General features: G+C 37.1%; 48 protein-coding genes and 1 tRNA gene (2 of these 49 cut by a window edge). 20 read left to right on the top strand and 29 right to left on the bottom strand.

All coding sequences use genetic code 11. From position 1 onward, the window contains the following. The 8 genes from V7S76_RS10775 to V7S76_RS10740 all read right to left on the bottom strand — a co-directional run. Positions 1-1,063: the 5' portion of a quinol:cytochrome C oxidoreductase gene (locus V7S76_RS10775; RefSeq protein ID WP_459510113.1), read on the bottom strand. It extends 293 nt beyond the left edge of the window; only the first 1,063 of its 1,356 coding nucleotides appear in the window; the start codon lies at positions 1,061-1,063; the stop codon falls past the left edge of the window. A 32-nt stretch (positions 1,064-1,095) separates the two neighbouring features. Then, positions 1,096-1,707, bottom strand: a complete 612-nt coding sequence (locus V7S76_RS10770) for a c-type cytochrome (protein WP_459510112.1) — start codon at positions 1,705-1,707, stop codon at positions 1,096-1,098. Between the two features lie 39 nt (positions 1,708-1,746). Continuing rightward, the gene (locus tag V7S76_RS10765) at positions 1,747-2,265 is read right to left on the bottom strand and encodes a DUF3341 domain-containing protein (protein WP_459510111.1); all 519 of its coding nucleotides are present in this window, start codon (positions 2,263-2,265) and stop codon (positions 1,747-1,749) included. Between the two features lie 29 nt (positions 2,266-2,294). Next, positions 2,295-3,695, bottom strand: a complete 1,401-nt coding sequence (nrfD, locus tag V7S76_RS10760; RefSeq protein ID WP_459510110.1) for an NrfD/PsrC family molybdoenzyme membrane anchor subunit — start codon at positions 3,693-3,695, stop codon at positions 2,295-2,297. Between the two features lie 45 nt (positions 3,696-3,740). Further along, positions 3,741-6,782, bottom strand: a complete 3,042-nt coding sequence (locus V7S76_RS10755) for a TAT-variant-translocated molybdopterin oxidoreductase (protein ID WP_459510109.1) — start codon at positions 6,780-6,782, stop codon at positions 3,741-3,743. A 45-nt stretch (positions 6,783-6,827) separates the two neighbouring features. Further along, positions 6,828-8,036: a cytochrome c3 family protein gene (locus V7S76_RS10750; RefSeq protein WP_459510108.1), complete on the bottom strand. Its 1,209-nt coding sequence runs from the start codon at positions 8,034-8,036 to the stop codon at positions 6,828-6,830. Positions 8,037-8,352: 316 nt separating this feature from the next. Next, positions 8,353-8,423 (bottom strand) — tRNA-Cys (locus V7S76_RS10745). 198 nt (positions 8,424-8,621) lie between these two features. Next, entirely contained in the window at positions 8,622-9,869 is a 1,248-nt protein-coding gene (locus V7S76_RS10740; protein WP_459510107.1) for a metallophosphoesterase, read from the bottom strand. A 95-nt stretch (positions 9,870-9,964) separates the two neighbouring features. On the opposite strand from V7S76_RS10740, the gene V7S76_RS10735 reads away from it, so the two are divergent. Continuing rightward, positions 9,965-10,750, top strand: coding sequence for a Rossmann-fold NAD(P)-binding domain-containing protein (locus tag V7S76_RS10735; protein WP_459510106.1), 786 nt, complete (start codon positions 9,965-9,967; stop codon positions 10,748-10,750). Between the two features lie 146 nt (positions 10,751-10,896). On the opposite strand, the gene V7S76_RS10730 is transcribed toward V7S76_RS10735, so the two are convergent. Together V7S76_RS10730 and V7S76_RS10725 are read right to left on the bottom strand one after the other, a co-directional pair. Then, positions 10,897-11,679, bottom strand: coding sequence for a DUF2520 domain-containing protein (locus V7S76_RS10730; protein WP_459510105.1), 783 nt, complete (start codon positions 11,677-11,679; stop codon positions 10,897-10,899). Further along, entirely contained in the window at positions 11,679-12,197 is a 519-nt protein-coding gene (locus V7S76_RS10725) for an HNH endonuclease (protein WP_459510104.1), read from the bottom strand. The genes V7S76_RS10730 and V7S76_RS10725 overlap by 1 nt, the downstream gene beginning before the upstream one ends. 123 nt (positions 12,198-12,320) lie before the next feature. Between V7S76_RS10725 and V7S76_RS10720 the strand changes: the two genes are divergently transcribed. Further along, positions 12,321-13,514, top strand: a complete 1,194-nt coding sequence (locus V7S76_RS10720; RefSeq protein WP_459510103.1) for a M20 metallopeptidase family protein — start codon at positions 12,321-12,323, stop codon at positions 13,512-13,514. Next, positions 13,515-13,979 carry an META domain-containing protein gene (locus V7S76_RS10715; protein WP_459510102.1) on the top strand — a complete coding sequence of 155 codons (465 nt, stop codon included), beginning with the start codon at positions 13,515-13,517 and terminating at the stop codon, positions 13,977-13,979. Between the two features lie 109 nt (positions 13,980-14,088). Here the strand turns inward: V7S76_RS10715 and V7S76_RS10710 are convergent, their stop codons facing one another. Further along, positions 14,089-14,553 (bottom strand): hypothetical protein, encoded by a 465-nt coding sequence (locus V7S76_RS10710; RefSeq protein WP_459510101.1) that lies wholly within the window; start codon positions 14,551-14,553, stop codon positions 14,089-14,091. A gap of 94 nt (positions 14,554-14,647) precedes the next feature. Here V7S76_RS10710 and prfA point away from each other — a divergent pair, with 94 nt between their 5' ends. Next, complete coding sequence (gene prfA, locus V7S76_RS10705; RefSeq protein ID WP_459510100.1) at positions 14,648-15,718, top strand: peptide chain release factor 1; 1,071 nt, start codon at positions 14,648-14,650, stop codon at positions 15,716-15,718. Between the two features lie 21 nt (positions 15,719-15,739). Here prfA and V7S76_RS10700 read toward each other — a convergent pair whose 3' ends face one another. Beyond that, positions 15,740-16,768 (bottom strand): sensor histidine kinase, encoded by a 1,029-nt coding sequence (locus V7S76_RS10700; protein ID WP_459510099.1) that lies wholly within the window; start codon positions 16,766-16,768, stop codon positions 15,740-15,742. A gap of 103 nt (positions 16,769-16,871) precedes the next feature. Between V7S76_RS10700 and purB the strand changes: the two genes are divergently transcribed. Together purB and V7S76_RS10690 are read left to right on the top strand one after the other, a co-directional pair. After that, a complete protein-coding gene (gene purB, locus V7S76_RS10695; protein WP_459510098.1) occupies positions 16,872-18,236 on the top strand; it encodes an adenylosuccinate lyase in 1,365 nt (454 codons plus the stop codon). Between the two features lies 1 nt (position 18,237). Then, the gene (locus V7S76_RS10690) at positions 18,238-18,645 is read left to right on the top strand and encodes a VOC family protein (RefSeq protein WP_459510097.1); all 408 of its coding nucleotides are present in this window, start codon (positions 18,238-18,240) and stop codon (positions 18,643-18,645) included. 544 nt (positions 18,646-19,189) lie between these two features. Here the strand turns inward: V7S76_RS10690 and V7S76_RS10685 are convergent. Beyond that, entirely contained in the window at positions 19,190-19,774 is a 585-nt protein-coding gene (locus tag V7S76_RS10685) for a methylated-DNA--[protein]-cysteine S-methyltransferase (protein WP_459510096.1), read from the bottom strand. Between the two features lie 243 nt (positions 19,775-20,017). On the opposite strand from V7S76_RS10685, the gene V7S76_RS10680 reads away from it, so the two are divergent. The 10 genes from V7S76_RS10680 to V7S76_RS10635 all read left to right on the top strand — a co-directional run bounded on the left by V7S76_RS10680 (position 20,018) and on the right by V7S76_RS10635 (position 31,234). Beyond that, positions 20,018-21,436, top strand: a complete 1,419-nt coding sequence (locus tag V7S76_RS10680; protein WP_459510095.1) for an anthranilate synthase component I family protein — start codon at positions 20,018-20,020, stop codon at positions 21,434-21,436. Positions 21,437-21,441: 5 nt separating this feature from the next. Beyond that, positions 21,442-22,005, top strand: coding sequence for an anthranilate synthase component II (locus V7S76_RS10675; RefSeq protein WP_459510094.1), 564 nt, complete (start codon positions 21,442-21,444; stop codon positions 22,003-22,005). Positions 22,006-22,008: 3 nt separating this feature from the next. Next, a complete protein-coding gene (gene trpD / locus V7S76_RS10670) occupies positions 22,009-22,998 on the top strand; it encodes an anthranilate phosphoribosyltransferase (RefSeq protein ID WP_459510093.1) in 990 nt (329 codons plus the stop codon). Positions 22,999-23,000: 2 nt separating this feature from the next. Continuing rightward, entirely contained in the window at positions 23,001-23,786 is a 786-nt protein-coding gene (gene trpC, locus V7S76_RS10665) for an indole-3-glycerol phosphate synthase TrpC (protein ID WP_459510092.1), read from the top strand. Between the two features lies 1 nt (position 23,787). After that, positions 23,788-24,417 (top strand): phosphoribosylanthranilate isomerase, encoded by a 630-nt coding sequence (locus V7S76_RS10660; protein WP_459510091.1) that lies wholly within the window; start codon positions 23,788-23,790, stop codon positions 24,415-24,417. Between the two features lie 3 nt (positions 24,418-24,420). Beyond that, a complete protein-coding gene (trpB, locus tag V7S76_RS10655; RefSeq protein ID WP_459510090.1) occupies positions 24,421-25,620 on the top strand; it encodes a tryptophan synthase subunit beta in 1,200 nt (399 codons plus the stop codon). A 1-nt stretch (position 25,621) separates the two neighbouring features. Continuing rightward, positions 25,622-26,398, top strand: coding sequence for a tryptophan synthase subunit alpha (trpA, locus tag V7S76_RS10650; RefSeq protein WP_459510089.1), 777 nt, complete (start codon positions 25,622-25,624; stop codon positions 26,396-26,398). A 1,467-nt stretch (positions 26,399-27,865) separates the two neighbouring features. After that, positions 27,866-30,466 (top strand): ATP-dependent chaperone ClpB, encoded by a 2,601-nt coding sequence (gene clpB, locus V7S76_RS10645; protein ID WP_459510088.1) that lies wholly within the window; start codon positions 27,866-27,868, stop codon positions 30,464-30,466. Between the two features lie 265 nt (positions 30,467-30,731). After that, positions 30,732-30,989 (top strand): type II toxin-antitoxin system Phd/YefM family antitoxin, encoded by a 258-nt coding sequence (locus V7S76_RS10640; protein ID WP_459510087.1) that lies wholly within the window; start codon positions 30,732-30,734, stop codon positions 30,987-30,989. Continuing rightward, the gene (locus V7S76_RS10635) at positions 30,980-31,234 is read left to right on the top strand and encodes a Txe/YoeB family addiction module toxin (protein ID WP_459510086.1); all 255 of its coding nucleotides are present in this window, start codon (positions 30,980-30,982) and stop codon (positions 31,232-31,234) included. Before V7S76_RS10640 ends, V7S76_RS10635 begins: the two co-directional genes overlap by 10 nt. 136 nt (positions 31,235-31,370) lie before the next feature. Here the strand turns inward: V7S76_RS10635 and V7S76_RS10630 are convergent, their stop codons facing one another. The 6 genes from V7S76_RS10630 to V7S76_RS10605 form a co-directional block, all read right to left on the bottom strand. Beyond that, on the bottom strand, positions 31,371-32,168 hold the full coding sequence (locus tag V7S76_RS10630) for a TIGR00266 family protein (RefSeq protein ID WP_459510085.1): 798 nt from the start codon (positions 32,166-32,168) through the stop codon (positions 31,371-31,373). A gap of 20 nt (positions 32,169-32,188) precedes the next feature. Further along, positions 32,189-33,664, bottom strand: a complete 1,476-nt coding sequence (locus tag V7S76_RS10625) for an aldehyde dehydrogenase (NADP(+)) (RefSeq protein WP_459510084.1) — start codon at positions 33,662-33,664, stop codon at positions 32,189-32,191. Beyond that, positions 33,661-34,503 carry a fumarylacetoacetate hydrolase family protein gene (locus V7S76_RS10620; protein WP_459510083.1) on the bottom strand — a complete coding sequence of 281 codons (843 nt, stop codon included), beginning with the start codon at positions 34,501-34,503 and terminating at the stop codon, positions 33,661-33,663. The genes V7S76_RS10625 and V7S76_RS10620 overlap by 4 nt, the downstream gene beginning before the upstream one ends. Positions 34,504-34,653: 150 nt before the next feature. Further along, complete coding sequence (locus tag V7S76_RS10615; protein ID WP_459510082.1) at positions 34,654-35,679, bottom strand: virulence RhuM family protein; 1,026 nt, start codon at positions 35,677-35,679, stop codon at positions 34,654-34,656. Between the two features lie 80 nt (positions 35,680-35,759). Further along, positions 35,760-36,548: a Fic family protein gene (locus V7S76_RS10610; RefSeq protein WP_459510081.1), complete on the bottom strand. Its 789-nt coding sequence runs from the start codon at positions 36,546-36,548 to the stop codon at positions 35,760-35,762. Between the two features lie 39 nt (positions 36,549-36,587). Next, positions 36,588-37,172, bottom strand: a complete 585-nt coding sequence (locus V7S76_RS10605; RefSeq protein WP_459510080.1) for an IMPACT family protein — start codon at positions 37,170-37,172, stop codon at positions 36,588-36,590. 57 nt (positions 37,173-37,229) lie between these two features. Between V7S76_RS10605 and V7S76_RS10600 the strand changes: the two genes are divergently transcribed. The 3 genes from V7S76_RS10600 (at position 37,230) to V7S76_RS10590 (ending at position 40,755) form a co-directional block, all read left to right on the top strand. Further along, the gene (locus tag V7S76_RS10600; RefSeq protein ID WP_459510079.1) at positions 37,230-38,786 is read left to right on the top strand and encodes an NFACT RNA binding domain-containing protein; all 1,557 of its coding nucleotides are present in this window, start codon (positions 37,230-37,232) and stop codon (positions 38,784-38,786) included. Positions 38,787-38,921: 135 nt separating this feature from the next. Continuing rightward, positions 38,922-40,037: an AAA family ATPase gene (locus V7S76_RS10595; RefSeq protein ID WP_459510078.1), complete on the top strand. Its 1,116-nt coding sequence runs from the start codon at positions 38,922-38,924 to the stop codon at positions 40,035-40,037. Positions 40,038-40,104: 67 nt separating this feature from the next. Next, complete coding sequence (locus V7S76_RS10590) at positions 40,105-40,755, top strand: hypothetical protein (RefSeq protein ID WP_459510077.1); 651 nt, start codon at positions 40,105-40,107, stop codon at positions 40,753-40,755. A 327-nt stretch (positions 40,756-41,082) separates the two neighbouring features. On the opposite strand, the gene V7S76_RS10585 is transcribed toward V7S76_RS10590, so the two are convergent. From V7S76_RS10585 to V7S76_RS10555, 7 genes are all read right to left on the bottom strand, one after another. After that, positions 41,083-41,874, bottom strand: coding sequence for an abortive infection system antitoxin AbiGi family protein (locus tag V7S76_RS10585; RefSeq protein ID WP_459510076.1), 792 nt, complete (start codon positions 41,872-41,874; stop codon positions 41,083-41,085). A 287-nt stretch (positions 41,875-42,161) separates the two neighbouring features. Then, entirely contained in the window at positions 42,162-43,211 is a 1,050-nt protein-coding gene (locus V7S76_RS10580; protein ID WP_459510074.1) for a DUF3644 domain-containing protein, read from the bottom strand. A 162-nt stretch (positions 43,212-43,373) separates the two neighbouring features. Continuing rightward, entirely contained in the window at positions 43,374-44,633 is a 1,260-nt protein-coding gene (locus V7S76_RS10575; RefSeq protein WP_459510073.1) for a restriction endonuclease subunit S, read from the bottom strand. Between the two features lie 59 nt (positions 44,634-44,692). Continuing rightward, positions 44,693-45,709: a PDDEXK nuclease domain-containing protein gene (locus V7S76_RS10570; RefSeq protein ID WP_459510071.1), complete on the bottom strand. Its 1,017-nt coding sequence runs from the start codon at positions 45,707-45,709 to the stop codon at positions 44,693-44,695. After that, on the bottom strand, positions 45,702-47,327 hold the full coding sequence (locus tag V7S76_RS10565; RefSeq protein WP_459510070.1) for an HsdM family class I SAM-dependent methyltransferase: 1,626 nt from the start codon (positions 47,325-47,327) through the stop codon (positions 45,702-45,704). The genes V7S76_RS10570 and V7S76_RS10565 overlap by 8 nt, the downstream gene beginning before the upstream one ends. Then, positions 47,328-48,326, bottom strand: a complete 999-nt coding sequence (locus V7S76_RS10560) for a virulence RhuM family protein (protein ID WP_459510068.1) — start codon at positions 48,324-48,326, stop codon at positions 47,328-47,330. 48 nt (positions 48,327-48,374) lie between these two features. Next, on the bottom strand, positions 48,375-51,443 hold the full coding sequence (locus V7S76_RS10555; protein WP_459510067.1) for a type I restriction endonuclease subunit R: 3,069 nt from the start codon (positions 51,441-51,443) through the stop codon (positions 48,375-48,377). A 417-nt stretch (positions 51,444-51,860) separates the two neighbouring features. Between V7S76_RS10555 and V7S76_RS10550 the strand changes: the two genes are divergently transcribed. Further along, positions 51,861-53,534 (top strand): sodium/sugar symporter, encoded by a 1,674-nt coding sequence (locus tag V7S76_RS10550; protein ID WP_459510066.1) that lies wholly within the window; start codon positions 51,861-51,863, stop codon positions 53,532-53,534. A 618-nt stretch (positions 53,535-54,152) separates the two neighbouring features. Here the strand turns inward: V7S76_RS10550 and acs are convergent. The 3 genes in view from acs to V7S76_RS10535 are tightly spaced (at most 12 nt apart) and all read right to left on the bottom strand, a layout consistent with a single transcriptional unit that may run on beyond the window. Beyond that, complete coding sequence (gene acs / locus V7S76_RS10545) at positions 54,153-56,042, bottom strand: acetate--CoA ligase (protein WP_459510065.1); 1,890 nt, start codon at positions 56,040-56,042, stop codon at positions 54,153-54,155. Between the two features lie 12 nt (positions 56,043-56,054). Then, on the bottom strand, positions 56,055-56,273 hold the full coding sequence (locus V7S76_RS10540; RefSeq protein ID WP_459510064.1) for a DUF6814 family protein: 219 nt from the start codon (positions 56,271-56,273) through the stop codon (positions 56,055-56,057). 12 nt (positions 56,274-56,285) lie between these two features. Then, positions 56,286-57,671: the 3' portion of an MFS transporter gene (locus V7S76_RS10535; RefSeq protein ID WP_459510063.1), read on the bottom strand. It continues 174 nt past the right edge of the window; only the last 1,386 of its 1,560 coding nucleotides appear in the window; the start codon falls outside the window, past its right edge — the gene reads right to left on this strand; it ends in the stop codon at positions 56,286-56,288.

Raw genomic sequence — 57,671 nt, 5'->3', positions numbered from 1 at the left:
AAATGTTTAAAATTTCTGCTGTTTTGTAAATTTTGTTATGTCCTTCCCATCTTTCTAGGAAATAAATGGTTTCTTCAGGGAAGTTGGCATAGTAAATCAACAAGAATTGAGAGAACCATACATAAGACCAAAAGATGGAGAATGCAAACATAAATTTACCCAAATCATGTAGATGTGAGTCGTTTACATATTGCATATAACCTTTGTCTTTCAAATAAAGAATAGTTAAGGTAATTACAGCTAATCCTGAAACGTGCCAAGAAGAGAACATGTACCATCCAAACATTGTAGAGAACCAGTGTGTATCGATGGACATAACCCAATCCCAGGCTGACATTGAGCTTGAAATACCCATCACCACGATAAATGCTACGGCAATTTTGACCATTTGATAGAAAGTCTCTGTTCCACCATTTAAATCTTCTTCCAACGATTTTTTACGGATAGTTGTCCAAAGACCTAACCATAAAACAAAAAATGCTACTAATCTTGCGATAAAGAACGTTTTGTTTAAGTATCCAGCCTTACCTGCAATGATTTTATCATAATTTTCACTACCTACTTCCGTTACACCATGGTGCATCCAATGGAAGATTACGTCTCCTTTAAAGAAGAATACCGCCAATAAAATAGGGAATGTAATGTATAAGAATTTAGGAAATGCTTCAGGTACTCTTTTAACTACTGATGACCAACCAGCTTTAGCTAAATATTGCAATGAAACAAAGAACATACCAATAACAGCGATTCCGGTAAAGAATACACCGTTCAACCATACGTTTGCCCAAATTCTATTAGTCCAATCGTAATGTGAATTCGGTTGATGAGATGCTGCACCACCAGATAAATGTTCTGCTGCTGCTTCGTGACCCGCCTTTACAGCTTCGTGACCAGCATTGGCAACTTCATGTCCACCAGCTTCGCCTTTTGATAAAAGGTAAATTCCAACAACTAAAGCTACTAATCCTGCAACGAAAGCATAAATAATTCTCTTTTTGCCTTCAGAAGTGAATTCGAAATGCTCTTCTACATTTGCTGGGGAAAAATGTGAATGTCCCGCCATTTTTATCTCTATTTAATAATTAATAATTGATCCTATTGTTTTTGTAATTCATGTACATAAAGTACAATTTTCCAACGATTTGCTGAAGATATTTGTGATCCATGTGGCCACATTCTACCTTTTCCATGTGTAATGACGTGATAGATATGTCCATCATTTAATGTCTTTAAAGCATCACTTGAATAAATCGGAATACCTTTGTATTGTTTTGCCACTAAACCATCGCCTTTACCAGTTTCACCATGGCAATGCTGACAGAATCTTTCGTATTGTTGCTTTCCAGCTTCAATATTTTCTGGAGTTGCTGCCAACGGATTGGTTAATAATTTTTCGGAATAGGAAATACTATCGTTTGGAATCGTTTTTGAAATCAAATCTTGGCTCAAAAATGCTTGTTTAACACTATCTGGACCGGTGAATTTGTTTCTGGCCACAGTCCCTTTAACAGGTTGACGCATGTTCATTCCCAATGGATTAATGGTATTTGTATCACCTGCCGTTTGTGTCATCGGTTCATAAGCTACCGAATGATACATGTTAGGTGCAAATTCTGTACCTGTATCGTTTGGATTTTTTCCGCAAGAACTTAGTAATCCAATTGCTAAACCTGCTAAAATAACGACTTTGTTGCTTTGATTAAACATCTTATTATTCTTCTTCTTGAACAATTTGTTCTTGATTAATTATTTAATATTTACTTCAACAGCTCCTGAACTTTTCAAGGCTTTTGTAATTTCTTCTTGACTAATTTTATTTTTAGACAAGTCGATGGCCATTACAAAACGATCATCTGTGATTCTTAGATCTAATACATCGATCTTTTTTCCTGGATATAATCCATTGGAAATACAGAATGTAGTCACCATACCAAAGGCTGTGAATAACACGGTTCCTTCAAAAGTAATTGGAATCCAGTCTGGTAATGCAAAGAAATCTTTACCTCCAATAATCATTGGCCAATCAAATACCATGGTGTAGTTGATCAATGCTTGTGCGCAAATAAATCCTAAAGATCCAAACATAAATGCTGCGATGGGCAGACGCGTACGTGCGTGTCCAATAGCGGTATCTAATCCGTGGATTGGGAAAGGAGTATAAACTTCTTCAATTTTGATGCCTTTAGCCTTTACTTCGCTTACAGCGTGTAAAACTTCATCCTCATCATCAAAAACTCCTAAAATGTAATTACTTGTAGAACTCATAATATTTTAATTTCTGATTTCAAATTTTCTTATTCTTCGCTTTTGCTTGCCTTCGCTGCTTTTTTAGCCGGGAAGTTGGTTGAAACTCCTTTCATTACCGATTTTACTTCCGCCATGTTTACAACTGGTAAAAACTTAGCAAATAAGAAAAATAAAGTAAAGAATAAACCAAATGAGAAGATGTAATCTCCGATATCATACATCGTTGGAGAGAACATAGCCCAAGAAGATGGGATATAATCACGGTGCAACGAAGTAACAATGATTACAAAACGCTCAAACCACATACCTACGTTAACGACGATAGATAAGAAGAAACTTACCAATAAGTTGGTACGAATGCTTTTTGACCAGAACAACTGAGGAGAAATTACGTTACAAGTCATCATCATCCAATATGCCCACCAATATGGACCTGTGGCACGGTTAATGAATGCATAACTTTCATATTCAACTCCAGAATACCAAGCAATAAAAAATTCTGTTAAATAAGCGATACCAACAATTGAACCCGTTACCGTAATAATGATATTCATCATTTCAATGTGTTCAATTGTGATGTAATCTTCTAATTTAAATACAACACGAGTAATCAATAACAACGTTTGTACCATTGCGAATCCGGAGAAAATCGCACCCGCAACGAAATAAGGAGGGAAAATGGTCGTATGCCATCCTGGAATAACAGACGTTGCAAAGTCCATGGATACAATGGTGTGTACAGAAAGTACCAAAGGAGTAGAGATACCTGCCAAAATCAATGACATATATTCATATCTTGCCCAAGTTTTTGCAGATCCATTCCAGCCTAAGCTGAATAAACCATACCAGAATTTTCTTCCTTTTGTTGTTGCTCTATCACGAATGGTTGCCAAATCTGGTACTAAACCCATGTACCAGAATAACAATGAAACAGATAAATAAGTGGAGATAGCAAATACGTCCCATACCAAAGGAGAGTTGAAGTTAACCCATAAAGAACCAAAAGCATTTGGTAAAGGTAAAGCCCAATGAGCTAACCAAGGACGACCCATGTGAGCCAAAATAAATGATGCAGCACAAAGTACAGCAAAGATAGTCATCGCCTCCGCTGAACGGTTGATAGATGTTCTCCATTTTTGACGGAACAATAATAATACAGCAGAAATCAAAGTACCTGCGTGACCGATACCTACCCACCAAACGAAGTTGGTAATGTCCCATGCCCAACCGACAGTTTTATTTAATCCCCAAACACCAATTCCTTGCCACCAAGTATAAAATAAGCAATAGGCTCCATAAGCAAAGATAATGCATGAAATGCCAAATGCCCATTTCCACTCTTTGGTTGGTTCTCCCTCTACCTGCTTGCAAATATCGTGGGTGACATCTGAATAAGATTTGCCTCCAGTAACTAGGTGCTCTCTTATGGGTGATACAACGTGCGACATATATTTATTATAGTTTATTACGTTTTAAAAATTTTATTTCAACAATTATGCTTGGTGACCTTCTTTATTTCTCACTTTCATTAAGTAAGAGATGTTAGGCTTAACATTGATTTCTTCAATCACACCATATGCTCTACCTTCTCTCTCAACAGCTAATAATTTTGAGATTTCAGATGCAGGATCGTTCATGTCTCCAAAAGTAATCGCATTGGTTGGACAAGATTGAGCACAAGCTACTTGGATTTCTCCATCTACTGGTCTTCTCTTTTCTTTCTTCGCTGTTAATTTACCTTCTTGGATTCGTTGAACACACATTGAGCATTTTTCCATAACTCCACGAGAACGAACTGTTACATCTGGGTTAATCACCATACGACCTAAGTCATTGTTGAAATGGAAATCAAATTCATCTGTTTGGAAATAACGGAACCAGTTGAAACGACGAACTTTGTATGGGCAGTTATTTGCGCAATAACGGGTACCAATACAACGGTTGTAGGTCATTTGGTTCAACCCTTCAGATGAGTGCGTTGTTGCTAATACTGGGCAAACCGTCTCACAAGGAGCGTTGTTACAGTGTTGACATAACATGGGTTGGAATACAACTTCCGGATTATCAGAAGCAATTTCTAATCCTTTGACATCTTCTACTTCTGCATCAGATGAGTAATAACGGTCAATACGCATCCAGTGCATTTCGCGACGATTGATTACTTCTTGGCGACCAACTACTGGCACGTTGTTCTCTGCTGAGCATGAAACCACGCAAGCAGAACATCCTGTACAAGTATTCAAGTCAATCACCATACCCCAAGCATGGTTATTGTATTTATGGCCATTCCAAAGCGTAATGTCCATCGCAGATTTTTTACCTTCTGCTGTGCTAATTTCTGGCTTATATCTTCCTGATTGCGGATCTTTTACAAAAGCACCCAATACAGTTTCTTGAACGACTGCTTGACGAGCCATTACTGTATGGTGTGTTTGTGTTTGAGCAATCGCTTTTTCTTCTCCTGTTGATGTTAAGATAACTCCTTGTGTACATACGCCTACACAAGCACCGTTGATTTCTGAAATAAAAGGGTAAGCGTTTACTCCAACTCCATCAGCTGATTTACCTGCTTTTGTTCTTCCGTATCCGATAGCGATAGCAATCGTATCTGAAGCTTGACCTGGTTGAACAAGTATTGGCAATGTTACATCGTAACCTTTTGCGCTTACTTTAACTACGTCTCCTTGTTTTAAGTTTAACTTTGTAGCAGTTGGTTGCGAAATAGATGCATAATTGTCCCAACATGCTTTTGAAACTGGCTCAGGGAATTCTTGTAACCAAGGATTATTGGCTTGTGAACCTGTTCCTAAACCTACTTTTTCATAAACGGCAATTTCTAAATCAGAAGAATTGGCCTTGTATGTTTTAGAAATCGCTGCAGCTGATGCATTTACATCTACTAAAGGACTTGCACTTGATACAATTTCTGCTGATCCAAAAACCCCATCATGTAACGCTGCTTTCCATTGAACGGCTCCACCTTTCAAGATATTTGCTTCCCAATTACGCTCTAAGTAGGTAGCATAATCTCCTGCAATACCAGCCCAAGTTATGAAACTATCTTGCGCTTGGCGAGTTTTGAAAATGGTAGAGATGGTTGGTTGAGATAATGAATAAGATCCTGCTTTTGGTTCTGCATCATTCCATGACTCTAAATAATGTGAATCTGGTGCGCTGAACTGACATAAAGAGGCTGTTTCATCTGCTCTTTCGTTGGTTGCTAAACTTAAACCAATGGAAGGTAAAGCTTTTGCTAACGCAGCACCCATTGGATGATTGTAAACCGGATTTGCATTATAGAAAATAACTGCAGCGATTGAACCTGCACCTACTTCTTTAATGAAATTAGCCATCGCCATATCATTACCTTGACGGTAATTTACAGGAGTAGCTGTATTGATAGTTGTTCCGTAAGCACCAACTAAAGCGTTGATGGCTACTACAATTTTTTGAATTTCTGGGTCATTTGATCCAGCAACTACGATTGAAGCACCTTTTGATGCAACTAAATCTTTCGCAGCTTTGTCTAAATGATCTATTTTAACACTTGCACCTGCAATTGCTGCAGCTCCTGTTAGTTTTGCTACTGCATTGTATAAGGCAACTGCTACTAAACCTTCTTGAGATGGTTTGTATGCAGAACGATAATCAGCATTAGCACCTGTGTTGGATAAAATCGTCTCAAATTGGTAATGACGAGACATTTCTTTTTTACCACCTTTTTCCGAACTAACACGGCGAGTGATCGCCCATTGTGCAGCGAATTCAGTAGGAGCAACCCAAGTTCCTAAGAAGTCAGCTCCTAGGGAAACGATGGTTTTAGCTTTACTGAAATCAATGCTTGGCAAAACTCCACCATGTGCTTGAGTCAAACCATAAGCTGGATTGGCATCATATACCACATGTTGAGTTGTTGGATATTTCGAGATAAAATCGCCAATTACTTTTTTCGTAGATGGTGAAAGAATGGTGTTAGAAACGATTCTGATTTGACCACCTTTGGCAGCAACTGCTGATAATTTAGCAACAAATTCTTTATCTAATTGTGCCCAATCGGTTGATTTACCACCAGCTTGAGGCCCTTTTAATTTTTCGTTGTCATAAAGGCTAAGAACGGAAGCATGTGCTCTAGCTGATAGGGCACCTTTAGAAACAGAAGAAAGCTTATTTCCTTCTATTTTAATTGGACGACCTTCACGAGTCTTAACCAAAATTGAAGCGTACTCTCCACCGTCAACATACGTGGATGCATACCAGTTGGCGATAGTTGGCTCAACATCTTCAGGTTTGTTCAAATAAGGGATGGTGTTTTTAACCGGCGCTTCGCATGCTGCCAATGAAACTGCAGCTACACCAAAACCTAACATCTTTAAAAAATCACGACGATGAGTTCCTGATCCATCTACCAAAGATTCTCCTTTAGCTTCATTTTCAGATGGCATATTGCCAAACTCATTGTGGATATTTTTAACAAACGATGGCTCATTGGTTAGCTCCTCAATTCCTTTCCAATACCTTTTGTTCGAATTTTCCATATAATCTTTCTTATTCAGAATAATTTTGAATCTTTTATAATACTATTAATAATGGCACTTAGAACATTCTAAACCACCGATGTTTTGAACCTTTAAAGGAGTCTTGCTATCCTTGTTGTGTACTTCGACTAATTTGTCATAATAGGCATTGCCTTTGGAATTAACATCTGTTGCACGGTGGCAATCGATACACCATCCCATGGTCAAAGTAGAACGTTGCTCTACTACTTCCATTTTCTCAATTTCTCCATGGCAGTTTTTACATTCTAAGCCACCAACATTGGTATGTTGAGAGTGATTGAAATATGCTAAGTCTGGTAAATTATGAACACGAACCCATTGAATAGGTTCGTTTTTTTCTAAAGCAGTATAGATTTTTTGAATCTCAGGTGATTCTCTTTTGATCGCATTATGGCAGTTCATACAAATATTTGCTGAAGGTACGTTAGCACCTTTTCCTTCGTATACTCCAGTGTGACAATAGTTACAGTTTATTTGATATTGACCAGCATGTAATTTATGCGAGAATTTAATAGGTTGCTCTGGTGCATATCCTTGATGAATACCTACTCCGTAAGCTGAATCTATGGTCGCTTTACCACCAAGCAATAAAACTAAAACGATAACCCCTGTTTTAACAGATGAATTAGCAGCTAATTGTTTCGCGTTTTCAGCTAATCTTTGTAGAAGAGGTGTTTCTGCTTCAGTATTAGTTGTTGATAATTTGCTTAAGGAATTGACAATTGATAATAATGCGATTAACACCAAAACCATAATAGCTAATAAAGCCACTAGTAATACTTCCATAATTCCACCTGAGCTTTGAGCTGGAGCGGCTGCGCCTTCGGCTGGTGCTGCTCCTGGAGTTGCTGCCGCTGCCGCAGGTGCAGCATTGGATGCATCAATGTAGGCAATTATTCCTTTGATTTGAGCTTCCGAGAAATTCGGATAAGGAGTCATTGCAGCTTTGTTGAATTTGTTATACAAGTCGTTTGCATATTTATCACCTGAAGCGATAACAGCTTGTGGATTGTGTACCCATTTCACGATCCATTCAATGGGACGACGTTCACTTACACCTTTAAGGCCTGGACCTACCAATGTTTCATCTGTAGATGCGTGACATGCCGCACAGTTGTTTTTAAATAAAGATTCTCCTTCTGCTGCATCTTGAGCCAATGTTGAATTTGATAAAGCAAATGTCAACACGAAAGAAAATAAAAGGGTAACGAGACTTATTTTTTTGCAAAACATAATATTAGAATTCTCATTTTAATTCAGTCCGCAAAACTACAATCCGATTTTTTAGGAAACAATTAATTTCTTATTCATTTTCAGGTTTTTTTAAGAAGTAAAGGCTTATTTAGAATTTTTCAAAATAAGTCATTCTTTAATTTGTATTTTTTTTATACATTATTGGATAATTGGTAATAGGTCAAAGGTAAAAGGTATTAGGTAAAAGGTAATAGGCAAAAGGTATGTACTTGCCTGAATTTGGTTGTCACTTTTCTTTTCTCTTGCCTCCATGCCAAATAAAAAAACCTCCCAATTTTCATTGGAAGGTTTTGGGAGGCTTCGAGCGGATTCGAACCGCTGTACAAGGTTTTGCAGACCTCTGCCTAGCCACTCGGCCACAAAGCCCTTTAATCGGGACACAAAATTAGCATTTTTTTAATAATTGCACAAATCATTTCTAAAATTATTGTTTTATAAAAAATCTTAACTCTTTTACTTTTCTAGCGTTTTACCGCTTTTGGCTTCCTGAGTCTCAACCAATGCTTTGCCTATTTTCTATTTCTATCTTCTCTTTTCTATCTTCTCTTTTCTCTTTTCTCTCTCCTACGAGGTCAAAGTGAAAACAGAAATTTCTGGTGGCATACCGACTCTACCAGGATAACCTAAATACCCAAATCCTCTGTTCACATACAATTGTTGATTGCCTTCATGATACAATCCTGCCCATTGTTTGTAAACATATTGTGCAGGAGACCAATTAAATCCACCAATTTTTACTCCAAATTGGGTCCCATGGGTATGTCCCGCAAATGCAACATCAATATCATGGTACTTTTTGGTTACTTCTGCATTCCAATGCGTAGGGTCATGAGAAAGCAATAATTTGGTGCTTACTTCTTCTGTTCCTTTATATGCTTTTTCTAAATTCCCATACCAAGGAAAGCGACCAACTCCGATATTTTGAACGCCAATCAATGCTAATTTTTCACCCGATTCCTCCAAAATTTTATGTTCATCCATCATTAAATTCCAGCCCATTAATTCGTGTGCTTTCATTAAATCTTTCAAGTTTTCTTTTTTAGCGGCCGGACTTTTCCATCTTACATAATCGCCATAATCATGATTTCCCAGAGTACTGTAAACTCCTAAAGGCGCCTTGATCTTGGAAAACATATTGAAATAATCCTCCACTTCTTTTGCTTCATTATTCACTAAGTCGCCTGTAAAAAAGATTAAATCGGTTTTCTCTCGCATGATCATGTCGACACCCCCTTGAACCGCTGTCTTGTTGAAAAAACTACCTGAATGTATATCGGATACTTGTGCAATTCGTAAACCATTAAAAGCTTTAGGTAAATTCGGGATTTTCAATTTTACATTTTCTACACGGTAATCATGCGCACCCGAAATGATTCCAAAAGTGAAGGTGGCAGCGGGTATAGCTCCCACAGCAAGGGCGGTTTTGGCAATGAATTCGCTTCTGCTTATTGAATTTGCAACGGTTTCATTTGGATTGATAGCTTGTTTGGTTTGATGAAATCCCCATCTCAAAAGACGGGTTAAATCTTCAATCATTAAAAATAGCAAGATGAAAATTTTGGAAAAAATTGAGATCATCACAAATGCCATGAAAGTGATCCTTAACTCGTTTCTCCAAAAATGTAATGGCAAGAAATTGTAGGCAAATATACCTAGGAAAACCAAGGCCGTGAAACCCCAATATCCATATTTGACGGCATTTTGTATTCCTTCGGAGGTGTTATTGAAAGCTAGTTTTACTGCTTGCCAAACATAAGTGTCTATGCCCAAAAGGAATATAGACATGATAGGAATAAAGAGTAATTTGTTCATAATTTTAAATCAAAACAGGGTCTGGTTCAGAATTTTGGTAAATGTCAGAAATAGTAAACTATTAATTTAATAAATTTGTTCCGTAATACACAATTATGCAAATTTCAATTTTTGGTGGTGGTTGGATTGGAAATCCTTTGGCAAAAAATTTAGCTAATTCGGGTCATACCGTCAAAGTTACCAAATCCTCCTATCGTTCGCTGACTCCATCCGCTAATTTATTGGAATTGGATTGGAAAGCTGAAGCAAATCTGCCCGCTGATCATTGGACATATTTATGCCATTCAGACATTCAAATTTGGACCATTCCGCCGAGAAGGAAACAGAATTCCTCCGATTTCTACCTCTCTGTTTTACGGGACTGGATTACCCATTTAGATTCTAATAAGGTAAAAAAGATAATTTTTTTATCATCGACATCCGTTTATCAAAATAATAACTCATGGGTTAATGAGTCGTCTGATTTGGATGAATCATCCTTGATTACTCAAGCGGAAAAAATCATCCAGACAGCTAATTGTCCATTTATTATCTTGCGACTAGGTGGTTTGATGGGCGAAGAGCGTTTTGTGGCCAAGTACTTTTCTGGTAGAGAAGTGGATGGAGGAGAATGCCCTGTCAATTATGTCCATCAAAAAGATGTTTTAGCTATCTTGGAAAAGGCAATTCAAGACATTGATGGCGGAATTTATAATGTTGTAGCGCCTGAGCATCCGTCCAAAAAAGAAGTAGGAGATGCCGATTGTGAAAGAAGAAATTTGCCAAAAGCCATTTGGAATCCAGGCGTTTGTCCTTCTTTTAAACTTGTTTCATCGGATAAATTGACGAAGGAATTAGCGTATGAATTTATAGAACCTAATCCGGTTAATTTTAGACACTAATTACTCGGGTCTATTGTCATTAAAATTATTACTCATTTTTGGTAATAGAATTATGAGCTATTTTAAATCATACATTCATAAAAACCAAATAAATTATATTTCAGACAATAAGTAGTTAGAAATAAATACCTATTACCTGATACAACTTACTTCCGCTTAATACTTTTGATTAAATTCTTATAAACTTCTTGCATCTCATCGGTCTTGATCATATCTAAATGGTCAAAGGTTTGACGGGAGCTCGGTAATTGAGCAATTTCGGAATCTTTATCCGTTTCTTCCCCTGAGAAATAGGCGTTGATTTGGTGATGAACCAATGAGCTAATGAGTCCAGCCTCCAACTCAATTTCTTGCAACAAACCTTTCGCTTGGTCCAATAATTGACGAGTGAAAAGTCCAGCCATCAGGCTCGCTAAATGTATTCTTTTTCTTTCTTCCGAATTAACCAAATACATTAAATCGGTGATGTCTTTGGCTAATTGAATCAAAATTCCTTGTGTTTCCTCCAAATGGGTTTCTAGGCAAATAGGAGTTTTGGTTAAATTGATTTTTTTGCCAATTTGAAAAAATTGCAATGGATAAAAAACGCCAATTTGATTGGTACTTTCTCGGTTGGGATCATATAAAGTAGCTGCCTCGTTCAATGGAAAACTGGCTGCTACCAGGATTAAAGTGGCATATTTGGGCAATAATAATTCAGGTAAGACCTGTGGATAAGCGGTTTCGGGGACACAAACAAAAAACACATTCGCAGCTGATTCAGAAAAATCCAAATGCTCTTGAACATGCGCATTGTACAAGGATGAGACTAATTTATTGGCTTTTTGAGGATTTCTACTAAAAACCTCTTGAACACTATTACCTGCATTTTCTAAAGCTGGAGCTAAATTCCAAGCCACATTTCCGGCACCGATAAACGAAATTTTCATTATTGTATGATTTGTTCCTTTTTTGATCCAACAAATGGAAGCCATTGCTGGTCCAAAATTCCTGAAAAATTCCGCAAAAACATAATAAAAGATGGTTTATATGGTTTCCGCAATAATTGCATGCCAGCTTCTTCTGGAGTGAAATGTCCTTTTTTCGAATTACAATATTTGCAGGCGGTTGTCAAATTATCCCAGGTTGTACGCCCTTGTCGAGACTTAGGAATCACATGATCCAAGGTTAAATGCTCTCTTGATCCGCAATATTGACACTTGTTTTCGTCTCTTTTGAAAACATTTTGTCGACTTAGCATGACTCCCTTGTAAGGGAAATACACATATTTGTATAAGCGGATGACGGATGGGTAAGGGAAGGTTTGTGTGATGGAATGAAGTTTTTCGGTGTCACATTCAGCAACTAATTCAGCTTTATTCAGATAGACGAGTAAGAATGCTTTTGGGCTAGAACATATCGTCAGCGCCGAATAATCTTGATTTAAAACTAACACTTTCCGACTCATTGGCAATAGATTTAAAAGAATAAACTCTCCATCCGACCATCTGTTTTTAAAGTTACTAAAAATAAGTATTTGATAGAATAAGCATCGACAATTTATTAGCTTTGTAAAAATAATAGCCCTTTTATGTCTTCAGTTCTGGAAAAAATAAAAAGTTTAGCAGATCAAAATTCTCAGGAAACGGTATCGAATAGACAATACATTCATCAAAATCCGGAACTGTCTTTTCAAGAATTCGGAACTCAGGCCTATGTGGAAAAACAATTGACATCTTACGGAATCAAAACGGAGAAAATAGCCAATACAGGCGTCATTGCCTTAATTGAAGGAAAAAATCCGCATAAAAAAGTAATTGCCTTGCGTGCGGACATGGATGCTTTGCCCATATTGGAAGAGAATGATTTGCCATATAAATCTCAAAATCCAGGAGTCATGCATGCTTGTGGACATGATGTACATACTTCATCTTTATTGGCTACTGCCAAAATTTTACAATCCATCAAAGATGAATTTGAAGGAACGGTGAAATTATTGTTTCAACCTGCGGAGGAAAAAGCACCTGGTGGCGCAAGTATCATGATTAAAGAAGGCGCTTTGGAAAATCCTAAACCGAATGGAATTTTAGGCCAACATGTTGCGACCAATATCCCTGTTGGGAAAATTGGCTTTAGAGAAGGGATGTACATGGCAAGTGCAGATGAATTGTATTTAACGGTTAAAGGATTGGGTGGGCATGGTGCCATGCCAGACAATTGCATTGATCCTGTCGTGATTGCCTCACACATCATTGTGGCCATGCAACAAATTATTTCAAGAAATAAAAATCCAAGGCTTCCATCTGTCTTAACATTTGGGAAGTTTATTGCCAATGGCGCGACAAATGTTATCCCCAATGAAGTAAAAATTGAAGGAACGTTTCGTGCCATGGATGAAACTTGGAGAGCCGATGGTTTAGCTAAAATGAAGAAGTTGGCAGAGGGGATTGCAGAAGCAATGGGTGGTTCATGCGACTTTCATGTTTTGAAGGGTTATCCGTTTTTGCAGAATAATCCGGAGCTGACTCGAAGAATGAAATCTGCGGCGATAGAATATATGGGGGAAGACAACGTTATCGACTTGGATATTTGGATGGCGGCAGAGGATTTTGCTTTTTATACCCACCATGTAGATGCGTGTTTTTATCGCTTAGGTATTCGAAATGAGGCAGATGGCATCATTCATGGTGTACATACTCCTAATTTTAATATAGATGAAAAAGCCCTTGTACATGGGCCTGGCTTAATGGCTTGGTTAGCTATTCAAGAATTAAGTTTCTCATAAATGATTTGGACAAATAAATATATGCGAATTTTGATTTTGCTTATCGGTGGAATATTCTTTTTTTCTTGTCAAAAAGAAAGTAATCCATCCAATTTATTAATTACCTCAACGGTCGTTTCTAATTCCGACCTGCGCAATAAAAAATGGCAGTTAACTCAATTGAATTCCAAATCCATCGAAGATGACGTTAATGCCTATTATATAAAATTTGACGCCAAAGAGGATCAGTTTAGTGCAAAAGCAGGATGCAATACAATGTTTGGCTCTTTTCAATTGGGAGAGAATACGAAAATTTCATTTTCTAACGTAGGTGCGACGAAAATGTATTGCCAAAATATGGAAGTAGAAAATCAGTTTGTTCAATTGTTGGAAAAGACCAATCAAATTAAATTGAATCAAAATATCTTATTATTTTCTTCCACTGACGCTCAGGCTTTAGCTAGTTTTCGATTGGTTGAAAACTGATGATGTAATAGGTAAAAGGTAATAGGTAAAAGGTATTAGGTAATAGGTAAAAGGTATGTTTTATATCTATCGAATTAATCTTACATCTTATATCCAACCACTTTCCTATCTACTTCTTGCCCATTCCCATAACGACTTCTTTTTTAGCGAATCCAATCATGATGATTTGTTTTTTCGGATTCGTAAAAATGTAAAATAAGCTATCTCCTTGGGTGTTTTTTTGGATGCTTGCTGGAATTTCTTGATGTTGTTCAATGCTGTAATTGATTGCATCCAAGGTTTCTTTAATTTTTCGATCTTTTGTTTTAGCCAATAATTCTTTTGGGTCGCCACTTAAAATTTGGATGTGGTATTTATTGGAAAGAATTGCACTTGAATCCAAGGATTTCTCCAATGTTGATTGAATGATTTGTCCAAGGCGCTCTGTTTCTAAGACGATATCTTGTGGTAGAATTCTTTTCACTTCTCTTTCCCTCATTTCTCTGACAGCCGCAGTGGTATCGATTCTTTTGGAAAAGTCGCAAGCGTTCAGCATAAATATGGAAGCCAGAAATAAGAAATAGTATTTTTTCATAAAATCAGATTTCTACAAAGGTAATCGAGTATAGCAGAAAGGGCAATGAATTTAATTGTTATCTTTGCAAAGTTTTTTAAAAATTAAATAGATTATGCTGGAGCAGTTAGAGGCCATCCGAGAAAGATTTTTAGAAGTAGAGCAACAAATTGCTATGCCGGAAGTTGTTTCCGATTTAAAGAAATTCAAAACTTTAAGTAAAGAGTACAAGGATTTACAAAAAATTGTTGATCAATATATTGCCTTTCAAAATATTATCCGATCCATTGAGGAAGCTAAAGAAGTTATTGCTACTGAAAAAGATGAGGATTTTCGAGATATGGCAAAAGCTGAATTAGAAGAATTGTTGCCTCAACAAAAGGATTTGGAAGAGCTATTGAAAGAAATGTTGATTCCAAAGGATCCCAACGATTCCAAGGATTGTATTTTGGAGGTTCGTGGTGGAACTGGTGGAGATGAGGCTTCTATTTTTGCGGGTGATTTATTCCGAATGTACCAAAGGTATGCGGAAAAAATGGGCTGGGCATTCCAAATCATGGATTTTACAGAAGGATCCGCTGGTGGTTTTAAAGAGATAATTGCTTCCGTTCAAGGGGAGGATGTATATGCTAAATTAAAATTCGAATCGGGAGTACATCGAGTACAACGTGTTCCTGCAACAGAATCTCAAGGACGTATTCATACTTCTGCTGCTTCAGTGGCGGTATTGCCTGAAGCGGATGAAGTGGATGTGCAAATCAATATGAACGATATCCGAAAAGATACGTTCTGTTCTTCAGGAGCAGGTGGACAATCGGTAAATACAACCTATTCTGCAGTTCGTGTAACACACATTCCATCGGGCTTGGTCGTACAATGTCAGGATGAAAGATCGCAAATCAAAAATTTCGACAAAGCCATGACCGTATTGCGTTCAAGGTTGTATGAAATTGAATTGGCAAAAAGAAATGCTGAAATTGCTGGAAATAGAAAATCCATGGTTGGTTCAGGTGACCGTTCAGATAAAATTAGAACCTACAATTACCCTCAAGGGCGTGTAACGGACCACCGTATAGGTTTAACTGTTTATAATTTACCAGTTGTGATGGATGGCGAAATTGCGGAATTTATCGAGCAATTGAGAATTGCCGAAAATGCAGAAAGATTAATGGAAGGAGGGAATTGAGGTATTATCTATTATCTCAATTCACGATTTCTCCAATTTAAACTCAAAACTAGTTCCTTTGTTGATTTTCGACTGAACCGAAATTTTACTTCCGTGCGCTTGTACGATGTGCTTTACAATGGATAAGCCCAAACCTGAACCTCCGCTTTGTTTGGCTCTACTTTTGTCGACCCGATAAAAACGTTCAAATAATCTGGGTAAATGTTCTTCTGGAATTCCTGGTCCATTATCTCTGACCGAAATGGTGTACATTTTTTTGCGTTCTTCAATATGTACATTGACAACTCCGGGCGAATTTCCATATTTGATTCCGTTTACGATCAAATTCGATAATACTTGGGAGATTCTTTGGTAGTCAGCTTTTACCATGATTGGGCTATTCGGTGCTTTAATGGAAAGTTCTACTTTGCGACTTTTTGCCTTGTATTCTACTTGTTCGAAAATTTCCTGAATAACGGTTTTTAAATTGATGCTTTTTTTATCGATTTTAACGGCTCCAGTTTCAATTTGGGAGACTGTTAATAAATCCTTAACTAGCAAATCGAGGCCATCCAAACTTTTCGCGGCTTTTTCTAGAAATTTAACCCGTATTTCTTCTTCCTCTTCTGGGTTGTCCAATAAAGTATGTACAAATCCTTGGGCTGCAAAAATGGGTGTTTTTAATTCATGTGACACATCTGCTAAAAATTCTTGACGGTACTTCGCTGCTTTTTTTAGTTCCTTTACTTCGTCTTCTTTGGAGCTAACGTAGGTATCCAATTCTTTTCTTAGGAGTTCAATAGGATTCTGTTTGGCTAGCAGTTGTTTACGGGGAATAACTTCAAAATTCTTTTGTTTGATTTGTTTAATTCGGTCATACAATTGATTGACCTCTTGAAAAACGAGATAATCTAATGCAAAAAATATCAAAATTGCGCCGAAAATAAAGCTACTGATAAAGCAAACGAAAAGTGTAAATGAATCGGATTGCGGTAAAAAGGAAATGAAAGCTGTGGCCACACAGGCAATAAAAAAGGCTAAAATGACCGAAAGGTATCGTGGACTTAGCATATTTTGAGAAAGCTTTTTGTTATGAGAAAGCTCATATTTACAAATTTAATCTAAAATCCTATTTTACCACATTTTTTGTACCTTTGCGCTTTGAAAATAATGTATGGAATTAAATTTATTAACAGCCATTACTCCGGTAGATGGTAGATATCGTCGCCAAACTCAAGCTTTAGCACCTTACTTTTCGGAATTTGGATTAATTCAATATCGCGTTCGGGTTGAAATTGAGTATTTTATTGCGCTTTGTGAAATACCTTTGGCTCCTTTGGCATCTTTTCCTCAAGAAGCCATTCCCTATTTGAGAAACATGTATTTGGATTTTTCGGAGTCAGATGCTTTATGGATCAAAGAAACAGAAAAAGTGACCAATCACGATGTGAAGGCCGTCGAATATTTTATTAAAGATAGAATGTTAGCCTTATCTGCTCAGTTTGGTGATTTATCCCCATACTTAGAGTTCATACATTTTGGATTAACTTCTCAAGATATCAACAATACTGCCATCCCGTTGTCGATGGTGGAGGCACATCAAGCTCTAATTTTACCTGCCTATCAGTCGGTAGTGGAAGTATTGGATGCTTATGCCAACGAATGGAAAAATATACCTTTATTAGCTCATACGCACGGACAACCTGCATCTCCAACACGCTTGGGGAAAGAGGTGAAAGTATTTGTAGAGCGTTTGAATCGTCAATTGGATTTGTTGGCCCAGGTTCCTTTTACAGGTAAATTTGGTGGTGCTACGGGTAATTTCAATGCTCACCATGTGGCTTTTCCTGCCATTAATTGGCCAGAATTTGCGGCAAAACTGCATTCTGATTTAGGAATTACTCGAAGTAAATACACCACTCAAATTGAGCACTATGATAATATTGCTGCTTATTTTGATGGATTGAAGCGTTTAAATACCATTTTAATCGATTTGTCCAGAGATATTTGGTCTTATATTTCAATGGGTTATTTTAAACAAAAAATCAAAGCAGGAGAGATTGGATCTTCAGCGATGCCTCATAAAGTTAACCCCATTGATTTTGAAAATGCGGAAGGAAATTTAGCGATAGCAAATGCGCTGTGTGAATTTCTCTCGGCTAAATTGCCTATTTCAAGATTACAAAGAGATTTGACCGATTCAACGGTTTTAAGAAACATTGGTAGTCCATTGGCTCATATCTTGATTTCTTTAAATTCTTTGCAGAGAGGTTTAGGGAAATTGGAATTGAACGAAAAGAAAATTCAACAAGATTTAGAAGATAATTGGGTAGTTATTGCGGAGGCGATTCAAACGGTGTTAAGGAGAGAGGCTTTCCCGAAACCTTATGAGGCCTTGAAAGATTTGACACGTCACAACGGAAAAATAGACCAAGCTGTTTTCCACGATTTCATTCAAGGTTTAGCCGTTTCAGATGCGATTAAGCAAGAATTATTGTTGATTAGTCCATTTAATTTTGTGGGTAGAGACGAGAATTAAGATGAATCAGCAATTTTTCCAAATGGCTTTGGTGGTAGCAGATTACGATGAAGCTATTTCTTTTTATACCCAAAAACTGGGATTTGAATTGATCGAAGATACGGTGTTAAGTCCCATCAAACGTTGGGTTGTCATACAGCCTAAAGGAACCTCCGGCGCTCAGCTATTATTGGCCAAAGCGAGTGGAGAAGAGCAAGTTTCACGAATAGGTAATCAAACGGGAGGCCGAGTTTTTTTGTTTATGCACACAGACGATCTCGATCGGGATTATCAAAATTTAATCGCGAATAATGTTCAAATTATCCGAGAACCTAGCCAGGAAGAATTTGGCAAGGTATTGGTCTTCGCCGATTTATATGGCAATTTATGGGATTTGATTGAGAGGGGAGAGGTAGAAGGTAATAGGTAAAAGGTAGAAGGTAATAGGTAAAAGGTAGAAGGTAATAGGTAAAAGGTAATAGGTATTAGTTGTTAGTTATTAGGTATTAATGTGAATTAAGGGTTAAAATATCCAATTTGCACTTTTCTTTTACCGCTTTTGGCTTCGACTCAGCCAATGCTAATTATTCTTTTTTAGGACTTATTTACTGCTAGTTAATGCAAGACGAATCAATTTAATTATGAATTATGAGCGTTTTTTAAAATTCATAACTCATCATTCATACCTCATCATTTATTTCGTTTCTTTCGTCGGATTAACCGCAAATTCATTTATAAGATCTAAAAATAAATAACGTTCACTGATCTCGGTTACTTAGCTTGCCGATTATTGTTACTGATCTTGCCGAAGTATCGAAGCCAAAAGCTGTAATTAAGAGATTAATCATTGGAAATTTCAACCCTTATTTCGCATGAATAGGTTGGGAAGAGGTAAAAGTATTAGAATTCATTTTTTTACTTAGAAAATTTAAATTGTTTTCAGTTTGACTAAATATAGTAAACTGATCATTTTTCTAAATGCCAAAATTTGTTTCCCAGGCAATAATAGCGGCTTTTTTTTCAATGCCCCATTTGAATCCACCCAATTTTCCACTGGCTTGAACCACTCGATGGCAGGGGATTAATAAGGCAATCGGGTTGGAACCAATGGCGGTTCCGACTGCCCGTGAGGCTTTTTCATTTCCTATTTTTTGAGCGATAACCCCATAATTGCTTAATTTTCCAAAAGGAATATCTAGCAAGGCATTCCACACGTTTATCTGAAAATCAGTTCCCTTGATATGCAGTTGAATGATTTTTGATAGGGACTTACCAGTTAAAAATTCCTCAATAATTTTAGATTGTTCATTTGCCTGATGAATAAAATAGGCTTCGGGGAATTCTTTTTTTACTAATTCGATTGCATTGTCTTCATTGCTGATGATGTCTATTTGGCAAATGCCTTTATCCGTGGAGGCAATGAGTAATTTGCCCATAATGCTATCTAAAATTTGATAATTGATCTGAAGGTTTTTTCCATTTTTCCCGGATTCTCCCTCTGTTAATCGGGTTATTTGAATGAAGGATTTCGAAAGAGTAGAATTGATGTTAGTAGTCATGTTTATTCGGAAAAGTCTGATTTGGGGACAAAATTGTTTTTTTTCTTATTTAATTTTTGAATTTAGCCCAAAAAATATACATTTGCATCAAATAATTAAAATATGAACAAAGCAACATACAACAAAAACTGGTGGCAAGGGTAAAAACCCCTGAACAGTTTTGCTGTGTGTGTACATGATATGTTTTACTCAAGGCTTGCTGTTCCCAGTAGGCCTTTTTTATTTATTTTGATTTTCTGAAGCATGTCAACTAAACATATATTTCCCATTTCGACCTCCCGAAAACGCTCATTGGCGGATACCTTGACGCCCATTGGGATATTCTTAAAGATTCGTAAGAATTTTAAGAATTCGGTCATTTTAGAAAGCGCTGATTACCATGGAAAAGAACACGGTTTTTCGCATATCGCTTTTGATCCAATTGCTAGTTTTGTCTTAAATGACCAAAAAGTGACGCAAGTATTTCCTGATGGTAGTACTGAATCCTTTACGTTAGCACATAGCAAAGATGCCATTTCTGCACTAAAAGCTTTTGCTGATCGTTTTGATTTTACCCCTGAACCTGGAGATTCGCCCATGGCCAACGGATTGTTTGGGCATATTTCATATGATGCGGTTACCTACTTTGAGGATATCCATATTCAAGCAAAAAATTCTGAAACTGAAATTCCTTCCATCCGCTATTATGTTTACCGATACGTGGTAGCCATCAATCATTTTAATAATCAGATGACGGCTTATGCGCATAGTTACAATGGGCAAGTGCCTAATTTAGATACGATTGATTATTTATTGGAAATGCCTCATTATACTTTGGAGCCTTTTCAAACCATTGGCGAAGAAGAAACGAATTTGTCGGATGACCAAACTCGAGAAATTGTCGAAACGTGTATCAAACATTGTTTGAGAGGTGATGTATTCCAAATAGTTCCTTCTCGCCGTTTTAGTCAAAAATTCAAAGGGGATGATTTCCAAGTTTATCGTGCTTTACGTTCGATCAATCCTTCCCCTTATTTGTTTTATTTCGATTATGAAAATTATCGAATTTTTGGAGCCTCGCCTGAAAAGCAAATTAAAATAGAGGGGGATGTGGCCGAAATTCATCCAATTGCAGGTACATTCCGCCGTTCGGGGGATGATGAACGTGATGCTGAATTGGCGAAAGCTTTGATCGAAGATCCCAAAGAATCAGCGGAACATGTGATGTTGGTTGATTTGGCACGAAATGATTTAAGTAGAAGCGCAAACAATGTGAAGGTTGAAACGTTTAAAGAAGTACAGTTCTTTTCACATGTGATCCATTTAGTTTCCAAAGTGACTGGAACTTTGCAAAAAGGCGTAAATCCTTTGCAAATGGTGGCTGATACTTTTCCGGCAGGAACCTTGAGTGGAGCGCCAAAGCACAATGCCATGACAATCATTAACAGATTAGAACCTACAAATCGCCATATTTATGGTGGCGCAATTGGTTTCATGGATTTTAAAGGAAATTTTAATCATGCGATTGCGATTAGAACCTTTTTGAGCAAAGGAGAAACGTTGTTTTTCCAAGCTGGAATGGGTGTTGTAGCCAAATCGGTAGTGGCAAGTGAAATGCAAGAAATACATAATAAATTAGCGGCTCTCCGTAAGGCATTGGAAGTGGCTCAAACCTTAGATTAAGCAAGATGAAAGTATTAGTGATAGATAATTACGATTCCTTTGTGTACAACTTGGTCTATTTATTAAAAGAGATCGGGGCAGAGGTAGATGTGTTTAGAAATGATAAAATACAATTGGAAGAAGTAAAAGCATATGATCATATTTTACTTTCTCCCGGACCAGGTATTCCTTCGGAAGCAGGAATTATGTTGGATTTGTTGAAGGAATATGCTACCAGCAAACGTATTTTGGGCGTATGCCTTGGGCATCAAGCCATTGCTGAATCTTTTGGTTCACAATTACAAAATATGGGTGAGGTCTTGCATGGTGTAACCAGCGAATGTGTCGTTACGGATCCCAATGAAAAGTTATTTCAAGGTATTCCAAGTAGGTTTGAAGTTTGTCGTTATCATTCTTGGACGGTTGTTCCAAGTACAATGCCTAGCGATTTAAAAATTACGGCTGTCGATGATAAAGGCTTTGTTATGGCAGAAGCACATCAAAAATTTGATGTTAGAGGCGTACAATTTCATCCGGAGGCATATCTAACCCAACACGGATTACAGATGATTAAAAATTGGATTAAATAAGAAATGAAAAATATATTAGCTAGAAGAGTTTTAGGGGAGTCGCTTTCAGAAATGGAAGCGAAAGATGTTTTGTTGCAAATTGGTCAAGGTGGATCTAACCCGAGTCAAATTGCTGCATTTTTAAGTTCTTATTGGTATAATCCGATTCAAGTACAAGAACTTAAAGGGTTTGTGTCGGCCATGTTAGAACTGGCGGTGAATGTTGATTTGGCGGAATTTGATGCCATGGATGTGTGTGGTACGGGAGGTGATGGAAAAGATACATTTAATATCAGTACGACTTCTGCTTTTGTGGTTGTGGGTGCTGGTCAGAAAATAGCAAAACATGGGAATCATGGGGTATCTTCCGCGGTGGGATCATCAACGGTTTTAGAGTTTTTGGGAGTAAAATTTAGCAATGATCCTAAATTTTTGAAGCGTAAAATGGAAACGGCAGGAATATGTTTTTTACATGCTCCCTTGTTCCATCCAGCGATGCGTTACATTGGCCCGATTCGGAAGGAATTGGGAATGAAAACGTTCTTTAATTTATTAGGACCCTTATTGAACCCTGCTAACGTCACCAAACAATTAACAGGTGTTTATGCTCCTGAAATTTTTGATTTATTTGATGGTTTTTACAAGGATAGTGGCAAAAAATACGGAATAGTTTATGCTGAGGATGGTTATGATGAAATATCCTTAACCAGTAACTTCCGATTAGCCACTCAAGAAGGACAAAAGATATATTCTCCAAGCGATATCAATTGTGAATATTGTCAACCTGCTGATTTAGCTGCCGGAGATTCGGTAGAGCAATCGGCGGACATCATGTACAAAATTTTACAAAGAGAAGGGACGATTCCCCAAACGCAAGCCGTACTTGCCAATGCAGGTGCCGCTTTAATGGTAGCCGGTAAAGTGGACAATCTTTCGGATGGATATTTGATGGCCCAGGAATCGATTGAAAGTGGGAGAGCATTCCAAGTGTTCAAGAAATTTATAATGGATTAATTATGAGTATTTTAGATACAATTATAGCTTCAAAATGGAAGGAAGTGGCTGAAAAGAAACAGCAATTTTCTATCAAAGAATTAGAAATGAAGGATTTTTTCGCAAGAACTTGTCATTCTTTATCTCTTTCTTTGACACAACCTGCGTCCACTGGAATTATCGCTGAATTTAAAAGAAAATCGCCTTCCAAAGGAGTCATCAATGATCGTTTGACGGTTACTGAAGTAACTCAATCGTATGTAAAAGCTGGCGCCGCTTGTCTATCTGTGTTAACAGATGAACCTTTTTTTGGTGGAACCTATGCAGATTTTAATGAAGCCAGATTGGCTAATCCTCATACTCCCATTCTTCGTAAGGATTTTATGGTTGATGAATACCAAATTGTGGAGGCCAAGTCGATGGGTGCAGATGTGGTTTTGTTAATTGCGGCAGCCTTAAGTCCTGAAGAAATCAAAACACTTGGGACCTTGGCTCGTTCCTTAGGTATGGAAACTTTGTTGGAGGTGCATGATGAAGAGGAGTTGAATAGAAGTTTAGGGGATTACATCAGTTTGGTCGGAGTTAATAATCGTAATTTGAAAAATTTTGCTGAACAGAATGTGGAGGCATCAAAGGTTTTGTCGGCCAAAATTCCAGCCTCATTCATCAAAATTTCGGAAAGTTGTATTTCAAGCGCTTCGATTATTAGTGAATTAAAAACGTATGGCTACAAAGGATTTTTGATTGGGGAAAGCTTTATGAAAACCAATGATCCGGGGAAAGCTTTGAGTGAATTTTTGATCCAATAAGATGAAGTGGAAAATATGTGGCATGCGGGAAACATTGAATTGTGAACAGGTCGCTGTTTTTCAACCTGATTTTATGGGCTTTATTTTTGTGAAAAAATCGCCTAGGTATGTAGGTGAGCATTTTGTGATACCGAATACATTACCCAAAACAATCCAAAAAGTTGGGGTTTTTGTGGATGAGATCGTAGAAAAAATAGCAGAATTGGCTATTTCTGCGGGGTTTGATCATGTTCAATTGCATGGGAAGGAAGATTCAGAGATGATTGATCAATTGAAACAAAAGGGTTTAAAAGTTATCAAAGCAATATCTGTGGCTAGTCAAACCGACTTACATGAATTAACAAGTTTTGCCGTTTTACCAGATTATTTTTTGTTTGATACCAAAAAAGGGAATGAAGTCGGGGGGACAGGTGAACGTTTTGATTGGAGTATTTTGGATTCTTATGCCTTGGATGTGCCATTTTTTTTGGCGGGAGGTTTGGATGCCTCGGGAACGGAGGAGGCCGTAAAATTAGCACAAAAGTTACCCTTGTATGCCTTGGATTTCAATAGTAAATTAGAAGTTAGTCCGGCGATAAAGGATGTAGAAAAAATAAAAGAAGTAGCAAATATTTTAAACGATAAAAGATAGTATATGTCTAGCTCAGAAGTTTCGTTTCATGTGGATGAACGTGGATATTATGGCGATTTTGGTGGTGCTTTTATCCCCGAAATGCTTTATCCGAATGTGGAGGAATTGCGTGAAAATTATTTGAAAATAATGGAAGATCCTGGTTTTCAATCAGAATTTCATGCATTGTTAAAGGATTATGTGGGCCGACCAACTCCGCTATTCAAAGCTGAGCGTTTGTCTGCAAAATACCACACTCAAATTTATTTAAAGAGAGAGGATTTGTGCCATACAGGAGCGCATAAAGTGAATAATACCATTGGGCAAATTTTGGTTGCAAAACGTCTTGGGAAGAATAAGATTGTGGCGGAAACGGGTGCTGGTCAGCATGGTGTAGCCACAGCTACGGTTTGTGCCTTAATGGGTTTAGAGTGTATCGTTTACATGGGTGCTATAGATATAGAAAGACAAGCGCCCAATGTTGCTAGAATGCGTATGTTAGGTGCACAAGTCATAGCAGCTGAATCGGGTTCTAAAACCTTAAAGGATGCCACCAATGAAGCTATGAGGCATTGGATTAATCATCCGGTGGATACTCATTATATTATCGGATCAGTGGTTGGTCCTCATCCATATCCTGATATGGTAGCCAAATTCCAGTCGGTTATTTCGGAGGAAATACGTGTTCAATTGAAGGAGAAAATAGGCAGAGATTATGCGGATTATGTGATTGCTTGTGTAGGTGGAGGATCTAATGCAGCGGGTGCTTTTTATCATTTTTTGGATGAGCCAAGAACGGCTTTGGTTGCGGCAGAAGCTGCTGGTCAAGGAGTTAGCTCGGGTCATTCTGCGGCAACTACTTTCTTGGGTAAACCGGGAGTTTTGCATGGTAGTAAAAGTATCTTGATGCAAACGGAAGATGGGCAAGTGGTAGAACCGTATTCAATTTCTGCCGGTCTGGATTATCCTGGCATTGGCCCATTACATGCTCATTTATTCAAAACAGGGAGAGCTCGATTTTTTGATATTACCGATGATGAAGCATTGGAAGCTGCATTGGAATTAAGTATGTTAGAAGGGATTATCCCGGCCCTGGAAACCGCACATGCTCTGGCTGTGTTGGAAAAATTAGGGGCTAAAGAAAATGAAGTGGTAGTGATCAATTTATCGGGAAGAGGTGATAAGGATTTAGCTACATATATCAAAAGATTAAATTTAATTTAAGATGAATCGTATTTCAAAGGTTTTTCATGAGGCAAATGGCCCCATATTAAATGTTTATGCAACGGCTGGTTATCCACATTTGGATGATACCATGAGCGTTTTGGAAGCTTTGCAAGAAGGAGGTGCCGATATCATTGAAATTGGAATGCCCTATTCAGATCCTGTGGCAGATGGCGAAACCATTCAGCTGGCAAATCAAGTTTCTTTGGATCATGGAATGACGGTTGGTTATTTGTTTGAGCAACTAAAAGATATGCGTAAATCGGTGCATGTGCCTATATTATTGATGGGTTATGTGAATCCAGTATTGCAATTCGGGGTAGAAAAATTTTGCCAAAAATGCCAAGAGGTAGGAGTAGATGGACTGATTTTGCCTGATTTGCCTTTGGCAGAATATGAGTCGGAATACAAGGCTATTTTTGAAGCCAATGGCTTATTCAATATATTCTTGATCACACCACAAACAAGTGATGCTCGGATTCGCCAGATTGATGAAATCAGCCAAGGATTTATTTATATGGTTTCCTCTGCTAGTACTACTGGTGCCAAAACAGGCATAAGTGATGTGCAAGAAGAATATTTCAAGCGTATTGCTTCCATGAATTTAAAGAATCCCCGACTTATCGGATTTGGTATTTCGGATCGTAGTTCTTTCCTAAAAGCATCAGAAGCCTCCTCCGGGGCAATTATTGGTAGCGCTTTTGTGAAATTATTATCTCAAAGTAAAAATTTACGTGAAGACATTATTGATTTTGTGAAGAAGATTAAAAGTTATTAGTGATAAGTGATTAGATATTAGTTTTTGAAATTTACCTATTACCTCCTTCATTATTATCTCAACTTCCGATTTCGCATTGCAATTTATTGGTTTATTTATTATCCATGGCATTTCTTTTTTTGAGAAAAAAAGAAACAAAAAAACTTATTTTCTTCCAGTTAATCCAAGACGAATCCGTATGCGGCCCGATTTGCACTACTCTTTCGGCTATTTTCTTTGACGCTGACGCACATCGCCCATGCGCATTGTCAAAGCTCCGCCTACCGCTTCGCTCAAATCTTTCGTCGGATTAACCGTTAGTATCGAGATATAATTAGCTTTCAGATCAAACGATTTTGTGATTACAAACAGTGGCTGTACGTGGTTGCTGAGCCTGTCGAAGTATAGAAGCCCAAAGCGGTAAAGAAAGAGATTAATCATTGGAAATTTCAACCCAGAATTCGCATTATTACCTATTACCTTTTACCTATTACCTAAAAATGCCATTTATTGGCTAATTCTTTATCCATGGCATTTCTTTTTTTTAGAAAAAAAGAAACAAAAAAACTTATTTTCTTCCAGTTAATCCAAGACGAATCCGCAAGCGGCCCGATTTGCACTACGCTTTCGGCTATTTTCTTTGACGCTGACGCACATCGCCCATGCGCATTGTCAAAGCTCCGCCTACCGCTTCGCTCAAATCTTTCGTCGGATTAACCGCAAATTCCTTTATAAGTTCTAAAATAGAATTAATAGATTTTTCTTAGCTCGGTTCCTGAGCTTGTCACAGGAAATTTCAACCCTTAATTCGCATTAATACCTATTACTTTTTACTAATACCTAATACTTATTACCTAAAACCTATTACCTAATAACTAATACCTATTACCTAATACCTATTACCTAAAAATGCCATTTATTGGCTAATTCTTTATCCATGGCATTTCTTTTTTTTAGAAAAAAAGAAACAAAAAAACTTATTTTCTTCCAGTTAATCCAAGACGAATCCGCAAGCGGCCCGATTTGCACTACGCTTTCGGCTATTTTCTTTGACGCTGACGCACATCGCCCATGCGCATTGTCAAAGCTCCGCCTACCGCTTCGCTCAAATCTTTCGTCGGATTAACCGCAAATTCCTTTATAAGTTCTAAAATAGAATTAATAGATTTTTCTTAGCTCGGTTCCTGAGCTTGTCACAGGAAATTTCAACCCTTAATTCGCATTATTACCTATTACTTTTTACTAATACCTAATACTTATTACCTAAAACCTATTACCTAATAACTAATACCTATTACCTTTTACCTAATACCTATTACCTTTTACCTATTACCTATTACCTATTACCTTTTACCTAATACCTATTACCTATTACTTTAAGCTGTCTTTTTGTCCACAATTCGCTCAATAATCGCTATTTTACTGCCAATTTTTCCGAAAAATTAGCTTGGATGATGAATTGCACGTAAGGGTTTCAAATGATTTATTATGAACCCGAATAATTACACATCACAAGCAGGATTGGTTATTCAAAATGCGATGGAATTCGCTAGTTCAAACGGACAGCAAGCCATTGAGACCGGTCATTTATTGCAGGCTATTTTGCAAGATGATACACAAACTTCCTCCTTTTTATTGAAAAAATTGGGTGTTACAATTCCTCAAATTCAAGAGAAATTGAAGCCTGTTTTATCCAGTTACCCCAAGGTTTCAGGCGCTCAACCCTACGCAAGCAATAGTTTGCAGGCTGCACTGACTCGTGCGGATAAGTCGATGAATGATTTTGGCGATACTTATGTGAGTGTCGAATTATTATTTCTATCCTTATTGGATGGAAATGATTCCGTAGCCGATTTGTTAAAGTCGCTAGGATTAAATGTGAAGAATTTTAAAAATGCTATTGTTGAACTTAGAGGAAATAGAAAAGTGAACGATCCACATGCAGAAGGTACTTACCAATCTTTGGAAAAATATGGTAAGAATTTGAATGAATTAGCAAAAGCAGGGAAAATTGATCCTGTGATTGGTCGTGATGAAGAAATTCGTCGTGTGTTACAAATTCTGTCTAGACGTACCAAAAACAATCCTATCTTATTGGGAGAACCGGGTGTCGGCAAAACGGCAATTGTAGAAGGTTTGGCACAAAGAATTGTTTCAGGTGATGTTCCTGAGAATTTGAAATCGAAAATTGTAATGTCTTTGGACATGGGTTTGTTGGTGGCAGGTGCTAAATACAAAGGGGAGTTTGAAGAGCGTTTAAAAGCAGTTATCAAAGAGGTGACGGATTCCAACGGAGAAATCGTTTTATTCATTGATGAGATTCATACCTTGATTGGTGCTGGGGGCGGAGGCGAAGGAGCGATGGATGCTGCCAATTTATTAAAACCCGCTTTGGCTCGTGGTGAATTGCATGCGATTGGTGCCACTACGTTGAAGGAGTATCAAAAATACATCGAGAAAGACAAAGCCTTGGAGCGTCGTTTTCAATCGGTGATTGTGGATGAACCCGATGTTACTGACGCGATTTCTATCTTAAGAGGTATCAAAGATAAATACGAATTACACCATGGAGTTCGTATTCAAGACGATGCAGTGATTGCGGCAGTTGAATTGTCGAATCGATATATTTCTGACCGCTTTTTGCCTGATAAGGCCATCGATTTAATGGATGAAGCAGCGGCTAAAATGCGTTTGGAAATTGATTCTGTTCCAGAAGAAATTGATGACATCCAACGTAAAATCATGCAATTGGAAATTGAACGAGAAGCGATTCGCAGAGAAAATAATAAAGAAAAAGAAACGATTTTGAGTCGGGAATTAGCTGACTTGTCTGAAAAAAGGGATGCCTTAAAAGGCCGATGGCAAGCGGAAAAAGCGGTCTTAGACAATATTCGTAAAGAAAAAGAGACGATTGATAAATTGAAATTAGAAGCTGAACAAGCGGAACGACAAGGTGATTATGGCAAGGTAGCTGAAATTCGATATGGCCGTTTGGTGGAATCTGAAGCCAAATTAAAAGAATTGCAAACGCATTCTGCTGGCGAAAATGGTATGTTGCAAGAAGAGGTAACGGCTGAGAATGTGGCGGAAGTAGTGGCTAAATGGACCGGAATTCCCGTGAGTAAAATGCTTCAAACCGAGATTGATAAATTGTTGCATTTGGAAGATGAATTGCACAAACGGGTGGCTGGCCAAGATCAGGCGATTGAGGTGGTATCCGATGCGGTTCGTCGTTCAAGAGCGGGTTTGCAAGACCCGAAACGCCCAATTGGTTCCTTTATCTTTTTGGGGACAACGGGCGTTGGTAAAACGGAATTGGCTAAATCGCTAGCGGCTTATTTGTTCAACGATGAAAATGCGATTGTTCGAATTGACATGTCAGAGTACCAAGAAAGACATGCGGTAAGTCGCCTGATTGGAGCGCCTCCGGGATATGTAGGTTACGATGAAGGTGGGCAATTGACAGAAGCTGTTCGAAGAAAACCGTATTCAGTGGTATTGTTGGATGAAATTGAAAAAGCCCATCCAGATGTTTGGAATATTTTATTGCAAGTTTTGGATGAAGGCCGATTGACGGATAATAAAGGAAGAACGGCGAATTTCAAAAATACCATTATCATCATGACTTCGAATATTGGCTCACATTTGATTCAAGAAAAGATGTCACAAATGGAAGGATGGAACAATGCGATCATTTTGGAAGAGACCAAAGAAGAGGTGATGGCCTTGCTGAAACAACAAGTTCGACCAGAATTCTTGAACCGTGTGGATGAGGTGGTTTTGTTCGAGCCTTTAACGGAAGATCATGCCAAACAAATTTTGAGTATTCAGTTTAAGGAAATTCAAAAACGTTTAGCGGAACAAAATATTACCTTGGATGCAACGGAAGAGGCATTAAGCAAATTAGCCAAAGAAGGTTTTGATCCTCAATATGGTGGTCGTCCGATGAAAAGAGTATTGCAAAGGGCTGTTTTAAATGAATTGTCTAAATCGATTTTGTCAGGTAAAATCCAAAAAGATTCTGCCGTTTTGATGGATGTGGATAAAGAAGGAAATTTAATTTTCGAAAATGTGATTGTTGAAATTTAATTTTTTAAGCTATCCTCCTTTTGGAGGGCTTTGTGATCCTTGTGTTAGAATGGTATGGTTGTTTTAACACAAGGGCACAATGTTTTCTCTCCTCTCTTTTCCTTTTTTCTCTCTTCCGAATTAAAAATTATCCCCATCCATCATTTTATCAAGATTTTGATAATCCCCTGAAGAGTTTTGCTTTCATGATTGAATCTCGTTAGATTTGACCAATTTTATTTTGAACATAAATAGTTACATTTGTATGTACTTAAATATGTTCATTATGATCGTCACTAATATGTCAGATTTTCGAAATAATATGAAAAAATACCTTGACCAAATCACTCAAGATCATGAAACACTTATCATGAGTCGAAGTAATGACCAGGCTGTTGTCATGATTTCCTTAGAAGAATATAATGCTATTCAAGAGACTCAGTATTTACTCTCAACAAAAGCTAATAGAGAACATTTATTAACGTCGATGGAAGAATCCAAAGGTTTGACTATTACAAAAAATGTGGAAGATTTATGCGATTAATTTTCAGCAAGCAAGCCTGGGAAGACTATCAATATTGGCAAGAAAAGGATCAGAAATTACTTAAGAAAATCAACGATTTGTTAAAGGAAATTTCAAGAGATCCAGATTCCGCTTTGACGAAAGCTGAATCTCTGAAATATGAATTATCTGGATTTAAGTCTCTGAGAATAAACAAAGAACATCGTTTGGTATTCAACTATTTGAACCCTGATTTATTTATAATAGCTTGTAGATTTCATTATTAAATCTTTGGTAAATGAAAGATGCCCTCCGCCTTCGGTTCCGTTCAGGCATCGGTCTTTACTTCTCTCTTCCTCGGTTGCTGAGCCTGTCGAAGCATCTCTCTTCTCTTTTCCCGTTTTTTCTCTTCTTTCTTCCCATTTAAAAATTATCCCCATCCATCATTCGACCCAATCCACCTAACAAGCTACCTTCTTCTTTGCCACCACCAGACATATTGGGAGCATTGGCTAAAATTCTTCCGGCAAGTCTACTGAATGGAAGCGATTGCACATAGACTGTTCCAGGGCCCCTCAAAGTAGCATAAAATACGCCTTCTCCTCCAAACAACGTGTTTTTTATTCCACCGACAAATTCAATATCAAAATCAACGTCTTGCGTATATCCAACCACACAACCGGTATCAATGCGCATTACTTCTCCAGGTGCCAAGGTTTTTTTAGCTAACGTTCCTCCGGAATGGATAAAGGCCAAACCATCTCCTTCAATTTTCTGCATGATAAATCCTTCTCCACCAAATAAGGCCCGTCCTATTTTTTTGGAAAATTCAATGCCGACAGACACCCCTTTGGCCGCGCATAAAAAGGCATCTTTTTGACAAACAAATTTGCCATTGTATTCCTTTAAATCGATGGGAATGATTTTTCCAGGATAAGGAGAAGCAAAGGATACTTTTTTCTTACCATAACCTTGGTTTTGAAAGGCGGTCATGAACAAACTTTCCCCTGTCAAAACCCGCTTTCCGGCATTTAATAAACTGCCTAAAAAGCCTGATTGCTGTGTGCTTCCATCGCCAAAAATGGTTTCCATTTTGATGCCATCTTCCATCATCATGAATCCTCCAGCTTCTGCAATGACAACCTCCTGTGGATCTAATTCGATTTCCACATATTGCATTTCTTCTCCAAAAATTTGATAATCTATTTCGTGTGCGTTCATTATTGTAAAAATGTATGTTGTTAGGTAAAATTTTGAAAACAAATGGGTCTTGTGAATCGATAAATGGCCTGTGTTCCTACCGATGTACTTCTTGCATCACTGGTGGAAGGGAATGGTCCCCCATGCACCATGGCTGAAGAAACTTCCACTCCAGTTGGAAAACCGTTCAATAAAATTCTACCCACTTTTAAACTTAACTCTTCGTTTAGCTCAGGAAATGCAGCAATTTCCGCAGCTGTTCCTTGAATGGTTCCTGTTAATTGCCCAGGTAGTTTCTCAATCAATTTCAGCATCTCGGCCTTATCTTCTGCCACGATGGCCAATGTACTAGGTCCAAAAACCTCCTCTAAAATTTCAGGATGTTGGATGGCATCTTGAGCACTTGCAGAAAATAAGCTTGGCGAAGGAATGGACGATTGGGTTAATCGCTTTACCACTGAATGTTGATTCAAATGCTCACTTCCTTGTTGATAAGCATGGGCGATTCCTTTGGTTAAAAAGGAGCCTAAGCTAATTTGATCCAATTGTTGAGCCAATTGATCCAAAAAGCCAATGTCTGATTTTTCTATAATTAGCAATCCTGGATTGGTGCAAAATTGTCCTACGCCAAGGCAAACCGATTGGCTCAAGGCATTGGCTAAATTTGCGCTTTCTGTTTGTAATTTTTCCGATAAAAGTACTACAGGGTTCACGCTGCCCATTTCCGCATAAACGGGAATAGGAATATCTCGCTTAACACCTAAATCAAAAAGTGCTTTTCCGCCTCGATAAGATCCCGTAAATGCTACTGCCTGGATTCCTGCATGTTGGACTAAATAACCTCCGATTTCATGACTCGTTGCATGAATCATGGAGAAAATTCCCTCAGGCATTTGGGTAATTTGTGCTGCTTTTTGGATGGCTCTACCCACCATTTCACAAGTATTAGGGTGAGCAGGATGGGCTTTGAAAATCACGGGACAACCAGCAGCTAAAGCGGAAAGTGTATCTCCACCAGCGACTGAAAATGCCAATGGGAAATTACTTGCACCAAAAACAGCCACAGGACCCAAAGCGATTTGCTTTTGTACCAAACGTGGTTTGGGCAATGGTTGTCTTTCTGGCATGGCTTCATCCACGATTTCTTTTTTCCAAGAAGCCTCTTTGATAAAATTGGCAAATGCCTGAATTTGCCCTGTTGTACGGCCTCTTTCGCCGGTAATTCTAGGATTCGGTAAGGCTGTTTCTAAACAAGCCATATCGATTAGGTCATCGCCAATGGCCATGATTTCCACCGAAATAGCTTCTAAAAACGCAGCTCTTTGTTCATCGGAAATTTTCAATAATGCTCGGAAAGCTATTTTAGCCAAAGCAATGGCTTCGTCTACTTCTTCAGTTGTCGATTCATGAAAATGGGTCGGAAGTACATTCCCTGTTGCCGCCTCTATTCCTTGGAATGTTTTGCTTCCTTTTTTGGAAAAATGATTTCCAATAATTTGTTCTCCAGTTAAATTCATTTTGCTACGATTTGCACTAAGGTTCCTATGGGTTCAATTTGTATCTCAATTCGGTCTCCAGCTTGAAGCGTAAATGGAGGATCTGGTACGATGCAAGTTCCAGTCATTAAAAATGCTCCTTTGGGGAAGCTTAATTCTCTTGTTAGGTATTCCACAAGTTCCGTATGCGTTCTTTTCATTTGAGAAATTTGGGTATCTCCTTGAAAAACTTGCTCTTTGTCTCTGAAAATACGCATATCAATCACCGTTTCAGCAGCAATTGGATTTTCTGTAATCAATAAACAAGGTCCAATTCCCGCACTTCCGTCATAGACTTTCGCTTGTGGTAAATACAAAGGATTTTCTCCTTCTATGTCGCGACTACTCATGTCATTTCCAATGGTATATCCAGCTAGTTGTCCAAAAGCGTTAATGAACAAAGTCAGTTCAGGTTCTGGAACATTCCAAGCAGAATCTTTTCTGATTCGAACTTCTCCGCCATTCCCAACGGCTCTATGCGCATTTCCTTTGTAAAATATTTCAGGTCTTTCCGCCGAATAGACTTTGTCGTAAAATGTATCACCGCCAGATTCCTTCGATTCTTCCATTCTCGCTACTTTGCTTCGCAAATAGGTTACGCCCGCCGCCCAAATTTCTTGTTGGTGAACAGGATGCAGAATTTCGTATTGATTAAAATCGACTTCCGTTCCCCGCTGAAATTCAGATTGGCAAGCCGAAAAAAGGTCTTTTTGATTGATAAAATCATCCCAAGCTAAGGTATGATGAAAGACTGATTTGTCAGAACTGCTAGACTGAATAATGTGTCCATGGGGTGTGCGGTATAATTTAAAATAATTCATTTTGATAGGTTTAAATTTAACTCACGCTCAGCTTAGCCGAGTGTGCAATATGGCAAAAATAGGCTGTTTTTTGTATCATTAACCACATTCGGCAAATGACGAGTGCAAGTTAACTGTTTTCCAAAAATATCTCTTGGAGATTTTATTACCTTACCTAGATTGCTCATTTATTTTTTTAATTTTAGGATTTTTCTCAATTAGTTCAATTGTTTTTTCAAAATCGTCAGGTTGCTTGTCTGAATTGGCAATTGTTTTAATTCGATATTTATCGTATTCGTTTTCGGCAAAATTTGTTGCTAATTGGTTAGAAATTCTTCCTGCATCCTTCAAAATTTCCCGATCGTTTAGCGATAAAAAACCATGTAGCTTCTCTATCCAATCGTTCATATACATCGGTGTCCTTCGCATTGCCTGACCCGTTGCGAATATAAGATATTGTTCAATTAAGTTATTTAATGCTGCTAATTCTTCTTCCTTCAAATAGTTTTTGGCAATCGAAACATCTTGCTTTCTAGGTTTTACGCCTCTCCAACTTGTCAAGCCCATGTTGGGTTTTTCACTGTCGGCCCTGTTTTTTATTATTTCGGCTGCAGTTTGGCCCGTAATAGCCCAGTGCATTTTATTTTGAACAGTTTTAAAAAACAGGATACTTGTCTCTTGTGTTGGATCGTAATCAACGCTGGTAGCGTATATGTCCGTTATTTTTTGATAAAAACGTTTTTCAGAAGTTCGAATATCCTGAATTCTTCTGAGCAATTCGTCAAAATAATCGAATGGGACATCAGGGTTTTTTAATCTCTCATCGTTTAATACAAATCCTTTTACTATATATTCTTTGATATGCTGAGTTGCCCAAATCCTAAATCGTGTTGCTACATTCGATTTTACTCGATAACCTACAGATATAATTGCATCTAAATTATAATATTCAATATTCCTGTTGACTTCTCTGTTCCCCTCTTTGCGAACTATTAAGAATTCCTTAATAGTTGCCTCTAGGTTTAATTCACCTTCTTCAAAAATATTTTTGAGGTGCATATTAATGTTTGGTACTGAGGTTTGAAACAATTCAGCCATTGATTTTTGAGTAAGCCAAACGGTTTCATTTTCGAGTCGTACATCTATTTTAATTTGCCCACTCTCTGTTTGATAGATTATGATCTGCGAATTATTCATTTATCGAGCTATTTTTTAATACCTTTTTTTAATTCTTTTAATGGATTTCATTTCTCCACCCATATGGCTCATACTTTGTTTTATCCTTTGTATTTAATCGAGCTGGGGAGCATTAGTAGAAACGGCAAAGCTTTGCAGTAATCCAATTCAGGATATTCTAAACCCAATGCACGAATGTTCTTGTAATAGGTTTGATGTTGCTCATAATAGTTTCTTTCACTGGGAACAAACCTTGCTTTTTCTCCTAATTTTTGGCCCAAAAACCACTTTTCTAAAAGCCGTCCGCATCTCCCGTTTCCATCATTCCAAGGATGAATTTTAACGAAAACCAAATGAATCATAGCCGCAAAATAGAAAACCTCCTGTATGGTTAATGCTGTTTTCAAAAGCAATGCTATGTCATGGTAAAATTTTTCCATTTCGTTTTTCAATTCAGAAGGTGTCGCAGCTACATATTCAATTCTTCCATCGGCTGTGCTAACATACATGTTTTGCGTTCTCAACTTACCTTGTTGGTTTTTAGCAATTAGGTGTTTGCTCAAAAGTTGATGAGCTTCGCTAATGTTGTCTTTGTTTAGCACATTTGTTTTTGCAAAAGTGTAAGCTGTATACAGGTCGTCAATTTTTTGGGTGTAGTCGGGTAAAAATTTTATACCCATTTTTTTATGCTTGATGTAGCTGTCCAACTCAATATTTTCACCTTCAATTTTGCTTGAAAAAACCGATGCCACCGAAGTATAAAAACTAAAAATGTCCGTTGAAATTTCGGCGTCAACCAATTTGTCAAAGTTGTTTGGCAATTCCTTATCAACTTGATCGCAATACTGCTCCAATAAATTATCCTGAATTATTTTTAAGTCTAATTTCATTTTGCTGCTAATTCATTTCGTTTTCTAATTTAGTGGATTTTAAATATAATCCTTTAATGCTGAAAAAACGATATCCTCATCGCTTAATTTAAAGCTTAGTTCGAAGAGGCAGGTATTATTGATTTTTTGATTAATAATTTTAATGGGTTCTTTTTTACAAATTTTCATGACATCATTAAGTCGAAAATAATCAAACTCTATTTGAATGATTTTTTCAGGCTCTTTGAGATAGATATTTTCCTCTTTCAAAGCATCCAAACTTGCTTCTTTGTAGGCATGAATGAGCCCAGGAACACCCAGTAAAGTCCCCCCGAAATAGCGAACAACTGCTACGAGTGAAAAGTGTAAATTTTTGGAAATGATGGTATTCAAAATGGGTTTTCCCGCACTTCCTGAAGGTTCGCCATCGTCATTGGAACGAGCTTCTTCGGCAGTATTTCCCAAACGATACGCGTAACAAACATGCCTGGCTTTGGGATGTTCAATTTTCAATAGCGCTATAATTTCCTTGATTTCTTCCACATCTTTTACGGGAAAGCTGTAAGCGATGAATTTACTTCCTTTATCTTTGTACAAGCCTTCTCCGCTTTCTTTTAAAGTTAAATAGGAAGTCATGGTGTTCATTCAAAGATTGTTTGGCACAAATTTAGGCTTAAATTTCAATAGTACTTTTCAAAAAACATGCATAATAATTATTATTTCTTGAGGGTTTTGGCCAATGAGTTGAGGCAAAAGCTAATGTATGCCCGATTGAAGCAATGTTTTTCGCAGGAAAAGGATGAATTGGTCTTGGGTTTTGAAAGGCAAAATGGAGATGATTTTTGGATCAAATGCTGTTTGGGTTCGCAATTTTCTACTTTGCAATTTCCTGAATCCTTTCATCGGGCGGGTCGTAATTCGGTCGACTTGTTTTCTGATCTGTTATTGGCAGAGGTGCAGGAGGTGCAAATGTATGAGAATGAGCGGGCTTTTTCTTTGCATTTTTTAGGTTCTTATGTCTTACTTTTTAAAATGTTTGGGAATCGGGCAAATGTGGTTTTGTTTCAAGACGACACCTTTGTATCTACTTTTCAAAAACGTTTGAAGAAAGATGAATCTCTTGATTTAGCTTCCTTGGACCGACCATTGAATCAACGTTTTGAGAATTTTGTGGATCATGATTCTGAATACAAAGCGCTATTTCCCACTTTTGGAAAAGAATGTCAGGCATGGTTAGCGCAACGGAATTTTGAGGATTTGAATTCAAGTGCCCGTTGGCAATTGTTGCAAGACTTGTTGGAAGAATTAAATGCTTCTACTTTTTATATTTATGAACACGAAAAGGGAATTACTTTTTCGATGTTAGCGCCTCAGGGTTCCATTTTATGTAAAACAAGCGACCCTTTGGAGGCACTGAATCAGTTTTATTATTTTCATTGGTCCATTGGCGAATTTAAAAAGGAGAAAAGTCAGATAAAGGCGGCTTTAGAAAAGTCCTTTTTACGGGCGAAAATGTACCGTGAAGATTTAGTCAAACAAAAGACCATCCGAGAAGGAAATGTAGCTTTGGATGAAATCGGACATATTTTGATGGCCAATTTACATGCCATTCCTTCTGGTGTGGGACAAGTAGAATTACTCGATTTTTATCGAAATGAGCCGATTCGGATTAAGCTAAAAGTAGGTTTAAGTCCTGTTCAAAATGTGGAGAATTATTACCGGAAAGCTAAGAATTTTTCCAAGGAATTAGCCAATTGGGAGGCAAAATTGGAGGCAAAAAGTAGGGAGATTTTGGACATGGAAAAGGCCTTGATGGAATTGGACGCGGCTCAAAATAAAAAAGAATTAAAGCCATTTTTGAAATGGATGAATGTGGAAAGTGGTGCAAAATCGAGTCAGGAAGAATTGCCCTTCAAAGAATTTATCATCACCGGTTGGACGGTTTGGGTGGGTAAGAATGCCAAAAATAACGATTTATTGACCTTGAAATATGCCAAAAAGAATGATTTGTGGCTACATGCTAGAGATGTTTCCGGCTCACATGTGGTGATACGTAATCCACAAAACCAAACGGTCCCCAAACACGTCATTGAGCAAGCCGCCAGCATAGCGGCTTATTATTCCAAACGCCAAACAGAAACCCTTTGTCCAGTAATCGTTACTCCCAAAAAATATGTCCGTAAAACCCGCGACTTACTCCCTGGGCAAGTGATAGTAGATAGGGAAGAGGTGGTGATTGTTAGGCCGGGGGTGGGATAGTCATATTGTTTTAAACAATTTGATATAAAATTGACCCGAGGAAATTGATTTATTTTTAATCAAGTCTTTAATTTAGCCGTAATTTTTTTACGGCTAAATTAATATGACTATATTTGATTTAAAATTTTTCAAATTATGGTACGAAAATTTAAGGTTTCAAACTTCAAAAGTTTCGAAAATGATTTTGAATTGGACTTAACTGATACCAATGGGTATGAGTTTAATAAGAGTTCAATTAAAAATGGAGTAGTGAATAATGCTATTATTTATGGCAAAAATGGTGTAGGAAAATCAAATTTGGCATTTGCCATTTTTGACATCATCGAACATTTAACCGACAAACAAAGAAACGAAAGTCTTTATAAAAATTATTTGAACGCTTATAGTGATGAATTGGAAGCGACCTTCTATTATGAGTTTTTAATAAATTCTAAAATTGTTATATACGAATACAAAAAGTCAGATTATAAAAATCTGGTTTTTGAAAGGTTGGTAATAGATGGAGTTGAATGCGTTTATTTTGACCGGAGAAGTAACAAGAGTGCAAAAATTGATTTAATCGGAGCGGAGAATTTGAAAACTGATATAGATAATTCTGAATTATCTATTTTAAAATACATTAAGAATAATACGGATTTAGATATAAACATTACCAATGGTGTTTTCAGTGCAATGTTTATCTTTATTGAGAAAATGTTGTATTTCAGGTCTTTACAAGACAGATTTTTCTTAGGATTTGACGTTGCAAACAAGTCAATCTATGAGGATATTGTCAAAAAAGATAATTTGAAAGACTTTGAAGAATTCTTGAATAAAGCTGGTATCGAATGCCAATTATCAATTGTTGATTATTTAGGTAAAAGTTCGATTGCTTTTACTTTTAATGGGAAACAAATTCCCATTTCTGAAATAGCTTCTACGGGTACTCAATCATTATCCTTGTTTTATTTTTGGTTTCAAAGTTTGAATGAGGCCTCCAAAGTTTCCTTTTTATTCATTGATGAATTTGATGCTTTTTATCATCATGATTTATCCGTCTTGATTGTTGAGAAATTAAAGCAAACAGGAGTTCAATTTATTTTGACTACGCATAATACTTCGGTTATGACTAATGATTTATTAAGACCTGATTGTTATTTTACTATGACAAAAAGCAAAATTAAATCATTCTCTAATAGTACACACAAAGAACTTAGAGAAGCACATAATTTAGAAAAAATGTATATTTCTGGTTCATTTGATGTCTCATAAGATTCTTTTTATTTTCGAGGGAGTTAAAACTGAAAAGCATATTTCAGATAATTTGATTCAATTTTTTTTGAACGAAAATACTGTTGTAACCTGTGCATATTGCACAACTATATATAAAATGTATGGGGAGATTTCAGCGGACCCAGATCTAGATACTTTTAATTTAATTAAAAATGTTCCAATTAATTTTGAAATTCTGAAGGATTTTAAGCGTACTGATTTTGCAGAGATTTATCTATTTTTTGATTATGATGGCCATGTATCTAATGCAGATGATCAAAAGCTTCAGGATTTACTCTCGTTTTTTACTGAGGAAACGGATAAGGGAAAATTAATGATAAGTTACCCGATGGCAGAATCCTTAAGGCATATTGAAGATTTACAGACATTTGAAAATCTTACAGTTGATATCAACCAACTTTCAACATATAAATCTCTCACAACTCAATTGGGAATAGTTGATTTTAAACATTTCAATGATTATACCCTCCAAACTTGGACTATACTGATTGATTTACATCTAAAAAAGATGAATTACATAGTTCTTAATTCATTTCAATTTCCTGAAAACCACGCAGATCAATTGACCTTATTTTCTAAGCAAAAAGAAAAGTATATTGATTTGAATAACTCCGTGGCTGTATTGAGTTCTTTCCCTGTTTTTTTATTTGATTATTATGGGAATGGAAACTTGAAAGCTAAACTTCAGATTTTTTAACCTCTTATCATTCAAAACTTACTTGTAAAAAATTAGATTTTTTTACAAGTAAGTTTTTGTTATTGTAAAAAACGGTAAAAAATTACAATAGTAAACTTGTTGTTGTAATTTTAGTCCTTGAAACAAAATACATCCGCAAAACCCGCAACCTACTTCCTGGGCAAGTGATAGTAGATAGGGAAGAAGTAGTGATTGTGAGGCCGGGGGGGCTAGTTTTCCTTAACTTTTTTCGATTTTTTCTTTTACATTGTTGTTATTATAAATTTTACAAGAAAACCGATAAACCATAACACCCAACATTCAGCAAAAAGCTTTTTGAAAGATGATTTAAAATTCATCAAATGAATGTCTCGATTTGTCGTAATAAAATTTTATATTATTTACATCTTTATCTGTTTTATTATATAAAAACTTTAACTTTTCCTTGAGAACTTTTTCTTCATATTGTGTTTCAATTACAAAATATTCAATGTCGTCAAAATCAAATTTTAAATAATAATTATGAGCTAAATTGTTTGCTGAATTTTTATTATCATTACGCGCAATAAATGGTTCGATAGTATCATTTCGCAAGACTATTCTCCACTCACTTTCACAACCAAAACAATAGTTGTTGTCGATTACTTTATTCTGCCTAATTAATTGACCATAGAAATTTTTACTATAGGATGCTATTTCCATTATATGTTTGTAATACTTATTTGTTTTACTTAAAAGTTGTCCATTAATACTTGATTTTATATCTTCAATAGGAACATTCGTTAAATCATCAAAACCTTCAATAAGAATCTTTGTTAATTCTGAATTTCTCTCAAAATATAGAACTGGGCTTAATTTATTTTTTATCGCCCAACTTTTTTTCATTGCAATACTTGAATGACCATAAGACCTAAGAATGAAAATTGCTTTATCCCAACACAGGTCTGAAAATGAAATAATAGGGTAAGAAAAAACAACATTTCGTTTTTCGTCTTCAAGCATTTCTGTACAATATGAAAATCTAAATCCTTTTTCAAGGATTTTTGCGATAGTATCTATACTATCGCAAACGTGAATTAAAGGATATTCAAGAGAGTAGTTGTATGTGTTTGCAAGTCCTTCGTCTATATAGTAATCCATTAGATATGGTACTTATTTAGTGATTTAAAATTCGGTTTTTTGGGGTTTGTGAGTTGGTTATATTTTTGAACTTTAGTAAAATGTCTAATAAAAAAAGCTTCCATATAAACGAACTCAAAAATTTCATATGAAACACTGAATGCACATTTCTATCAAATCAGTGAATTTTACAAGCTTGTTATCCGATGGTCTCTTTATAAATATTGTGTGCCATTGTCGTATTGTGTTTAGGTGGTTTATTTTTTTTAAAGGTTGAAATTTCTTGAAAATCATGTCTATGTTGGATTTTATCTTTCATTCCAAATTTCATCAATCGATTTTGTTTTAAGTTTTTCCTTTATTGTCGTAATTGCTTTTTGTGAATACCTGTCAAAGTGCACATTGCCAACTTTTAAATGTTTAAAACAATCGGAATCTTCTTTTATTCTGAAATATTTCACCGTAGCAGTTGTCTTTGGGCCGGTTAAGCCCAATTTGGCAGCTAATTGGTTTCTGCCAAGATTATAAAAGTCAAGTTCATTAATGCGTTTTATTGCTAATACTCCTGCCCCTGGTGTTCCTTCTGGAACAATTGTTACGGGAACGCCTTCAGATTTGGTAATTCTTAAATCTAACGTCGGGCCATATCCATTTTGGGTAAAAGACAAGGTTGATACACTTGGGAATAGTTGTTCCCAATTAGTTGATTTTGAAAGTTGTTTAGTCAATTCTTTCAATTCAGTTTCAGATGGTTGAGATTCATTACCTTGAATTGCATTTTCCATTATTGATAATGCTCTCATTTTTTCTGTGGCTTCAAGTTGCTTTCTACTTTTTGGTGCTAGAAGTTTTTTGATTTCTTGTATTTCTGTACTGAAAAACGCTTGAATATCCATTGGTGGAGTAGTAGAAAGTGGTAAAACTCTTACTGGTAAATAGGTCTTTAAATCAATGTTGAAAACCTGTTTAGTAATATCTCTAAAAAGCGTCAGGCCAGTTTGAGCTTGGAAATATAAATTCTGCTCCGACATTTCAAGAGTGTAATGCTGTGCAGCATCTCTTAATCCATTAATGGTCTGTAAAGTTAATACGTCTGTTTCAGCTAGAAACTTAATTGAATTATCGCTAAATCCCTTACGAACACAAGCACTAAACCCTATGGTTTCTTTTGCCCCCCTTTCTATGATTTTTCCACCTTTATGAATGATACTTGCTTTGAGTAACATTTCAAATGAGTGGTCCATAAAAATTAAAACACCATGTACTCTTCCACAATTATTTGGACGATTAAAAAGTTCAATACTCAATGTCAATGAGTCAATAGCTTTTTGATATAGATGTTTTGCTTCCTTTCTCATGCTTTAGTTATATATCTTACTTCTTTTTTTATCCCCTCCATCACCCTCACCTGCCCATTCATCAACTGCCTAATCTATAATTTATTTGATTCCTCTTGTTGTATATATATAGCATTTCATTTTTCCTCTCTCAAATTCATAGTAATCATTTAATCACAAAAATCACAGTTCAGACACCCTCACCTGCCCATTCATCAACATAGGCAATAGCCAATCACGCAGTTCGGTGAGTTTTATATTTTCTAGCTCTAATTGATTTTGTTTTTCAAATGAGGAATTAATCGCAGTGTGATATTTTTGTAAAATGATATTTGTTGGTTTAACTACCTTCAATGAGAATAGATCATCTTTTGTAATTGATCCAAATGTAGTTCCATCGACATTTCTTCTATCAAATATTTGTTTGAGATTTACCATTACGCCAAATAAATATCCAACACAATTATCCTTGCTATTTAAAGATGCTAAACCACGACCAATACAACAATCTTCCTTAGCAATATTCAATGTTCCTACTGGAGCACGTACACTTAATAAAATATCTCCCACTTTTGCAAAACGTGTCGGTTCCGTAGTGAATTTCCTAATGGTAGGAAAACGATTTCCGAAGTCCGTGCAACCCTGATAGAATATCATTCCATCTCCTTCTTCATTATACGATTCGCCAGGAGGCGATTGTCCCATAGTTATGTTCGCAATATCTTTCAATTCACCACCTTCCCACCCCTCCGGAATCTCCCTTTTCAAACCTTCATTCCAAACCATTTTACCTCCAGTGCTTTTGTAGGGCTTTCCATTTGCATTTGGAAAATCAAACTGCACAAACCAATAATCATAAAGCGTTTTTGCCATAGCTTCTAACTCGGCATTGATGCGGTTGTTGAGTTCGATTTTGGAATCTAATGCGGAAAGTAACTTACCGACATTAACTTGTGTTAATCTATCCGGCAACTCAAATTCAATATTTTTAATCACTTCTAATGCGGGAAAATTCGGAATTGTTGAATCTCCTGAGCCTGAAGTAATTCTCCTAGAGATTAACTCCTTAAATAGATAAAAGAAATAATTATCATCAATAATATCATTATTAAGCCTAATTCTTAATAATGCCTGATTAATTATTCCCTTCTCAAATGGTGCTTTAAGTTGATAAATTGCACCCATATTTACTCCAGAGCATGAAATAAGAAAATCCTTGTCTTCAACAGAAAATTTATGAAGTTTAGAAAGATAATCCTCTTCTGAAATATAATATCTTCCTATTGATTTGTCTGAATTCAAAACTACACCTTGTTCATATACCTTGTAGGTGTCGTTACTCTGTTTAACGAAAATTTCTTTTTTCAAATCACCGCCAAATGGCCCTCTCAAAAACCCCTTTTTGTCAATTACAACATCCTTAAATTTGAAATTCTTATTCATACCTCAACCCATTTAATTGTTTCCAAATTTCCTTTCCCACTATTTTCATCCTATTCATTTTATGCGTTTAACGTATTGCGAGCAATGCGCTCTTTGGCTTCTATCAATAATTGGTGTAGCTTTTGTTGCAAGGCTTGTTTGCTTGGCATTTCGGTCCAATACTCCGCTACCATGATTCCGTCTTTGTGTAATTCCAATAATTCTACTTGTTCTTTATTGCTTTCGGCACAAAGTATCAAACCAATGGGTTCGTTTTCGCCTTCCTGTTTTTCGTATTTGCTCAGCCATTTTAAATACAATTCCATTTGTCCTTTATGGGCAGCCTCAAACTTGCCCAATTTTAATTCAATGGCTACCAAGCGTTTTAGTTTTCGGTTATAAAATAAAAGGTCTAAGTAAAAATCATCGCCATCTATAATCATGCGTTTTTGGCGTTCCATAAAGGCAAATCCTTTGCCCAACTCTAAAATAAAGTTTTCTAATTCCTGCAAAACGGCTCTTTCTAAATCCTGTTCTAAGTAGGTGTTTTTTAGGTTTAAAAAATCTAATAGATACGGGTCTTTAAAGGTGTTTTTGATTTCGGATGAATGATTAACCAATCGCATGTTGGCAATTTCGTTGCGCTCAAAAGCTTTTCTTGCAATTTGGTTGCGTAATTCCCGCACACTCCAATATTCACTACTACATAAATGGGCATAATATTGCTTGGCTTCTGTATTTTTAAGGGGTATGAGTACCAAAAAATGACTCCAGCTCAATTGTCGTGACAGTGTAACGACAATTTCCAAATCGGTAAATTGTTCTGAGAATTGCATCATACGTCGCAAATTCTTCTCTTCAAAGTTCCGCCCGTACTTACTTTGCAATTGTCGTGCCACTGTCACGACAGTCTGCTTACCATAATCTGCCCGCTTGTTTAACAGTATTTCGTCATTAATTCGTTTGCCAATTTGCCAAAACAACTGTGTAAGGGCACTATTAGCCTGTGTAGCAATGTGGCGCTGACTTTGCTCAATTAGCAAGCTGATATCGCTTATTAAATCAGTATCTCCATGATTGATTTCTAATTTACTCATACTTCAACCCATTTAATTGTTGCTGAATTTCATTTTCTAAGGTTTTTGATTCGGCAAAAAGACTGTCTAAATTGGCTTTAAAGCCATTCATTTTGGATTCAAATTCCGCAGGACTAATGTCAGTGTATTCAATCTTCACCTCAAAATATTGCCCTGCACTAAAGCTGTAATTCTTTTCTTTTATCTGATCGTAAGAAACTACCACGGTAAAGTCTTCAATGGCTTCATGTTGATTAAACGTGTTGATGATCTTTTGTTCTTCATCAGGAGAAAGCAAGGTTTTCTGGTTTTTACCTTCTTTTACCGTAGTGCCTAATTTAGACGCATCCATTAAAACGATGTCGCCTTTTTTGTTGGCATTATCAATAAACAAAATGCTCACGTTAGTACCCGTAGTGGCAAAAATATTGCTCGGCATACTGATTACCCCGCGCAGCATTTTTTGTTCTACTAAACGTTCCCGTATTTTGCGCTCAATGCCACTTTGGGCTGTTATAAAACCAGTTGGCACTACAATGGCTGCTTTACCTTTAGCAGAAAGCGAATGCATGATGTGCTGAATGAACAAAGGGTAAATCGCCATTCCTTCCTTTTTAGCTTTGGGTACATTGGGCATGCCCGCAAAAAAACGATCGTGGTTTTCTTTGGTATCTAAATCCGTTACATAATCGCTAAAATCCAATTTAAACGGTGGGTTAGAAACAATAAAATCAAATTGTTTCAGCCTACCATTGGCATCTTTATGGTACGGCTCTAAAATGGTGTTGCCCTTTACAATATTGGGGATCGAGTGCACCAAATCATTCAAAATCAAGTTTAAACGCAATAGGTTAGATGATTTCTGCGAAATATCCTGCGAGTAAATGGTACACTTATCCTCACCAATGGCATGCGCCAGGTTCATCAATAATGTGCCAGAACCTGCAGAAGGATCGTAACAGGTGACATCTTTTTCAGGCTCCGTTACCAAACATTGAGCCATGATTTTAGCTACAGCATGAGGGGTGAAATATTCGGCATATTTACCTCCACTGTTGGTATTGTAATCGCTAATTAAGTACTCAAATATGGTCGCGTAAAAGTCAAATTTTTCGTGAAAGATATGTTCAAAACTAAAATTAACCAGCTTATTGATGATGGCTTTACAAAAATCATCACGCTTATCCGTAACGTATTTACTGATGTTTTCGAATAGGACGATTTTTTCGCCCCCTTCAGTCACTACGGAGAAGATATCGCTGTTTTCTTTGGCAATATCCAATAAAGTGCTGTCAAATATCTCGGCAAAATTGGCCTCGTTTTGGCGTTCAAACAAACTCGATATAAATTGCTTTGGCTGCAAGTGAGCGGTACTTTCGCTCAACTGCATCATGAGCATTTCGTAATCGTTGGTAGAATATTTTTTCAGCTCCACTGCCCAATTTTCAGCCTTGGCTAAATTGGGTTCTAATTGTTTTATTTCATGAACAAACTTGTCATTTAAAAATTTATACAGGAATACCTGGGTAATAATTTTAAATTCGTTGCCATCATTTCCCAAACCGTAATTGGCACAAACGCTTTTTAAATCGTCAATAAGGGCTTTGGTTTGTTTTTCAAATGTTGCTGTTGTAGTCATTTATTTGCTTAATTTTTTAATATCATTTTCTAGTTCTTTCAGGCTTTCCGCTTTCTCAATGGCTTTTTGAACTTCCCTGTATTTTTCAAATTCTACGGATGATTTTTCCAATGCTTTTTCGTGACTAATTTTTCCAGCATGAGTGAGCAACTCTCTTCCATTGAGTTGTAAAATACTATCCAAACGTTGAATCCAGTCTGCCATGTACATGGGAGTGCGTTGCTGTGCCATTGTTTCAGCAAATGCCAAATACTGCTCTACCAATAAACCCAGCAGTTTTATTTCATCTTCATTCAAGTAATTTTTAGCAATGCTCACATCCGATTTCTTGATCGAAACAGCATTTTTCTTGTCATAGGATTGCATTCCCAACAAGGGCAAGTTAGCATCCGCTCTGCGGTACACCAATTCCGCTGCTGTTTGTTCGCTTATGGCCCACAGTAATTTATTTTGTACCACTTTAAAAAACTCAATTGTTTTTTCGTCTTTTGGCTCGTAATCAATGCTGGTGGTGTAGATATCCTTTATTTTTTGATAGAAGAACTTTTCAGAAAGGCGTATTTCCCGAATTCGTTCCTGTAATTCATGGAAATAATTCATTGAATTACCCGATTTAAAACGGTCATCATTTAAGGCAAAACCCTTAATGATGTATTCTTTTAGTCGCTGGGTAGCCCAAATACGGAATTGGGTACCTTGGAGTGATTTTACACGATAACCAACCGAGATGATAAGGTCTAGGTTGTAGTGGTCTATCTCTCTTTCGACTGTTCTTTCGCCTTCTTGTCGAACTTGTCGGAATTTCCGACAGGTTCGATTTACATCCAATTCGCCTTCTTCAAAGACATTACTAATATGCTCGGCTATTGTACTTCTACCTTTACCAAATAGAGTTGCCATTTGCTCCTGTGAAAGCCAAACTGTTTCCTCCTCCAGGCGTACATCTATTTTGATATTTCCTTCGGTATTCTGATAAATGATAATTTCTCCAGTGTTCATCTAATTATTTAATGACAGCGATTTTTTGATTTTTATTTCAGTCGAATTTTAGGCAACTCTGCCATGAAATTCATTCATATATTCTTTCACCATTAAGCCATTAATCACTTTTGCTTGTTCGGCATTTAAGGGTAGATGATGTTTGTTTTTTAATTGCTCAATGACCATTTTAACCATCATACGTTCCACATAACTTTCATTCTCCATCATTTTAGAGTTTTGCAATACTTGGGCATCTACCTCTTTTTTCAAACTCTGCAATGCCTCAAATAATTTACTCTCGCTATCGGTCAATGGGTCTTTCTCCATTAATCTTTTGTGCAAGCGAGCATATTTTGCATCATTAGCGTATTTGGCTTTGAGCAATTGATTGGTGCGTTCTAATTCTTTTGAAGATTTGTATATTTTCTCAAGTTCCTTGATGTTACTTTCCATCTCTTCCTTGCTTACTTCGTTTAGGTTTTTCTTTTTAAACAAGCGCTCCAATTCTTCTTTTAATGAAACAAACATGGGGTCTTTCGGGTCAAAATTGCCGCCCAACGATTCACGTGTTTTTTGCAGGATATTTTTCAGTTGATCTGCCAAAACCATTTCTTCTTCTTTCACTTTGACAAAAGCAAAAAGGACATCTTCTAAGGCAATATTTAGCAGGTTGCTGGTATCAACATTGTTTTCCAACGCTTCTTTGGTATTGATAATCGATAAACGGTCGTTGGCTGCACGTGATAATTGAGTGAGCTTATGAAAGTCTAACTGATCCAGCACTTCATAATTTCCTGATAGGCGTATAATGTTATACAACTCTCGAGCGTAGTTTAGTACCTTCACAAGTTCCAACATTTGCTTTCGGTCGTTAATTTGAGTTACTTGTTGCGAAAAGACCTCAGAATTTTTCGTATCGTACCTAAACAAGACATCTTTTATTTGTTGAATCTCAGCAGTAATTTCATCGGCACTTTTAAAGATATTGGAGTAATGCTGCATTTCATCTCCAAGTTCAGATTGGAGCTCATCGAAATAGGCACGATTAGTTTTATCGAACTCTTTTTGAATATCTGCAAAATCAACAACATAACCGTACCTGAAATCTTTGTAGGTTCTATTTACTCGTGTTAAAGTCTGCAAAAGGTTATGGGCTTTAATTACACGTCCAATGTAAAGCTTCTTTAATCGTGGTGCATCAAAACCCGTCAACAACATATTGTAAACAAATAGAAAATCTATTTTACCCTCTTTGAAATTCTCAACTTTTTCTTTCCGCTCATCTTTGGTGCCAATATCATGAAGAATCAGTTCCGCGGTCTTTACCTTATTGTCAAAATTCTTTTTTTCACCATAACTCGTTCTAGGTTCTGCAGCCATTAACAGACTTTCTTCTTGACTTAGCGCATAGTTCGATTCAAATATTTCAAACATCATTTTGGCTTGATCAGAAGAATCACAAACCACCATACCGCCAATGGAATTGTCGTTCATGGCAATTCGAGCATTCTCAAAATCACGAACGATGTAAGCCAACATCGGTTCTACAAATTTCTCGTGCGAATAAACGATCTTTTTTTCTGCATCGCCTTTCAGCAATTTAATGTCTTCAAGCGCTTGCTTTAAACTGAGTTTGTAGGTTGTTTCTATCTCTTCTCTGATCAAACGCAAGGTATAACCATCGGCAATGGAAGAATTATAATAGTATTTGTGAATATAGCCTCCAAATAAAGATTTTGAATTAAAGTCGGTACCCAATAATGGCGTACCCGTTAGACCGATTTTTATCGCATTGGCGTCTGATTCGTGCAAATTGGCCAGGAAACTGCCTTTTGGATTATAGCTTCGATGTACTTCATCCAAAAAATAAACACGTTGTATATTTAAGTTGTAATCATTGTTTTTAATCACATCCGTATCATCCTGAAATTTTTGAATGTTTACAACGGTGATTTCAGCTTTGCCCGAATGATTGTGTATGACACTGGTCGACTTTATATCACGAGAAAATGCTTCCCTTGAATTGATGTCATGCACCCCAAGCCCTCTACTCTTAAATTCCTTCCCAGATTGGATCAACAAATCAATTCGGTCAACGATAAAATAAAACTTTGGTACAACGCCCTTTGAGTTGAAATAATCGGTAAGATATTTCACGCTGTAATATGCCAAAGCGGTTTTTCCACTGCCCTGTGTATGCCAAATGATTCCTTTTTTTACACCTTCCTCAAGTTTCTTTTCAATTGCTTTGGTAGCAAATAGCTGCGGGTAACGCATAATATGCTTTTCAAGCCCATTATTCCCCTTCACGTAAGCCAATCCATATTGCAATAAAAAGGATAAGCGATCACGTTGAAACAAGGATGTACAAATTCTATTGGTAGGGGTATCGGGGTTTTTATTGGTGATAAATTCTGATGAATGTTTAATACCCACTAAATTGGTGTCCTTTAGAATAGCGGTTTCTATTTCATCTGGAACGTCAGACAGTAGGGTCGTAAGATCAAAATTCTCTTCTTCTCTAAAATAATTGAATCCAGGTTTTTGATAGGAAGCAGTGGCGTAGAACGCCCCTTCAATGGGTAAAGGAGAATGATTGTCATACTCCATGTTATTGGAGAATACCATCAACTGCGTAAGGTTAACAAACTTCCTAAATTTCTTATTCTCGAATCGAGTTTGAATACGCTTGTGCTCTGCTAAAACACCATCTTGATTATTAGGTTTCTTTACTTCTATAAAAGCTAATGGCATTCCATTGATTAAAAGAATGATGTCTGGACGAAACTCGTCATCATCTTTTTTGTAGGTAAGTTCAGTAACAACATTGAATGAATTATTTTCGAAGTTCTCGAAGTCAATAAGTTTAGTTCCTGATGTTGCAGTTAGCTTTTCATAAAACACTTTCCCTAAATCCTCATTTTCCAAACTCAAAGAAACTTCATCATAAAGTCGCTTTACATCAGCATCGGTAAAATCAGGATTGATACGCTTGATACTAGCATAGAAAATTTTGGTGAAAATATTGGTAGTCTCATCCCAAGTTTGATTCTTCAACGATAGGTACTCATATCCCAACCGCACTAAGTGCAGGATGGTTGGGATTTTCACTCTGCTGTTTTCGTTAAAAGCCATTAATTTGTTTTCATTTTCAAAAATGTAAATATCGTCATTATTTTGAGTAGGTAGTCAAAACCCTTCGTGTCGTTTATTCGACTACTATTTTAATTTCCCTAAAATAAAACAAGTTGATTTTTTTCTAATGCCATTTTCTAATTAGTAAAAACGATTAGCCAGAATGGTCGAGAATAAATTAAATATAGTTGAATGTACTAGAATGTTCATATTTAGTGGCCTTTATAAATTTTGAATTTTTAAAAATAATATAATTTCCAATGTTTTCTTTCTCTACACCGAAAATTCATTGACAAAAATGATGTTGTAATAGTTTTTTTTCATCTCGAGCTTTGTCTAATAGGTCACCCCTTATTTTTATTTTCTCCCTAATAGTACTATTTTAGTGAAATTTATTACCCTAAACAGAAAAACTCTATGCAGACACAAGGACTTCAGACACTGGATTATCTCGTATTTCTATTTTATTTTATCGTAGTAGCCTCTTATGGTTATTGGATTTACCAACGTAAACAAAGTAAACTAGCCTCTTCTAACGATTTCTTTTTGGCCGAAGGTTCTCTAACCTGGTGGGCCATTGGTGCATCTTTAATTGCCTCTAACATCTCCGCTGAGCAGTTCATCGGTATGTCTGGGAATGGTTTCCAAATCGGCTTAGCCATTGCTACCTATGAATGGATGGCCGCTGCTACTTTATTAATCGTGGCGATTTTCTTCATGCCCATATATTTGAAAAACAAAATCTTTACCATGCCGCAGTTTTTAACCCAACGTTACAATGAAACGGTGAGTTTGATCATGGCGGTGTTTTGGTTGATGTTATATATTGCGGTTAACCTTACTTCTATTTTATACCTTGGAGCATTGGCCGTAACAACTGTTTCAGGAATTGATTTTACCGTTTGTATGATTGGTATGGCGATTTTCGCTATTATCATCACACTAGGGGGTATGAAAGTAATTGGTTATACCGATGTTATTCAAGTGTTTTTCTTGGTGCTTGGTGGATTAGCTACTTCCTATTTAGCCTTGAACATGGTTAGCGATCACTTTGGTGGCGAGGGAGTTATCAATGGTTTATCTCATTTAGTGAACAAAGCTCCAGACCATTTCCATATGATTTTGAACAAAGGAAATGTCAATTATCCAAGCTTACCAGGATTAACCGTTTTAATCGGTGGTATGTGGATCATCAACCTAAACTATTGGGGTTGTAATCAATACATTACTCAACGTGCTTTAGGTGCAGATCTTCCAACCGCTAGAAATGGTTTATTGTTCGCTGCTATGTTGAAAATGATGATGCCAATCATTGTGGTTCTTCCAGGTATCGCTGCTTATTTGTTGCACCAAGATGGAATGTTCCAACAAGAAATGTTGAAAGATGGTGTGGTGAATCAAGATAATGCTTATCCAGTCTTATTGAATATTTTACCTACAGGTTTAAGAGGTTTGTCTTTTGCCGCTTTGACAGCTGCAGTAGTAGCATCATTAGCCGGTAAAGCCAATTCCATTTCAACAATCTTTACTTTAGACATCTATAAAAAATACATCAATCCTTCCGCTGATGAGAAAACATTGGTGAACATGGGTCGTATTGCGGTAGTTGTTTCTATGATTTTAGCCATTATCATTGCGCCAATGATGGGTATCGATAAAAAAGGTGGTTTCCAATTCATTCAGGAATACACAGGATATGTTTCCCCAGGTGTATTTGCTTTATTCATTTTAGGTTTCTTCTGGAAAGGAGCTACTTCCAAAGGCGCTTTGGTAGCCTTGATTGGTGGTTTAGCTTTCTCTTTGTTAAGCAAATATATTCCAACTTGGACGGGAGTGAACGATTGCCTATTCTACACAGCCGTGGCTGACGAATCAGGAGTTTACATGATTCCATTTATGGATCGTATGGGTTGGGTGTTTGTATTCTGTGTTTTGGCTATGGTGATTATCGCCTTCTTTGATCCAGAAAGCAAGAACAATCCGAAAGGTCTTGAAATCGATGCAACAATGTTTAGACCAAGCAATGGATTCATTGTTGGTGCATCTATTGTAACGATGATGATTATTGGGCTTTACACTTATTTTTGGTAAGTCTTTTTGATAAGTTTAAGAATGAAAAAGGGAGAAATATCGATTTATTTCTCCCTTTTTTGTGTTTGGTATTTTGGAATAAAATTTAAATCATTTTATAAGAACTAAAAGTTCGCCTATCATTCCACACTCGGCACAGCCGAGCGTGAGAGGGCCTATAAGCTATTACCTATTACCTATTAATGCGAATTTAGAGTTGAAATTATCATTAGGCTCAGTAGTAAACGTATGTTTAAAAACGAATTTGAATTTCTATTTTCCTATTTCTTTGACAGAAATGCAATTTATAGGCTAATTCTTTTTCTGTGGCATTTCTTTTTTTGAAAAAAAAGAAACAAAAAAACTTTTTTCTTTAGCTTAATCCAAGACGAATCAGTCAGCTAGAGCTGACTGACCGATTTTCACTTTGCTCTCGGCTATTTTCTTTGACCCTGTCGCACAGAGCCCATGCGCATTGTCAAAGCTCCGCCTACCGCTTCGTTCAAATCTTTCGTTAGGATTAAGCCTTGGCCATAATTGAAATATTTATAAAGAATGACCAAATGTTTTTTAACCCTTAATTCGCATTCTTACCTTTTACTATTACCTATTACCTATTACCTATTACCTACTACCTCATCAAACTCTCCCCTTAATAATCTCCTCCACCACGTTTGGATCCAACAACGTGGAAGTATCTCCCAAATTACTAGTCTCTCCTTCTGCTACTTTGCGCAGTATTCGACGCATGATTTTTCCTGAACGGGTTTTGGGTAATCCACTCACAAATTGAATTTTATCGGGTTTCGCAATCGGGCCAATGATTTTAGCTACTGTTGCGGCTATATCTTTACGAGTCAATTCATCGTTGATGGTTGGATGCTCGCAAATGACGTATGCGTAAATGCCTTGTCCTTTGATATCATGAGGGTAACCCACCACGGCAGATTCAACCACTCCGGTGTGCATATTGATGGCATTTTCAACTTCCGCTGTACCAATTCGATGGCCTGAAATGTTCATTACGTCATCTACTCGGCCAGTAATTCGGTAATATCCATCTTCATCGCGCATACATCCGTCGCCTGTAAAATAGAGTCCAGGATAAGTCGAAAAATAGGTCGATTTACATCTTTCATGGTCTCCGTAGGTGGTTCGGATGATGGATGGCCATGGATATTTGATGCATAAATTTCCATTGACTCCGTTGCCAATAATTTCTTTTCCATTTTCATCGACCAACATTGGTTGTACGCCTGGAAGGGGCAAGGTTGCGTAAGCGGGTTTTAATGGGGTAATTCCTGCCAAAGGAGAAATCATGATGCCACCCGTTTCTGTTTGCCACCAAGTGTCTACAATGGGGCAATTATTTTTTCCTACTTTTTCATTGTACCAATGCCACGCTTCTTCGTTCAAAGGTTCTCCCACAGAGCCCAATACCCGTAATGAGCTCAAATCTTTGTTTTCAATGAATGAATCGCCAAAGCCCATTAATGAACGAATGGCGGTAGGCGCTGTGTAAAATATATTAACTGAATGCCTTTTAATAATATCCCAAAATCTGCCTGCATCGGGGTAAGTAGGAACTCCTTCAAATAAAACCGATGTAGCACCATTTAAAAGAGGTCCATAGACTAAATAGGAGTGGCCGGTAATCCAGCCAATGTCTGCTGTACAAAAATAGACATCGCCATGATTGTATTGGAACACATTGGCAAAGGTATAGGCGGTGTAAACCATGTACCCACCGCAGGTATGAACAACACCTTTGGGTTTTCCTGTTGACCCAGAGGTATACAAAATAAACAATGGATCTTCGGAATTCATTACCTCGGCGGCACATTCTTCTGAAGCTTGCATTTCCTCTTCTTCCCACCAAAGGTCTCGGCCTTTGATCATGGAAATAGGTGTTTGGGTTCTGGTTTTAACAATCACCTTTTCGACGCTTGGGCAGTTCGCCAAAGCCTCATCGACCGTTTCTTTCATGGGAATATTCTTGTTCCCGCGGAAGGCACCATCGGTGGTGATAACAATTTTGCAAGTAGAATCGTTGATTCGATCGGCAATGGATTGGGCAGAAAAACCACCAAACACCACCGAATGGATCGCGCCAATTCGAGCAGTGGCCAATACTGCAATGGCTAATTCTGGAATCATGGGCATGTAAATACATACTCGATCTCCCTTTTGTACCCCTTGCGCTTTTAATACGTTGGCGAATTTACAAACACGTGTATGTAATTCTTGGTATGTTAAGGTAATGGCTGGATCACCCGGTTCATTGGGCTCGTAAATGATGGCCTTTGCATTGGGTTGTGTTTGGACAAATCGATCCAAGGCATTCGCGGTGATATTCAATTGTCCATCCTCAAACCATTTGACGGAGTAATCTTTGAAATCCCAATTTAGAATTTGGGAAAAAGGTTGTATCCAATCAAATTTTCGAGCAATTTCTGCCCAAAAATTTTCGGGTTGTTCAATACTTTTTTGATAGGCTTCTTGGTAGGCAGATAATGTTGTAATTCTCATGTGCGTAATAATTTATTTCAAATCAAATTCTCCGGTCAAGGCATAATAACCAAAAATGGTCATTCCAATGGAGATTAAAGGGGTTAAGACAAAGGTGTAAATAATGGCTGGAACGAGGTCATTTCCCCCTTTTGCCCAAAGAGGCAAGGCTTGAAAATAGAATAGATATACACCCGCACCCAATCCTAAAATGATCCAAACGATTCCTAAAATTCTTTTTAATCCGTTCATTTTTCTAGTTAATTAATCGGCCATGTTGCGACCCGTTCCTTTGATGTATATAAGCCCAATGACAATGCAGACTGAAATCAAGGCAATGGGGTAATTTAATCCTTCCAAATAGGGCTGGGCATAAATGGCAGAGCCACCTGCATCTTCTGCTATTTTATTGGCATCTTTGGCCGTTGTGACTAAATAAGTAGCGATAGCGGGCATTAATCCACCAAAAACTCCATTTCCAATGTGATAGGGAAGCGACATCGAGGTATATCGAATCTTCGTTGGAAACATTTCCACCAAAAATGCGGCAATTGGCCCGTATGCCATTGTAACAAAAGAAATCAAGAAAAAGACCATAAAAACCAAGGTCCATTTATCTGAACCATTAATGGTAATGGTGATTTTGTCTTCTGCTTTAGGAGCTTCTTTCGACTTATCTGCTAGCAAGGTGATTTTACTTACCTTTTTGTATTGAGTCCCATCCGTGTATTCGCTTGTGATGGTTTTGGTCAGCAATGAATCGGATGTTCCTTGGATGAGTGCAGTGTTTGTGACTGTTTTTTCAGAGGAGGCAATAATTTCCTTGTTTTTCAAATTCACCGTTTGGTACATTTTTTCAAAAATGGGTCGATAGCAAATGACACCCAAAATCATACCTGCCATCATGATGCCTTTTCGACCTATTTTGTCAGAAAGTCCACCAAAAAAGATAAATAGGGGCGTACCAATCAATAAGCCGATTACCATAATCGTGTTGGCTTGCGTATCATCGATATTGCAAATTTTGATCAAGAAAGTTTGAGCATAAAACTGACCGGTGTACCAAATTAATCCTTGCCCCATGGTGGCGCCAAACAGAGCTAAAAGGACATATTTTAAGTTTAATTTATTCCCAAAGGATTCTTTTAATGGATTCTTAGCGGTTTTTCCTTCTGCTTTTGCTTTTTCAAACAAAGGTGATTCAGACATATTTCTTCGAATCAAAAAAGAAACCCCCACCATAATGATGGATAATAGAAATGGAATCCGCCAGCCGAAGGCATCAAAATCTTCTGGACTCATGGATGCTTTGGTCAGCATAATTACTCCCAAAGAAATGACCAATCCGACAGTTGCTGTGGTTTGAATCCAAGAGGTAAAAAATCCTCTTCTTTCATCAGGTGAATGTTCTGCTACATAAGTGGCTGCTCCACCATATTCTCCCCCCAAAGCTAATCCTTGCAATAATCGAAGCGTTAAAACCAAAATGGGTGCTAATGATCCGATGCTTGAATAGGAGGGAATTAATCCAATAGCAAAGGTGGCTCCTCCCATCAACATTAACGTCACCATGAAGGTGTATTTTCGGCCAATTAAATCGCCTAGTCGACCAAAGAATAATGCTCCAAAAGGCCGCACAACAAAACCAGC

The sequence above is a fragment of the Aquirufa sp. ROCK2-A2 genome (assembly GCF_054558485.1).
This window is presented reverse-complemented; position numbering and strand designations above follow the sequence as displayed.

Bases quoted from the DNA above. Each gene is read 5' to 3' on its own strand.
- V7S76_RS10770 (WP_459510112.1), bottom strand. From the start codon at position 1,707: ATGTTTAATCAAAGCAACAAAGTCGTTATTTTAGCAGGTTTAGCAATT.
- V7S76_RS10630 (WP_459510085.1), bottom strand. From the start codon at position 32,168: ATGAACGCACACGAAATAGATTATCAAATTTTTGGAGAAGAAATGCAA.
- V7S76_RS10765 (WP_459510111.1), bottom strand. From the start codon at position 2,265: ATGAGTTCTACAAGTAATTACATTTTAGGAGTTTTTGATGATGAGGAT.
- V7S76_RS10610 (WP_459510081.1), bottom strand. From the start codon at position 36,548: ATGAAATTAGACTTAAAAATAATTCAGGATAATTTATTGGAGCAGTAT.
- V7S76_RS10730 (WP_459510105.1), bottom strand. From the start codon at position 11,679: ATGAAAATTTCGTTTATCGGTGCCGGAAATGTGGCTTGGAATTTAGCT.
- V7S76_RS10690 (WP_459510097.1), top strand. From the start codon at position 18,238: ATGAATCAGCAATTTTTCCAAATGGCTTTGGTGGTAGCAGATTACGAT.
- V7S76_RS10640 (WP_459510087.1), top strand. From the start codon at position 30,732: ATGATCGTCACTAATATGTCAGATTTTCGAAATAATATGAAAAAATAC.
- trpA (WP_459510089.1), top strand. From the start codon at position 25,622: ATGAATCGTATTTCAAAGGTTTTTCATGAGGCAAATGGCCCCATATTA.
- trpC (WP_459510092.1), top strand. From the start codon at position 23,001: ATGAGTATTTTAGATACAATTATAGCTTCAAAATGGAAGGAAGTGGCT.
- V7S76_RS10700 (WP_459510099.1), bottom strand. From the start codon at position 16,768: ATGCTAAGTCCACGATACCTTTCGGTCATTTTAGCCTTTTTTATTGCC.
- prfA (WP_459510100.1), top strand. From the start codon at position 14,648: ATGCTGGAGCAGTTAGAGGCCATCCGAGAAAGATTTTTAGAAGTAGAG.
- V7S76_RS10715 (WP_459510102.1), top strand. From the start codon at position 13,515: ATGATTTGGACAAATAAATATATGCGAATTTTGATTTTGCTTATCGGT.
- V7S76_RS10755 (WP_459510109.1), bottom strand. From the start codon at position 6,782: ATGGAAAATTCGAACAAAAGGTATTGGAAAGGAATTGAGGAGCTAACC.
- V7S76_RS10540 (WP_459510064.1), bottom strand. From the start codon at position 56,273: ATGAACGGATTAAAAAGAATTTTAGGAATCGTTTGGATCATTTTAGGA.
- V7S76_RS10560 (WP_459510068.1), bottom strand. From the start codon at position 48,326: ATGAACACTGGAGAAATTATCATTTATCAGAATACCGAAGGAAATATC.
- V7S76_RS10710 (WP_459510101.1), bottom strand. From the start codon at position 14,553: ATGAAAAAATACTATTTCTTATTTCTGGCTTCCATATTTATGCTGAAC.
- V7S76_RS10620 (WP_459510083.1), bottom strand. From the start codon at position 34,503: ATGAATTATTTTAAATTATACCGCACACCCCATGGACACATTATTCAG.
- trpB (WP_459510090.1), top strand. From the start codon at position 24,421: ATGTCTAGCTCAGAAGTTTCGTTTCATGTGGATGAACGTGGATATTAT.
- V7S76_RS10570 (WP_459510071.1), bottom strand. From the start codon at position 45,709: ATGAGTAAATTAGAAATCAATCATGGAGATACTGATTTAATAAGCGAT.
- V7S76_RS10550 (WP_459510066.1), top strand. From the start codon at position 51,861: ATGCAGACACAAGGACTTCAGACACTGGATTATCTCGTATTTCTATTT.
- acs (WP_459510065.1), bottom strand. From the start codon at position 56,042: ATGAGAATTACAACATTATCTGCCTACCAAGAAGCCTATCAAAAAAGT.
- V7S76_RS10585 (WP_459510076.1), bottom strand. From the start codon at position 41,874: ATGGATTACTATATAGACGAAGGACTTGCAAACACATACAACTACTCT.
- V7S76_RS10575 (WP_459510073.1), bottom strand. From the start codon at position 44,633: ATGAATAAGAATTTCAAATTTAAGGATGTTGTAATTGACAAAAAGGGG.
- V7S76_RS10625 (WP_459510084.1), bottom strand. From the start codon at position 33,664: ATGAATTTAACTGGAGAACAAATTATTGGAAATCATTTTTCCAAAAAA.
- V7S76_RS10735 (WP_459510106.1), top strand. From the start codon at position 9,965: ATGCAAATTTCAATTTTTGGTGGTGGTTGGATTGGAAATCCTTTGGCA.
- clpB (WP_459510088.1), top strand. From the start codon at position 27,866: ATGAACCCGAATAATTACACATCACAAGCAGGATTGGTTATTCAAAAT.
- V7S76_RS10615 (WP_459510082.1), bottom strand. From the start codon at position 35,679: ATGAATAATTCGCAGATCATAATCTATCAAACAGAGAGTGGGCAAATT.
- V7S76_RS10635 (WP_459510086.1), top strand. From the start codon at position 30,980: ATGCGATTAATTTTCAGCAAGCAAGCCTGGGAAGACTATCAATATTGG.
- V7S76_RS10720 (WP_459510103.1), top strand. From the start codon at position 12,321: ATGTCTTCAGTTCTGGAAAAAATAAAAAGTTTAGCAGATCAAAATTCT.
- V7S76_RS10565 (WP_459510070.1), bottom strand. From the start codon at position 47,327: ATGACTACAACAGCAACATTTGAAAAACAAACCAAAGCCCTTATTGAC.
- V7S76_RS10685 (WP_459510096.1), bottom strand. From the start codon at position 19,774: ATGACTACTAACATCAATTCTACTCTTTCGAAATCCTTCATTCAAATA.
- V7S76_RS10680 (WP_459510095.1), top strand. From the start codon at position 20,018: ATGTCAACTAAACATATATTTCCCATTTCGACCTCCCGAAAACGCTCA.
- V7S76_RS10740 (WP_459510107.1), bottom strand. From the start codon at position 9,869: ATGAACAAATTACTCTTTATTCCTATCATGTCTATATTCCTTTTGGGC.
- V7S76_RS10750 (WP_459510108.1), bottom strand. From the start codon at position 8,036: ATGTTTTGCAAAAAAATAAGTCTCGTTACCCTTTTATTTTCTTTCGTG.
- V7S76_RS10725 (WP_459510104.1), bottom strand. From the start codon at position 12,197: ATGAGTCGGAAAGTGTTAGTTTTAAATCAAGATTATTCGGCGCTGACG.
- V7S76_RS10660 (WP_459510091.1), top strand. From the start codon at position 23,788: ATGAAGTGGAAAATATGTGGCATGCGGGAAACATTGAATTGTGAACAG.
- V7S76_RS10600 (WP_459510079.1), top strand. From the start codon at position 37,230: ATGCATAATAATTATTATTTCTTGAGGGTTTTGGCCAATGAGTTGAGG.
- trpD (WP_459510093.1), top strand. From the start codon at position 22,009: ATGAAAAATATATTAGCTAGAAGAGTTTTAGGGGAGTCGCTTTCAGAA.
- nrfD (WP_459510110.1), bottom strand. From the start codon at position 3,695: ATGTCGCACGTTGTATCACCCATAAGAGAGCACCTAGTTACTGGAGGC.
- V7S76_RS10595 (WP_459510078.1), top strand. From the start codon at position 38,922: ATGGTACGAAAATTTAAGGTTTCAAACTTCAAAAGTTTCGAAAATGAT.
- V7S76_RS10675 (WP_459510094.1), top strand. From the start codon at position 21,442: ATGAAAGTATTAGTGATAGATAATTACGATTCCTTTGTGTACAACTTG.
- V7S76_RS10605 (WP_459510080.1), bottom strand. From the start codon at position 37,172: ATGAACACCATGACTTCCTATTTAACTTTAAAAGAAAGCGGAGAAGGC.
- V7S76_RS10555 (WP_459510067.1), bottom strand. From the start codon at position 51,443: ATGGCTTTTAACGAAAACAGCAGAGTGAAAATCCCAACCATCCTGCAC.
- purB (WP_459510098.1), top strand. From the start codon at position 16,872: ATGGAATTAAATTTATTAACAGCCATTACTCCGGTAGATGGTAGATAT.
- V7S76_RS10580 (WP_459510074.1), bottom strand. From the start codon at position 43,211: ATGAGAAAGGAAGCAAAACATCTATATCAAAAAGCTATTGACTCATTG.